The sequence below is a fragment of the Pseudomonas sp. P1_F7 genome (assembly GCF_056405655.1).
In genome coordinates this window covers 403,043-459,640 of the sequence record NZ_JBFUBR010000005.1, presented here as the reverse complement: position 1 = coordinate 459,640, position 56,598 = coordinate 403,043, and the positions used below count along the sequence as shown (strand labels likewise).

The following is a 56,598-nucleotide window of genomic DNA, read 5'->3' as shown; positions in this document are numbered from 1 at the left end:
ATGTCTTCGAGGTCGCCGTGTTTGAAGCATTGGCAGTGCAGGGTTTGCAGCAAGTCGCTGGAGGCCCGGATGCGCTGGAGGGCGGCTTCGAGGATGTCTTGGGGGTTGGCCTCTGTGTCGATGATCAGGGGCAGGGTGTCGGTGAGGTTGGTGTGGAGTGGGCGGTAACGATCGGTAAGCGGATTCCATGAATTCATTGTATTTATCCTCAAATGCATCAATTGATGCCGCCTCCATCGTGACCAAGCGATGGGAGGCGACTGTGTTCGGGTTGGTCAACCGGTGAGGATTCATACGCATACCCGGCACGCTCGAAAGCGTCCCAAACACAGCCACCATATAGCGTGCAGACACTAGAGGTGCCGGCAGCATACAACGGAGGGTAATGCGTATTCCATTCGGGTGACCAAGCCCAAGCCGCTGATTTGGCAGCGACATTCCGGACTATAGGAGTGAGTCACTGGTCATCGATAGCGGACAAGGTGTCTTGTTTTGTAGGACCTTGCCGAAGCTTCCATAGGTCGTTGCTGACGGAGTTATCCACAGCGAAATTTTCAGAATTTGCATGTCCTCAGAAGGACCGCGTTATCGTTCTTCGCGAGCAGGCTCGCTCCCACAGGGGGGCTTCATCCGGTGAATTTCGGCAAGCGCTGTCGGGCAATGTCGAGCAGGTCGTTGCCGTCCTGGGTCAGCAGGTACAGGGCGCCGACGATCTTGGGGATGTCGCTCGCTTCGGCCTGTTTGAAACATGTGCAATAAAGGGTTTCGAGCAGGTCGCTGGCGGCGCGGATGCGTTGTCGGGCGGCGTCGAGGATCTCGAAGGGGTCGGCCTCGGTATCGATGACCAGCACTGGGGTTTCGCTGTAGCGGGTCTTGAGCGGGTGATAGCGGGCTGACAGCGTGTCGGTTTTTTTCATCGAGTGGGTCCTGTGCGAAATCGGCAAGTGTTCCCGGGCAGGCCGAGACACTGTTTTCAGCCGCGCCGAAAACTATAGAAGGACCTGGTGTTGCGGGACAAGATGGCTGAAATGGACAGGTTTTGTAGGGTATTTATCGTGTTCCGAGGATAAGGCTTACACATTGTCGGAGGTTTACGCGCCGTAGCCGCTGCCGGTAAAAATGCCTACAGGGTTGTCAGTCGCTGTTTAGCAAGTACTGGCATAGAAACTGTCGGGTATTTCGAGTTTTGCGGTGGTGCTTGCCTCTTCGCGATCTCAAGCCCTTCCAGCCATCCGCTGTATCATCCGGTATCGTTTTTGCCCCCGACCTTTTCTCGACTCGCTGCGATCGCCGGCTAGGCTTTCGACTCCGCAGCAGTCAACGGAGTGACAGCTTATGCACAACACCCTGGAACAGGTTTTCGGTTATCCACAATTTCGACCCGGTCAGGAGGCGGCCGTCGGTGCCGTGCTGGCGGGGCGCTCGGCAGCGGCAATTTTTCCCACCGGTTCCGGCAAATCCCTTTGCTATCAATTGCCGGCGCTGTTGCTGCCGCACCTGACACTGGTGGTCTCACCGCTGCTGGCATTGATGCAGGATCAACTGGCGTTCCTGCAACGCCACGGCATCTCGGCGGGCAGTATCGATTCGGCCCAGAGCCGCGATGACGCCAGCGATGTCATGGCCCGTGCCAGGTCCGGCGAGTTGAAGATTCTGATGATCTCGGTGGAGCGCCTGAAGAACGAGCGCTTCCGCCATTTCTTGCAGCAAGTACCGATCTCGCTGCTGGTGGTGGACGAAGCGCACTGCATCTCCGAATGGGGGCACAACTTTCGCCCGGACTACCTCAAGCTTCCCGACTATCAGCACCAGTTCAATATTCCTCAGGTTCTGCTGCTGACCGCAACGGCGACGCCCAAGGTCATTGCCGACATGCAGGCGAAATTCGCCATCGCCGCAGAGGATGTGGTGACCACCGGTTTCTATCGCCCGAACCTGAATTTGCTGGTGGAGCCGGTTCGCGGAGCGGACAAGCGCAGACGCTTGGTCGAGTGGATGAGTCAGCGTCCGGACCAGCCGAGCATTGTCTACGTCACCCTGCAGAAAACTGCGGAGCACATCGCCGAACACCTGAACCGCAACGACATTCAGGCCGAGGCCTATCACGCCGGGTTGCCCCATGTGCAACGGGAAGCGATCCAGCGTCGCTTCATGGGTGGGCAGTCCAATTGCATCGTCGCTACCATCGCTTTCGGCATGGGCATCGACAAAAGCGACATCCGTAACGTGGTGCATTTCGACCTGCCCAAATCCATCGAAAACTACAGTCAGGAAATCGGCCGCGCCGGACGTGACGGGCAGCCGTCGGACTGCCTGGTGTTGGCCAACCGCGACAGCCTCAACGTGCTGGAGAACTTCGTCTACGGCGACACGCCCGAGCTGGATGGCATCCGTTGCGTGCTTGATGAGATGCATGCCGCCGCAACCGAAGGGCAGTGGGAGTTTCTGCTGGGGCCGTTGGCCGATCAAAGCAACATTCGTCAGTTACCGCTCAAGACCTTGCTGGTGCAACTCGAATTGCGCGGGTTGATCGCCCCGCGCTACGCCTACTACGCCGAATACCGTTTCAAGTATGTGCAGGAACCCGAGGCGCTGCTGGCCCACTTCGAGGGCGAGCGCAAGGAGTTCGTCGCCGCCATCATCCAGACCTCCAGCCGCGCCCGGACCTGGGCCACGGTGAATTTCGAGGCGTTGTACGAGCAACATCAGGCCGAGCGCAGTCGGGTGGTCAAGGCGCTGGATTACTTCCAGGAGAAGGGCTGGGTGGAGCTCGAAAGCAAGCAGATGACCGAGGTCTACAGCGTGCTGCAAAGCGGGTTCGACAGCGTCGCGTTGAGCGAGGAACTGCACGGCTATTTCACTCGGCATGAGCGCACCGAGGTCGCGCGGATTCACGCGATGCTGGATCTGTTCGCCACCGACTGTTGCCTGGGTTATCGCCTGGCCGAGTACTTCGGCGATCACAATGCCCCGCAGCAATGCGGGCATTGTTCGGTGTGCCATGGGCAAGTGGCGCGGCTTCCGGCACCACCGGAGTTGCCGGCGCTTGTGGATAAAAACTTCGAGTCGCTGTGTGGCGATTTTATCCACAGGCACAAGCAGCACACGGGCAACTTGCCCTCGGCTGAACGCGTGACTCGGTTTCTGTGCGGGATCAGCGTGCCGCTGTTCACCAGGCTCAAGGCGCGGGCGATTCCCGGGTTTGCGGCGCTGGAAGATTATCCGTATGCCGGAGTGCGGGAGTGGGCCGAGCGGAATCTTACCGGCTGAACCAAAACCCTGTGGGAGCGAGCTTGCTCGCGATGAGGCCGGAACATTCAACATTGATGGCGACTGATACACCGCCATCGCGAGCAAGCTCGCTCCCACAGGGATCTCAGGGCCTACATCCATCCGCTGAATGTTGCTCATCACAGGAATAAATTTCAAAAAAACCCGGTGGCTGACTATGGTGGTGGCTGTCTTCGGATCGCCAACAAGAGAACAAAACATGAGCCAGACACCGTCGAATATTCAGCGCGCCGCCGTCATCGGTGCGGGCACCATGGGCCGTGGCATTGTCATGTGCCTGGCCAACGCCGGAGTGGCCGTGCAGTGGCTCGACAACAATTCGCAAATGCTGGAGCAAGCGCTGGTCACCGTGGCGGACACCTATGCCCATAACGTGCGCCAGGGCCGCATTGACCAGAGCGAAGCCGATGCCCGTGTCGCGCGCGTTACGGCGGCAGATAGTTATACGGCCATCTGCGATGTCGACCTGGTCATCGAAGCAGTGTACGAAAACCTCGAGCTCAAGCAGAAAATTTTCCGCGAGCTTGATGGCCTGCTCAAACCGGAAGCGATTCTGGCAAGCAATACCTCGGCGCTGGACATCGACGCCATTGCTGCGGTTACGGGTCGCCCGCAGCAGGTCCTGGGCCTGCACTTCTTCAGCCCGGCGCACATCATGAAGCTGCTGGAAGTCGTCCGCGGCGCACAGACGGCGCCCGCGGTGCTCGACGCGGCGCTGGCGCTCGGCCAGCGCATGGGCAAGGTCAGTGTGGTGGCGGGTAATTGCGACGGCTTCATTGGCAACCGCATGCTCAATACCTATGTGCTTGAAGCGCGAAAAATGCTGCTGGAAGGCGCTTATCCCTACCAGGTGGACGCAGCACTGCAAGGTTTCGGTTTCGCCATGGGGCCGTTCCGCATGTTCGATGTGGTGGGCGTCGACCTGCAGTGGCGCGCTCGCCAGTTATCCGGCATCGGACAGGATGCGCCGGAAGTTCAGGTGGATAACCGTTTGTGTGAGCAGGGACGTTTCGGCCAGAAGAGTGGCGACGGCTTTTACCACTATGAACCGGGCAGCCGTCAGGCCGAACACGATCCCCTGGTCGATGCACTGGTGCTTCAAGTCAGTGAAGGGTTGGGGTTCCAGCGCCGCGAGATCGGCCCGGAAGAAATTCTCGAGCGCTGCTTGCTGGCACTGGTCAATGAAGGCGCGAAGATCCTGCAGGAAGGCATTGCCGGGTCAGCTCATGACATTGATCTGGTGTACCTCAACGGCTACGGTTTCCCGGCGGACAAGGGCGGGCCGATGGCCTGGGCGGATCAGCAAGGGTTGGCGGACATTCATCGGCGCTTGATGGACCTTGAGACGCGTCAGGGCGATCACTGGCAACCGGCGCGGGTGATTGGTGAGCTGGCGGCGGCTGGTAAGGGTTTTGCTGACAGGTGATTGATGTGGCGCTTGTGAGAGCGCCTTCGCGACACGGTTTCACCTTAGACTGCAGAACCCACTCCAGGAACTGACACTGATGTCCAACCCGGCAATCCAACGCACCGACTACCCGCACTTCCAGCCCATCACCACCCGCTGGCACGACAACGACGCCTACGGTCACGTTAACAACGTTACCTACTACAGCTTCTTCGATACGGCGGTGAACACTTACCTGATCGAAGTCGGCGGTCTGGATATCCATGACGGTGAGGTGGTGGGGCTCGTGGTGAGCTCGACCTGTGATTACTTTGCTTCCATTGCCTTCCCGGACCGCATCGAGATCGGTCTGCGGGTGGGCAAGTTGGGCAACAGTTCGGTGCAATACGAACTGGCCGTGTTCAAGCAAGGGGAAGATGAAGCCTGTGCGGCTGGGCGCTTCGTACATGTGTTTGTCGATCGTGCGTCGAATCAACCCGTGGCGATTCCAGCCGGGTTGCGCGGGGCGCTGGAGCGTCTGGTGGTTCAGTAAGGCAAAAAAAATCGCAGCCCTTGGGCTGCGATTTTTGTTGTACTCACCAGCGAGGCGCTCGGGGCCTTAGTCGCGGTAATACTTGTGGTGGTGCTTGCGATGGCCATAGGCATGGCCACGGCCCGGATGGCCGTCACGGTAGTAGCGACGATCGTCATGACCGCGATAGTAACGACGATCGCCGTCATCATCATTATCGTACTCTTTGCCCATGTAGTTACCCAGCGCGCCACCGGCACCGCCGCCTGCTGCGGCGCCGATCAGGCTGCCGCTGGTGCCGCCCACGCTGCGGCCGACCACGTTACCGCCTGCGGCACCCAACGCACCGCCAAGGGCTGCTTCGCCACGGCTGTGTTTGTTTGCGCCGACGGCGCTACCACCCGCGCCACCCAGGGCTGCGCCGATGGTGGAACCTGTATTGCCGCCTAACGACTGACCGACGACCGAGCCTAAAACCCCGCCCAATGCGCCGCCTACGCCGGCTTCGGTAGTGCCGCCAGCAGACGCAATACCGCTGACCAGGCCAAGGGACAACAAGAGAATCGAGGAGAACTTCATGGAGGAACCTCAAGGGGATGACGGCGCGATCCTGAGGCTCTGGAATGGGCGTGACAATCGAAATCCGACGAATAACACGACCTGTATACAATATTGCAAGTTACTGTTTTTCGGGCGGAACTTAACGTTTTTTTGCCGGTCTTTTACTTATTCGCAAAGGCCGTTTTCATTAGAAAGCGGCCTTTTTTGTGGGCGAAAGGAAAGTGCAGGGTCCGGAGCTTTTGGTGATTGGTCTGGCCTCATCGCGAGCAAGCTCGCTCCCACAGGAGAYCGCATTCCAATGTGGGAGCGAGCTTGCTCGCGATRGGGCCAGTTCAGACAACGTGTTACGCAGACTTGGCCATGATCAACCCGGTCTCACTCGCCGCTTCCAACCGGATCGCCACGAACTTCGACGTCGGCGTATGGCTGCCATCGCCGGTGCTTTCCAGCGGCACCAATGGATTCACTTCCGGATAATAGGCCGCCGCTTGCCCGGCCGGGATATCAAACGCCAGCAGCGTGAAGCCTTTCACCCGACGTTCAACACCATCGTCCCAGAGCGAAACAATGTCCGCCTTTTGCCCCGGCTTGAAGCCCAGGCGAATGATGTCGGCTTCGTTGACGAACAACACGTCCCGTTGACCCTTCACGCCGCGATAACGGTCGTTGAGGCCATAGATGGTGGTGTTGTACTGATCGTGGGAACGCATCGATTGCATGATCAGGTCCGGCAGCACACCGGTGGCGCGGGTGCGTTCGTGCACCAGGTCTTTGGGCAGCGCGTTCGAGCGGAAATTGGCCCGGCCCGAGGCGGTGTCCCACTTGCGTGCACCGGCACTGTTGCCCAGGTAGAAGCCGCCCGGGTTCTTGATCTTCTCGTTGAAGTCCTTGAAGCCGGGAATGGTCTCGGCGATCAGGTCGCGGATGCGGCTGTAGTCGGCCACCAGCCAGTTCCAGTCCACCGGGTGGCTGCCCAGAGTCGCGGCAGCGATGCCGGCCAGGATCGCCGGTTCCGAGCGCATCTGGTTCGACAGCGGCTGCAGCTGGCCATTGGAGGCGTGGACCATGCTGAACGAATCTTCGACGGTGATCGCTTGCGGGCCTTGGGTCTGGATATCAATGTCGGTGCGACCCAGGCACGGCAGGATCAGCGCGTCCTTGCCGTGGGTCAAATGGCTGCGGTTGAGCTTGGTGCTGATCTGCACGGTCAGGTCGCAGTTTTGCAAGGCCTGGAACGTGCGCGGGCTGTCCGGCGTGGCCTGGGCGAAGTTGCCGCCCAGACCGATGAAAACTTTCGCCCGGCCCTCAGCCATGGCGTGAATCGCCTCGACCACGTTGTGGCCGTTGTGGCGTGGCACCTTGAACTGGAAGCGCCGCTCCAGGACATCGAGGAACGCGGCAGGAGGGCGTTCGTTGATGCCCATGGTCCGGTCGCCCTGCACGTTGCTGTGGCCACGCACCGGGCACAGGCCGGCACCCGGCCGGCCGATGTTGCCGCGCAGCAGCATCAGGTTGGCGATTTCCTGGATGGTCGCCACCGAATGGCGGTGTTGGGTGATGCCCATCGCCCAGCACATGATGACGTTCTTGCCCTTGGCGTACATGCGCGCCGCCTGCTCGATTTCCACCAGGCTCAGGCCGGACTGCTCGACGATCTGCTCCCACGGTGTTTCGTCGATGGTCGCCAGGTAATCCAGCACGTTGACGCTGTGCTCATTGAGGAAGTCGTGGTCGAACACCGCCGGATCACCGGTTTTCTGCGCGTCGCGTTCCCACAGCAGGAGGAATTTCGCCATGCCGCGCATGATCGCCATGTCACCACCCAGGGCCGGGCGGAAGAACGCGGTGTTGGTCGGCTTGTCGCCGTTGGTGAGCATTTCGATCGCGTGCTGCGGGTGCTGGAAACGTTCCAGGCCACGCTCCTTGAGCGGGTTGATGCACACCACTTGCGCGCCGCGCTTCACCGCTTCGCGCAGCGGTTCGAGCATCCGTGGGTGGTTGGTGCCGGGGTTCTGGCCCCAGACGAAAATCGCATCGGCGTGTTCGAAGTCGTCGAAGGTCACGGTGCCTTTGCCGACCCCGACGCTTTGCGACAACGCGACACCACTGGCCTCGTGGCACATGTTCGAGCAGTCAGGGAAGTTGTTGGTGCCATAGGCGCGCACGAACAGTTGATAGAGAAAAGCCGCTTCGTTGCTGGCCCGCCCCGAGGTGTAGAACTCGGCCTGATCCGGGCTCGACAGGCCGTTCAGGTGTTTGGCGATCAGCGCGAAGGCATCGTCCCAGCTGATCGGTTTGTAGCGGTCGGTTTCGGCGTCATAGCTCATCGGCTCGGTCAGCCGACCCTGATATTCGAGCCAATAGTCGCTCTGTTCCAGCAACGCGGTGACGCTGTGTTTAGCGAAGAATTTGGCATCGACACGGCGTTTGGTCGCTTCCCAGTTCACCGCCTTGGCGCCGTTCTCGCAGAACATCACCATGCCCTTTTCCGGAGAATCGCCCCAGGCGCAACCTGGGCAGTCGAAGCCGCCGTTCTGGTTGGTCTTGAGCATTATGCGCAGGTTTTTCAGCGCGTTGTCGCTGGTCAACCAGGCCTGGGCGACGCTGATCAGTGCGCCCCAGCCGCCGGCCGGGCCTTTGTAGGGCTTGTAGCGAGGGACAGGTGTCTGGTCGGCTTGACGGTGTTGACTCACGCTTGTTTCTCCAACGTTGGGCTGTAGACCCGTGGCGCATTCTTCTGTGGCAGATGGATGAGGTTGAGGTTGTGGCGACGGGCCCATTGCACGGCAAGGCCCGTAGGCGACGACAGGCTGACCAGGGTCTGGATCCCGGCGCGCAGGACTTTCTGGATCAATTCGAGACTGCAGCGGCTGGTGACAATCGCCAGCCCGCCGGCAATCGGGATGTTCTGGCGGACAAGGCCACCGATCAGTTTGTCGAGGGCGTTGTGTCGGCCGATGTCTTCACGGCCCAGCAGCAACTCGCCTTGATCGTTCATGAACACCGCGGCATGCACCGCACCACTGTGCTGGCCAAGAGGCTGGAACGCGCCGATGCGCTGGCGCAGGCCATCGAGCCATTCGGCAGGCGGCAGCGGGGCACCGGGCAATACCTGAAGGTCCGGTAAAGCCTGCTCGACCGCTTCCACGCCACAGAGCCCGCAACCGCTGGTGCCGGCCAGTTGCCGACGCTGCTGCTTGAGGTTCCAGAAGGCGCGGTTGGCGATGGTCACTTGCGCGTATTGCGCCGAGCCCGAGCCGGTCAGTTGCAGGTCGTAGATGTCCGTGGCGTCCTGGATGATGCCGCTGCCCAGGCTGAAGCCGACAATGAAGTCTTCGAGGTCCGTCGGCGTTACCAGCATGACCGCCTGGCTGATGCCGTTGTAGGCAATCGCCAACGCGACTTCCTCGGCCAGCGCGGTGCTGGTCGATTCCGTGTCTTCAAGGTTGCTGTAGCTGTACGTCTGGCTGGCGGCGGGCGCGGGCGTTTCGAGGGCAGGCGCCGCGCAGGCTGGGCGCTTGGTGTTCATGGCATCACCCACGGTTTGATCAGCTTTAAGACTAGGCGTGACAACTTGTCACGTCTAATCGTTAGTACTGATCTGCCGATAGATGCCGTCGATCAAGCACTGGGCAACGATTGCTGATAGATCGCGAAACAGGCCTCCGCCAAGGCCGAGCGTGGCGCGCTGCGACGCATGATCAGCCCCAGTCGGCCCAGGGTCTGGGCGTTTTCGATCGGTTGCAGGCGCAGATGATCGGTCAGGCCCTCCAGCCCACCGTCCAACGGCATCACGGCGCAGCACAAGCCACCGTGCACTGCTTGTAACAGTTGATGCACTGCATCCGTTTGCAACAAGGGCTGCGGGTTGAGGCCGCGGCTGTGGAAATTGTGGTCGATGGATTGGCGAAAGTGCATGCCGCTGGTGAGCATGCCCAAGGGTAGTTCGATCAATGATTCCCAGCTCAGCGGCGCCTCGCCAAAGCTGAAAAAGCGTTGGTCGTAGAGCAGGCCCATGTGGGTTTCGCTGAAGCTCAGCGAGTCGAAGCGTTCGGCGTCCAGGCGCTCCAGGTACGACACGCCGAGATCCAGGCGATTGTTCGCCAGTTGTTCGAGTATCTGTTCCGAACTCAGCGCCGAAAGCTCGAAGCGCAGGTTCGGGTGCTCCCCGTGCAGGCGTTGCAGCAGCGGCAGCGGATCGAAACTCGACAGCGGCACCACGCCCAGACGCAACGTACCGACCAGATTGCCGCGACAGGCGGCCGCCTCGGCGTACAAGCCGTCGTACGCCGCCAGCACCGTGCGCGCCCACGCCAGCACTCGCTCGCCCGGCGCTGTAAAACCTTCGAAGCGCTGACCACGATTGACCAGCGGCATGTCGAGTTCTTCTTCGAGGCTGCGCAGGCGCATGGACAGGGTCGGCTGGGTGATGTGGCAGCGTGCGGCGGCCTGGCCGAAATGGCGGGTTTCGTCGAGCGCGATGAGGAATTTCAGCTGCTTGATGTCCATCTTCGCTCCAGGGCGCGGGAAGGTGCGGATTCTATCGCATGCGGGGTCATTGGTCGGGTTGGATTCGCAAGTAACGGCCGTGGTCTAGGCTTTGACGTCTGGAACCCAAAACCCAAGGAGAGTGCACCATGAGTCTTTTGAGCTTTGTGAAGGAAGCAGGCGAGAAGCTGCTGGATTTGCTGACGCCAGGCAACGCCAATGCCAGTGAGCAGTTGAAAGAACACATCAGCAAGGTTGGTTTGGGCAACCCGAATGTGCAGGCGACGGTCGAGGGTGACAAGGTCACGGTGACCGGTGAAGTGGCGAGTCAGGAAGAGAAGGAAAAGATCCTGCTGGCGGTGGGCAATATTGCCGGGGTTGGCAGCGTGGATGATCAGATTACTGTGACGGGGCCTGTCGTTGCTGCCGCGGTGTTTGTCACCGTCGTGAAGGGCGACACCCTCAGCGCGATTTCCAAGCGTGTGTACGGCGATGCCAACAAGTACAACAAAATCTTCGAGGCCAACAAACCAATGCTGTCGCACCCGGACAAGATCTATCCGGGGCAGTCGTTGCGGATTCCCGAGTAACACGAGGCCCGTAGGAGCTGCCGTAGGCTGCGATCTTTTGACCTTGACGCAATTAAGATGAAAAGATCGCAGCCTGCGGCAGCTCCTACGGTCAATCAAAGCCCCGCAATCAAATCCCGATAATCCCCGACCGCTGAAAACTCCGCCGTATCCTTCGGCCCTTTGCGGCTGTCTGGTTCGCGCACGGCCAGCAAATGCGCCACGCCAAAGTCCCGCGCACTGCGCAGGATCGGCAAGGTGTCGTCGATGAACAGGCTGCGCGCCGGGTCGAAATCGATATCGGCTTGCAGCGCATCCCAGAACTGTGGGTTTTCCTTGGGGAAGCCGTAGTCATGGGAGCTGATCAAACGCTCGAAATAGGGCGCCAGTTCGATTTTTTCCAGCTTCAACGACAGCGCATCCCGATGGGCATTAGTGATCAGTACCACGCGCTTGCCGGCCCGTTTGATCGCCGCCAGAAAGGTGTCGGCATCCGGGCGCAGGACGATCAGATGTGCGGTTTCCAGTTTCAGGTCGCGCACCGACAGGTTCAGTTCGGCGCTCCAGAAGTCCAGGCAATACCACTGCAACTGGCCGGCATTGCGCTCGAACAACGGCTGCAGTTCCATCTCGGCCATGGCCCGGCTGACCCCGTGCAGTTCGGCGTAACGCTGGGGCAGGTGCTCCATCCAGAAGTGGTTGTCGAAATGCAGGTCCAGCAGCGTGCCGTCCATGTCCAGCAGAACGGTATCGATGTCGGACCAGGGTAATGAAGGCATGGCAACGTCTCAGGCAGTAGAAAGATTTCTGGCGTAAACAATCGGGAAAGCCGCGTTATAGTAGCGCGTTCACGCCAAGGAGCTTTGCATGCGCCAGAAACCCACCATACTCGCCCGCGAAATTGTCGCCACCAGTCGATTGTTCTGCGTGGAGGAGATGAAGCTGCGCTTTTCCAACGGCGTGGAGCGCACGTATGAACGCCTGGTTGGCAAAGGGGCCGGGTACGGCGCGGTAATGATCGTGGCGATGCTCGATGCCGAGCATGCGGTGCTGGTCGAGGAGTATTGCGGCGGCACGGATGAGTATGAAATGTCGTTGCCCAAGGGGTTGATCGAGCCGGGTGAAGACGTGCTGGCGGCGGCCGAGCGTGAGCTCAAGGAAGAGGCCGGTTTCGGCGCGCGGCAACTGGAGCACCTGACCGAGTTGTCGCTGTCCCCCGGTTACATGAGCCAGAAGATTCAAGTGGTGCTGGCCACCGACCTCTACGAAGAGCGCCTGGAGGGCGACGAGCCAGAGCCAATGCGGGTGGACAAGGTCAATCTGCGTGAACTCTCGGCGCTGGCGCAAAACCCGCAATTTACCGAAGGCCGTGCCTTGGCGGCGCTGTACCTGGCCCGAGACCTGTTGACTCAGCGCGGAGCGTTCCAGCCATGAATTTCCCGCATCCGTTGATGGCACCGGTCATCGAGCTGGCCTTGCAGGCTGGCGACGCGATCCTGCCGTTCTGGCGCACAGGCACGGCCGTCACGGCGAAGGCTGATGATTCGCCAGTAACCGCTGCCGACCTGGCCGCGCACCACCTGATTCTGGCCGGGCTGACGGCGCTCGATCCGGGCATTCCGGTGCTGTCTGAGGAAGACGCCAACATTCCGCAAAGCGTGCGTGCCGGATGGCAGCGTTGGTGGCTGGTCGATCCGTTGGATGGCACCAAGGAGTTCATCAACGGCAGCGAAGAGTTCACCGTCAACATCGCTCTGATCGAAAATGGTCGGGTGGTTTTCGGTGTGGTGTCGATGCCGACCAACGGTCGTTTCTATGTCGGTGGCGCCGGCCTCGGTGCCTGGCGTGGCGATAAAGGTGGCACGCCGGTGGCGATCAAGGTGCGTGATGCATTAGCGCCAGGCGAGTCGTTCACCGTGGTGGCCAGCCGTCGCCATTCGAGCCCGGAGCAGGAGCGTTTGCTGGCCGGGCTGAGCGCCAGCCTTGGCGAACTGCAACTGGCCAATATCGGCAGTTCGTTGAAGTTTTGCCTGCTGGCCGAAGGGGCGGCGGATTGCTATCCGCGCCTGGCACCGACTTCGCAGTGGGACACGGCGGCGGCGCAAGGTGTGCTGGAAGGCGCGGGTGGTGAGGTGCTGGAGTTGAGTGGTGAGCCGTTCAGCTATCCGGCGCGGGAGTCGCTGTTGAACGCATTCTTTCTGGCGCTGCCGGCGAAGGCGGCCTGGCGGGAGAAGCTGCTGGAATTGGCACGCGCATAAGATCGTTCCCACGCGCTGATGCAAATCTTTGTGGGAGCGAGCTTGCTCGCGATGGCAGTGTGTCAGGCAACTACAATGTTGGCTTTGACGACCCCATCGCGAGCAAGCTCGCTCCCACAGGTTTTGCGGTCGTCCTGGTTTAGCGGTGCAACACATACTGCCCGACAAACCTCACCGCATCCTCATCACGGCCTTCATTGACGACCCGCGTATGCAGCGTCAACCGCGCTCGGCTGTACCGCTGGAACGTGGTCAAAAACTTCTTCCAGATCACCGGGTCCGGTGCCTGGCAAATGGCGTTGGCATCGCCCGTCACCGGCAGCGGATAGCTGATCTGCCCTTCCTGAATCACGATGTGCCCGTCGGTAATGCCTTCTTCCTTGAGGCGCAAATGCAGCCAGCCCCAACCGGCCAGGACCGCGCCGCAATACAGGCTGCCGCCGAACATGGTGCTCTTGTGGTTGACGTTGGCTTCCAGCGGCAAGTGCAGGCGCAGTTGCTGGTCATGCCAGTCGAGCACTTTGAGGCCCATGTCCCGGGTGAGGGGAATGTCGTGATGGAGGACTGATTCCAGTTGTCGACTGTCGCGGCTCATTCAGGGGCCTCTTGCTTGAAGTGGATGATTGGACGGTAGCTCAGTCGAGGTCGTCAGGGTGGGCCGAGGCGCCACTGTCGGCGAAACTCAGACCGTGTTTACGCAGTTTGTCATGCAGGGTCTTGCGCGGAATGCCGAGGGCTTCGGCGACGCTGCGCACGGAGCTGTGCGAGCGTGCCAGTTCGGCGGCGATGAGTGTTTTTTCGAAGTTCTCCACTTGCTCGCTCAAACCGCCGCTGACGACTTCGACCCTGGTGCCAGCGCTGCCATCCGGCGAACTGTTGTCGAGGGCCAGTTCCAGCCCGAGGGCAAAACGCTCGGCCGCATTTTGCAGCTCTCGCACGTTGCCGGGCCAAGTGTGGCGCAGCAGCAAGGCTCGTTGCCCCGGTTGCAGCTCATGGGGTGGCAAGCCGTGGCGGGCACTGGCCTCATCGGCAAAATGCTGGAACAGCATCAGCGCATCTTCGCCCCGTTCGCGCAGCGGTGGAATCCGCAGCGGTGCGACGTTCAGGCGGTAATACAAGTCGGCACGGAAACGCCCTTGATCCGCCGCCTGGCGCAGGTCTTCCTTGGTGGCGGCGATGATGCGGATGTCCAGCGGGATCAGTTGATTGCCGCCCAGGCGTTCGACCACCCGCTCTTGCAGCAAACGCAGCAATTTGACCTGCACATCCAGGCTCATGCTTTCGATTTCATCGAGGAACAGCGTGCCGCCATTGGCGAATTCGAACTTGCCGATGCGGCGTTTCTGCGCGCCGGTGAAGGCGCCGGGCTCGTGGCCGAACAGCTCGCTTTCGACCACTGATTCGGCCAGGGCACCGGCGTTGATCGCCACGAACGGACCGTTTCGACGGCTTGATAAATCGTGCAGCGCCCGGGCCACGACTTCTTTGCCAGCGCCGGTTTCGCCGAGGATCAGTACATCGGCCTTGGTCGCCGCGAGGGCACCGATCTGCTCGCGCAGGCGCAGCATCGAAGGTGAGTGGCCAACCAGCCGTGTGCTCAGCTCGTTGCGGTCGCTCAAGGCCAGCCGCAGGCTGCGGTTGTCCAGCACCAGCCGGCGCAGGGCCAATGCGCGGCGCACGCTGTCGAGCAGGGCGTCGCTGGCGAAGGGTTTTTCCAGAAAGTCATAGGCTCCGGCGCGCATGGCCTGCACGGCCAGCGGCACATCGCCGTGGCCGGTGATCAACAGCACCGGGAGCTCAGGGTCTTGGGCGTGCAGTTCGGTCAACAGTTCGAGACCGTCCATGCCGGGCATGCGGATGTCGCTGACCACCACCCCTGGCCAATCACGTTCAAGTTGCGCGGCCAGGCCCTTGGCTTCGGCCAACGGCAGGATTTTCAGGCCCGCCAGATCCAGCGTTTGGCTCAAGGCCTGGCGCAAGTGGGGATCGTCGTCGATCAACACGACCTGAATGCGGTTGTCGATGGTCATGCACTTCGGTCCTCGGACGGTTGCAGGCTCACGCCCGGTGCGCCTGCGCGCAGCTTCAGGGTAATCAGGGCGCCGCCCTCCTTGTGGTTGGCGAACGAAAGTTCACCGCCGAAGGCGCGCATCAGGGTTTCGCAAATCGCCAGCCCTAAGCCAAGGCCCTGGGTGCGGGTCTTGGTGGTGTAGAACGGCTCGCTGGCGCGCCCAAGGGCTTCCATGCAAAAGCCGGGGCCGTTGTCGCGAATGTACAGGTTGACGCCATCGGCTGTGGATTGGGCACTCAGCCAGAGTTTACGTGGCGGGCCTTTTTCCGTCAGGGCATCCAGGGCGTTGGCCAGCAGATTGCCGAGTACCTGGCGCAAGCGGGTTTCCCCGGCCTCGACCCACAGGGTGGCGGCGGGCAGATCACGGATCAGCTCGACTTCCATGCTGCGTCGACGCTTGGCCAGTAAGGCCAGGGCATCGTCCAGCGCCGGTTGCAGGGCGACGCTTTCCGGGGCATGTCGGTCGCGTCGGGCAAAGGCGCGCAAGTGAGCAATGATCGAGGCCATGCGACCGGTCAATTCGCTGATCAACTTGAGGTTGCCGCGAGCATCGTCGGTGCGCTGGTGATCGAGTAATACTTCGGCGTTTTCCGCGTAGCTGCGAATCGCTGCCAGCGGCTGATTGAGTTCGTGGCTGATGCTCGCCGACATGGTGCCCAGTGCCGACAATTTGCCGGCCTGCACCAGATCATCCTGGGCACGTACCAGCTCCTGCTGGGCCTGTTCGCGCTCCAGCACTTCCTGTTTCAGGCGCCGGTTCAGGCCTTCAAGATCGCTGGTGCGCTCGGCGACCCGACCTTCCAGTTCGCGGCGGGCCTTGGCTTCGAAAGCAATGCGCTCGAGGTAATGGCGACGGCGCTGCATCATCAGGCCAAGCAACAGCATCAACACCAGCAGCGTTGCACCGCCGATGGCCACCACCGTGCGCACCGGGCGGTCGATCAAGGTACGCGGGGCGAGGATGCTGACATTCCAGCCGGTTTCGGCGATTTGCTGGGTCTGGGTCAACCAGGCATTGGGGTTGAGCTTCAGCGGTTTGGGATCGCGGGTTGGATAGGGCTGGATCGCAGTGATGGCCTTGCTTTCTTCCTCGTTCAACGGACGGGTCGAGCGGAATCGCCACTCCGGTCGCGACGTGAGAATGACCACGCCGTTGTGGTCAGTCAGCAGCAGTTGTTCCGGGGTTTTACCCCACAGGCTTTCGGTGTGGTCGAGGTCGACCTTGACCACCAGCACGCCAACGATTTTTTCGCCGTCGCGCACGCCGGCGGCGAAGAAGTAACCGCGCTTGGCGGAGGTCGTGCCCAGGCCGAAAAAGCGCCCGAGCTTCCCGGCCATGGCTTCGCTGAAATACGGCCGGAAGGAAAAATTGCGCCCGACAAAACTGTCATGTTTGTCCCAGTTGGAGGCGGCCAGGGTCTTGCCGGTGGCGTCCATCAGGTACATGACTTCGGCACCGGTCTGGGTGGCGATGTTTTTCAGCAGGCGGTTGGCGTTGCCTTGGGTGACGCCATCGTCCGGCGCACCGAGCACGGCGCGCAATGCCGGCAGGTCGCCGAGGATCTGCGGCAACACTTCATAGCGGTGCAGGGTACCCAGCAGGTTGGCGACGTAGAGGTCGAGGGTCTGCCGATTCTGGCTGGCCAGCTCGCTGCGGTAGTAACGCTCGGCGAGATGCTCCAGCGGCCACAGCAAGGGCGCCAGGCACAGTGCCAGCAGGGCCAGGCTGCGCCAACGGGGTCTGGGGGGGAGAGTCGGTTTCATGAGCAGCATGCGCCTGTGGGTACAGGCGCATTATGCCTAGGCTTGCCCGCCTTGGGTCAGCTGCATCTTGATCGGCGAACTTCAGCCGGCCTATCAGGCAAAGACGTCGGCGTCCTTGAACAATACGCCGGCCTGATCTTTCGCCGACAGTTGCGGCGTGCCTTCCAGTTGCCAGTCGATGGCCAGGTCCGGGTCGTCCCAGCGAATGCTGCGCTCGGCCGATGGCGTGTAGTAGTCGGTTGTTTTGTAAAGGAACTCGGCAAATTCGCTCAAGACCACGAACCCGTGGGCGAAACCTTCTGGGACCCAGAGCTGGCGATGATTGGCGGCAGACAGGCGCACAGCGACCCATTTACCGAAGTGCGGTGAGCTGCGACGGATGTCTACGGCGACGTCCAGCACTTCACCCACCGTGACGCGAACCAGTTTTCCCTGGGTATTTTCCAGTTGGTAATGCAGACCGCGCAGCACGCCCTTCTGCGAACGGGAGTGATTGTCTTGCACGAATTCAGTGTCCAGTCCGGTGGCCTCTTTGAAAGCCCTGGCATTGAAGCTCTCGTAGAAGAACCCACGCTCGTCACCAAAGACCTTGGGTTCGAGGATCAGAACACCGGGCAGGTCGGTGGTCACTACATTCATGGCGTTTCTCCAGTAACAGGCGTTTGATGGCCGCCATTCTTGCGCAAATAGCTGATCGAGGCGAGTACACAGGTATAAAACGGTCCATACCGTCCTGACAAACGACCAGTGCCGGCCCCGGGGGGTTGCGTATCGCCCGAACCAGTGGCGATATAGGCGCCTAATAAAATTTCAGGGGTCGTTGTATGCCGCTCGCCACGTTGATTCATCGCGCCAGTTTGCCCAGCCCGCAGGTGTCTGCGGAGCAAGCGCTAGGGCTGCTGGAAGAGCATTACGGGTTCAGCGGCAGTTTGCAGGCCCTTGGCAGCCAGCAAGACCTGAATTATCGCGTCGATAGCGAGCAGGGACGTTTCGTCCTGAAAATCTGCCGTGGCGACTACTCGGTACTTGAGCTTCAAGCACAGCATGCCGGGCTCAGGCATTTGGGCGAGCACCCCGATGTGCATGTGCCGCGTGTTATCGCGGCGAAAAACGGTTCAGACCTGCTGTCTCTGGACGTTGGTGGCCAGGCAGTGCACGTTCGCCTGCTCGATTACATCGAAGGCCAGCCGCTGACGAGCCTCGGCTATTTCAACCCGACGGTGGTGTCCGGCTTCGGTCGCCTGTGCGGCGAAATGGACCTGGCCCTGGCGGATTTCGACCATCAGGGGCTGGTGCGAACCCTGCAATGGGACGCCCGCCATGCTCACGCCCTGATCGCGCACTTGCTGCCGGTGATCAAGGACGAAGCCCAGCGCAAACTGATCGTCGAAGCATCCGAACAAGCCGAGCGGCATTTGCAGCCACTGCAAGACAAACTGCCGGTGCAGGCCATTCACATGGACATCACCGACGACAACGTAGTGTGGCAGCGCGATGCGCAGCGCCATTGGCAGCTGCAAGGCGTGATCGATTTCGGCGATCTGGTGCGCACCTGGCGCATTACCGATCTGTCGGTGACCTGCGCCGCGCTGCTGCATCATGGCGAGGGCGATCCGTTCTGCATTTTGCCGGCAATCCAGGCGTATCACGCGGTCAACCCGTTGCAACACGAAGAACTGCTGGCGTTGTGGCCGCTGATCGTTGCCCGCGCGGCGGTGTTGGTGCTCAGCGGCGAACAGCAGGTCAGCATCGATCCGGGCAATGCCTACAGCCGCGACAACCTGGTCCATGAATGGGAAATCTTCCGTGTGGCCACGTCGGTGCCGTTGGCGCTGATGGAAGCGGCGATCCTCACCGCCGTCGGCCAGAACCTGCCCACCATCGGCAGTGAAGGCTCCGCGCCGCTGTTGCCGAGCCTGGTGGGGCGTGAGTTCGCGCTGATCGACCTGGGTGTGCTCAGTCCGCATTTCGAGGCCGGGAACTGGGAGCAGGAAGGCGTCGATCAGCGCCTGCTGGATGAAGCGGCCGCGGCACATGGCCTGGCGGCCAGTCGTTACGGGCAATACCGGTTGTCCCACACCCGCCCGGACAGCGCCGCTGAACCGGACACTTGCCCGTTGCACGTCGAGTTGCGTGTGCCTCAGGACACGGCGGTCGAAGCGCCGTTTGCAGGGGTGGTGCATCACCCATCGGTGGGTGTGTTGCAACTGGACGGCCCGCAATTGAGTGTGCGGCTTTGGGGCGTCACGCCGTCGCTGCACAGCGGCGCGGCCCTGGTCAAAGGCCAGGTACTGGGTTCGGTCAGCGGGCCATTGATCGTGCAGTTGTGCCGCGGCGCGTCGATCAATGCGCCGTTGTTCTGTACACCTTCGCGTGCGGCGGCCTGGCAAGCGTTGTGCCCATCACCTGCGGCGCTGCTGGGGCTGGCTTGTGACGCCGAAGCAGAACTCGACGGACCGACCTTGCTGGCCCGGCGCGATGCCAGCTTCGCCCGCACGCAAAAACACTACTACGTCGACCCGCCGCGCATCGAACGTGGCTGGCGCAACCATTTGATCGACATGCAGGGCCGTTCCTACCTCGACATGCTCAACAACGTCGCGGTGCTGGGCCACGGCCATCCACGCATGGCCGCCGTCGCCAGCCGCCAGTGGTCGTTGCTCAACACCAACTCGCGCTTCAACTACGCAGCCGTGGCCGAGTTCTCCGAGCGTTTGCTGAAGCTGTCCCCTGACGGCATGGACCGCGTGTTCCTGGTCAACAGCGGCAGCGAGGCCAACGACCTGGCGATTCGCCTGGCGTGGGCCTACAGCGGCGGGCGCGACATGCTCAGTGTGCTGGAGGCCTATCACGGCTGGACGGTGGGCGCGGATTCGGTGTCGACTTCGATCGCCGACAACCCCAAGGCCTTGAGCAGCCGCCCGGACTGGGTACACCCGGTGACCGCGCCAAACACCTATCGCGGTGAGTTCCGTGGCCCCGACAGCGCGCCGGATTATGTGCGTAGCGTCGAACACAACCTGGCGAAAATCGCCGAGCAGAATCGCCAATTGGCCGGTTTCATCTGCGAACCGGTGTACGGCAATGCCGGCGGTATCTCGCTGCCACCAGGTTATTTGAAACAAGTCTATGCAATGGTCCGGGCCAGGGGTGGCGTGTGTATCGCCGACGAAGTGCAAGTCGGCTACGGGCGCATGGGCGATTTCTTCTGGGGCTTCGAAGAGCAAGGCGTGGTACCGGACATCATCACCATGGCCAAGGGCATGGGTAACGGCCAGCCACTGGGCGCGGTCATTACCCGCCGGGAAATCGCCGAGGCGCTGGAGGCCGAGGGTTACTTCTTCTCGTCCGCCGGTGGCAGCCCGGTCAGTTGCCAGGTCGGCATGGCCGTGCTGGATGTGATGGAAGAAGAAAAACTCTGGGAGAACGCCCAGGTCGTTGGCGGGCACTTCAAGAAGCGCCTCGAAGCGTTGATCGATATTCATCCGTTAGTGGGAGCGGTGCATGGTTCCGGTTTCTACCTGGGCGTCGAACTGATCCGCAACCGCGAAACCCTGGAGCCGGCCACCGAAGAAACCACCGCACTGTGCGATCGCTTGCGTGAGCTGGGGATCTTCATGCAGCCGACCGGCGATTACCTGAACATCCTCAAGATCAAGCCGCCGATGGTCACTTCGCGCCAGAGCGTGGATTTCTTCGTGGACATGCTGTCGAAGGTGCTCGCAGAAGGCCTGTAAATACATCCCCCCTGTGGGAGCGAGCCTGCTCGCGATAGCGGTCTTTCAGTCGAAAAAACTGTGACTGACATGGCCTCATCGCGAGCAAGCTCGCTCCCACATGGATGGTGGTTTTAGTTCGATTGATATCGGCTTTTTATCGACTGTTTTTGTAACTGTGGATGTAAGGTGCTTTAAAAGCCGATATTTATCGGATATAAAGTGGCCAGTCCACGGCGTGTACCAATGCGCTTCCATTTCTGTCAGGCATCAATGCCACTCCGGAGTCCTGAGCCATGACCACGTTGAACAGCACCCCTCGCGCCGACGGCTTCTACATGCCAGCCGAATGGGCACCCCAAACCCAGATCTGGATGATCTGGCCCGAGCGCCCGGACAACTGGCGCCTGGGTGGCAAACCGGCACAAGCCGCGCACGTGGCAGTGGCCAAGGCCATCGCCCGTTTCGAACCGGTGACCGTGGCGGTTTCAGCCGGCCAGTACGAAAACGCCCGTGCCCGTCTGGACGTGCCGAATATTCGTGTGGTGGAAATGTCCAGTGACGACGCCTGGGTTCGCGACACCGGCCCGACCTTTGTCATCAATAACAAGGGTGAAGTCCGTGGCGTGAACTGGGACTTCAATTCGTGGGGCGGCTTTGACGGCGGCCTGTATTCGCCGTGGAACCGTGACTCGCAGGTCGGCGGCAAGATCCTCGAGATCGAGCGCAGCCCGCGCTACCGCACTGAAGGCTTCGTGCTGGAAGGCGGTTCGATTCACGTCGACGGCGAAGGCACCCTGATCACCACCGAAGAATGCCTGCTCAACCGCAATCGCAACCCGCACATGAGTCGCGCGGAAATCGAAGCGGTCCTGAGTGCGAACCTGGCTGTGGATAAAATCATCTGGCTGCCGGATGGCTTGTTCAACGACGAAACCGATGGCCATGTGGATAACTTCTGCTGCTACGTACGTCCGGGTGAAGTGCTGCTGGCCTGGACCGATGATCCGCAGGACCCGAACTACCCGCGCTGCCAGGCGGCGATGAAAGTGCTGCAAAGCAGCACCGACGCCAAGGGCCGCCCGTTCACGGTGCACAAGATGCCGATCCCGGGTCCGCTGTTTGCGACCGAGGAAGAGTGCGCCGGTGTCGATCCGGTGGACGGTACTCAGGAACGTAACCCGACAGTTCGCCTGGCCGGTTCCTACGTGAACTTCCTGATCGTCAACGGCGGCATCATCGCGCCGAGCTTTGACGACCCGCTGGATGGCCCGGCAAAGGAAATCTTGCAGAACCTGTTTCCACAGCATGAAGTGGTGATGGTGCCTGGTCGCGAACTGTTACTGGGGGGCGGCAATATTCACTGCCTTACCCAGCAACAACCCGCGCCGCACAAGGAGTGAGTGAAGCCGTAACAGCTTGAGTTGATTGCAAAATCCCTCAGGCTGTCGATCAGCCACCATTGTTGCACGGAGCCCGCGGCCCTTCAGGCCTGCGGGCTTTTTTGTATCCGCCTGGCCAAACTTCAGAAACCTTGGCACAGCTCTTGTATCTCTGCTGTCGTAACTCGGGGAGGGGAGGACTTCGATGTTCTGTCATAAACCTTGGATAAGTTAGCCGCTCACAAACCGGGAGAGAGCGCTGAAATGAACGCCGAAGTGGACGTAATGAGCGACAAGGCGTTGCATCCCCTGGCAGTAAACAGCGAATCGCTCCAGATCCTGGCGCACTGGTTCAAGTCCAATGGAATGCGTCAGATCAGTGAAACTGATCCGCGCCGGACGATGATCGAGCGTTACCCTGCTGGTTTATTCAGCGAAGCGGAACTGGATGCGTTGTGGGATGTGATGGAAGGATAAGAAGAACAACAACGGATTGAACAAGAAAAAGCGCTGCCGGGATGGCAGCGCTTTTTTTTGCGCAGATTTAGTAGACAACCCCGGTCCCTGTGGGAGCGAGCTTGCTCGCGATGGCGCCCGACCAGTCAGCATTTATATCGACTGACCCACCGCTATCGCGAGCAGGCTGACTCCCACAGGGTTTAGTGGCGCAACCATTCGACCGATTCAAGCAACAGACTGAAAGCCAATCCAGCGTTTTTCCGGGGCCGCTGCGGCACTAACCTGCCGACATCGAATTTTCCTGAATTTCTGTCGGAGCTTTCCCATGATCCTGCATTACATCTACGACCCGTTGTGCGGTTGGTGCTACGGCGCCAAACCGCTGGTGCAAGCCGCCCAGGCTGTGCTGCCCGTGATTGCCCACGGCGGCGGCATGATGACGGGTTCCAATCGGCAAAAGGTTTCGCCACAACTGCGCAGTTACGTCATACCCCATGACCGGCGTATTGCCGAATACAGCGGGCAGCCGTTCGGTGAAGCCTATTTCGAGGGTTTGCTGCGCGATCACACCGCCGTGTTCGACTCGGCTCCACCCATCGCCGCGGTGCTGGCTGCCGAGCAAATGGCAGGTCGCGGGCTGGAGTTGTTGGGGCGTTTGCAAAGTGCTCACTACGTGGAGGGGCGCCGCATCGCCGACGAATCGGTACTGTTTGAACTTGCCCACGACATGGGGCTGGACTGCGAAGCCTTCGAAAGAGCCTTCAGGGCGGCCGACACCGAAGGCCATATCAGGAACAGCCGGGCTTTTTTGGCCAAGGTGGGCGGGCAGGGCTTTCCGACCCTGGTGCTTGAGCACGATGACCAATTCACCCTGATCGATATCGGGCCATGGCTGGGCAAACCCCAGGCATTTGCGCAGTGGCTGAGTCAGTCGCTGCCGGAGCAGGACTCATCCAGTTCCGTAGCAGTCTGCGGTTTCGACGGCTGCATCGATTGAATATTCCTGCCGCGTAAAGCAATTTCTTAGACGTTCTTCGCCTATTTGTAGAAGATTCATGAAATTGACACGTCATTGAGCGCGCAGCTACGATTCGGCCCAACGCCTGTGGCCGACCGCCACGACTCAAAAACAATAAAAGGCCCGCCGCGAGAAATCGTGGGCGGGCCTTTTTGTTTTCGTCATGAAATAAGAGCGCGATAGCGCCGTTTCGGAAGTTCGACACAGCGCGTATCAACCGGAAATAAGGAAAAGAACAAAATGTTGAACAAGCGAATCAGCCTGATCGCTCTGGGGATGTTGAGTGCGACACAGGCCATGGCGAACGACCAGGCCGAATCCAAGGGTTTTGTTGAAGACAGCAGCCTCAAAGTGCTGCTGCGCAACGCCTACATGAACCGTGACTTCAAAGACGGCAACCCGGATAAATCCGAGTGGGGCCAGGCGGCCATCGGCACGTTCTCGTCCGGCTTCACCCAAGGCACCGTGGGTGTGGGTGTGGATGCTTTCGGGCTGTACGCACTGAGCCTGGAACGCAGCGAAGACCGTAGCGGCGCGCAAGGCATCGATTTCTTCAAAAAGGGCGACAGCGGCCAGCCGGCTGACGACCTGTCCAAGGGCGGCGCGGCGATCAAGTTCCGCCTGTCCAGCACTACCCTGACCTACGGCGACCAGATGCCGGCCCTGCCGGTGCTGAACTACGACAACTCGCGCCTGCTGCCGGAAAGTTACACCGGCACCTTGATCACTTCCAAAGAGATCAAAGGCCTGCAACTGGACGCCGGTCGCTTCACCGCCGAATCGCGCAAAAGCGCCGAAGGTCGTGACAGCGGTGGCTTGAAGTCGATCAACGTATTGGGCGGTAGCTACCAGTTCACCGAGCAATTCAAGGCCGCACTGTACGCTTCCGACGTCGAAGACGTGCTGAAGAAGCAGTACGTGAACGCCAACTACGTGTTCCCGATCGACAAGGATCAGTCCCTGACCCTGGACTTCAACGGCTACCGCACCAAGCTGGAAGATTCCTACGTCCGCGAAAACGGTATCACCGGCGACGACAACAAGATCTGGAGCCTGGCGGCCACCTTCATCACCGGCCCGCACTCGTTCACCCTCGCTCACCAGCGCAGCACCGGCGACAGCAACCTGGGCTACGCCTACGGCGGCTACCAGAAAGATCAAGGTCGCGTCGGCGACGGTGGCAACACCATCTACCTGGCGAACTCCTACTGGTCCGACTTCAACGCCGAAGACGAACGCAGCTGGCAAGTGGGCTACGGCCTGGACTTCAGCACCTTCGGCGTACCGGGCCTGAGCTACAACGTGGCCTACGTGCGCGGTGACAACATCACCACGTCCACCAGCGAAGGCGGCACCGAGCGCGAGATCTTCAACCAGATCAAATACGTCGTCCAAAGCGGCCCGGCCAAAGACCTCAGCGTGAAACTGCGCAGCTCGGTCCTGCGCGTGTCGCAGAAGTCGAGCGAGTACAACGTCAGCGGCAACGAAGTGCGTGTGTTTGTGGATTACCCGATCAACATCTTTTGATGATGGGGTGTGGTCTTGAGGCCTGATCACAGCTGAGAAAGAAAAACCCCGACTGGTTCGGGTTTTTTTTTGAAAAAAACGCTGAAACGAAAGACTAATTGCCCTTATCTATCCTGACACCTAGAATTCATGCTATACGCCATTGACGCATAGCAGGGACTGCATGATCTTCGTAGAAACGCCCATTTTTACCGCTGACCTTCCAAGTCATCTGGGTGATCACGAATATGGAGAATTTCAGCAGTATCTCGCCGAACATCCCGAAGCTGGCGCTTTGATCGAGGGCACTGGCGGGCTTAGAAAAATCCGCTGGGCCGCACATGGCAGGGGCAAAAGCGGTGGCGTAAGGGTGATCTACTATCACGTAACCTCTGCTTTTCAGATACGTTTGCTACTGATTTACCGGAAAGGGATTCAAGACACCCTTTCGGATAGAGAAAAAGCAGTTCTTTGTGCCATCAATAAAGGATGGAAATAATGGAAAAAAATCTCTTCGATCGTCTTGTTGAAAGCATGACGCAGATGGATGAGATCGACCGTGGTGAGCGGCAGCCATCGCGTGAATTCCATGTCGATGCTGCACAGGTCAAAAAAATTCGTCTCGCCACGGGACTTTCCCAGGCCGCGTTTGCCAAGCGAATTGATGTTCCCGTGGGAACGTTACGTAATTGGGAGCAAGGACGTCGTGATCCTGAGGGGCCGGCCCGAGCACTGTTACGAGCAATTCATAACGACCCGGAGCATGTACTTGCAGCGTTGGGGTACTAATCAGTCGATTTCAGCTCAATGATTGCGGTGTTTCCGGCCCCCGTCACAAAAAAACGCAGCCCCTCAGGCTGCGATTTTTTTTGTTGGATGCCTCATGTCGCCGAAACTCGATTTCGGTAACACGTCTTTCGAACGTGTCGTCCGCGGCGACATGTTCGGAAGACGTGTCGCAAAAAGTGAAAAATTGCGACACGTTAAGGCCTCATGTCTACACTGGCGACATGAGAGAAGCCTTCTTCTGCTCAAAAAACATACAAAATGATCAGGGTCGCATCCATGAATGAACCGCTGCCATGGCAGGCTGACAGGCCATATAACCAACTTCCGCTGCTACCACCAGGAACTGAGCTGGAAACACGTGCAGTCCTCAAAAAATGTATTGAGGCACGCACCGCATTGGCCGAGTTGAAACAGGCAGCAGAGTTGATTCCGAACCAGACGGTCTTGATCAATACAATTCCCCTGCTGGAAGCCAAAGACAGCTCGGAAATAGAAAGTATCGTTACCACCACGGATTTGCTGTTCCAGCATGCCCAAGACACGGAAAACCATGCCGACCCTGCGACCAAGGAAGCGTTGCGCTATCGAACAGCGCTCAATCAAGGCTTCCGGTCTCTAACGGAAAGACCGCTATCGACCAACACCGCTGTAGAGATCTGCCGCACGCTGAAGGGCGCACAACTGGATATCCGCCGTACGCCGGGAACACAGCTTGCGAATGACCGAACGGGTGAAGTTATCTACACCCCGCCAGAAGGGGAGGAGCACCTGCGCAATCTCCTCGCCAACTGGGAGCGTTTTCTGCACAACGAAACTGATCTCGACCCCCTCGTTCGTATGGCAGTCGGGCACTACCAATTTGAAGCCATTCATCCTTTTGTTGACGGCAACGGCCGGACGGGGCGCGTCCTCAATACGTTGTTCTTGATCCAGGAAGGTCTGCTGAACCTGCCGATCCTCTACCTTAGTCGCTACATCATTGCCCAACGTGCCGATTACTACCGGCTCCTGCTGGAGGTGACGACCAAACAGGCGTGGGAGCCATGGTTGCTGTTTATGTTGAGTGCAGTAGAAGAAACTGCTCGGTGGACCACAGCCAAGATTGCCGCTATCCGCGCATTGTCCGAACACACCACTCAGTTCGTACGTGATCAGCTACCCAAAACCTATTCGCGTGAGTTGGTTGATGTCATCTTCGAGCAGCCCTACTGCCGCATCAGTAACGTGGTCGACAAGAAAGTTGCACAACGGCAGGCTGCATCACGTCACCTCAAAGAACTGGTCGCCATTGGAGTTCTGGAAGAGATTCAGGTGGGCAAGGAGAAACTTTTCATTCATCCGAAGCTGATGCAGTTACTCATTCGCGACAATAATGAATTCAAGCACTACGTCGGCTAAAGCACGTGAGCCGAAACGAGAAAGCCCCGAACGATTCGGGGCTTTTTCTTTTTCACACACCGGGTCTGCGTGACGACGTTACTGACAGCGATTGTTCATCGGCGCATCCAACACCTTCACCACATCATCGATGATCGCCTTACTCATATCCTGCAAAAAATGCGACGCCCAGGCATAGCGGTCGGTATCGCGAACCATGGCCGCGTCTGATGCGAGCAGCTTGGCGATGTGGAGTAGATCGGAAGCGTGGTAGAGAGCCTGGATAACCGGGACGCCAGTGTTGACGCGAAACAGCGGTTCGTTGGCGTGGAAGGAGAAGTGGGTGAGGCCGATGGTTTTCAGATCTTGGGGATTGGTCATTGGGCACCTCCGCTGGTTGGGAGGAATCGAGTATTTGCATGCCTTCGAAGAAAGGCCGGTGTGGATACAAAGAACGTGAAAACACAGATTTTGGACGAATCAATTTTATACATGGTCTAGCTCCTATCGTTGAGGAACTGCCACGAACCGTCGCCAAACGATTATGGGTGGCAGCTGTGCGCAGGTTGGCGAACCGGGACAATAGGAACCCGGCAGACCCAAAGGTCTCCCGCGCACAGCTACCATAACGGGAAAATACGAGCGAAAAAAAACGCCAGCAATCGTTATGGTGGCGCCTGTGCGCCTATTGTTTGGGTCGGGTCGCCAAACCCGGTCGCTGATTTTGCAGCGATGTGGGCAGCCTAGCGTGGGGCAGGGCGATTCGCAACCTACGATCTTGGCCAACAGGGCTTATTCATTCATTACGCCACGTAACGAATGAAGTTCCCGCCCCCACCTTTATCCCCTCCCGCCAACCCCATACATTCATCTCCAACGCCTCTCCCATCATCCCGACGGGAAGGTCACTGGAGTTTCCCTCATGCCTTTCGTAACCGTACGCATCACCCGCGATGGTGTTACCACTGAGCAGAAAGCTCAGGTGATTGCCGAGATCACTGAAACACTGGAGCGCGTCCTCAATAAACGCCCTGACCTGACCCACATCGTGATCGAGGAAGTCGACACCGATAACTGGGGTTACGCCGGCATCACCACCACCCAGTACCGCAAGCAGCTGGCCGAGGCGGAGGGGCAGTCATGACGTCCTCCGTCACCATCGATTTCATCTCCGATGTGGTGTGCCCCTGGTGCGCACTGGGGGCGACGGCGCTGGAGCAGGCGATCGAGAACGTGGCCGGGGAAGTCTCGGTTGAGCTGACCTACAAGCCGTTCGAGTTGAACCCGAACATGCCGGCCGAAGGTGAGCAAGCGGTCGAGCACTTGATGCGCAAGTACGGGAGAACAGCCGACGACGTCGCCGCCGGCAAGGCCATGCAAATCGCTCGCGGCGAGGCCATCGGCTTCAAGTTCGATCTGGAAAAGCGCACGCACTTCTACAACACCTTCGATGCACACCGGTTGTTGCTGTGGGCGTTGCAGGAAGGCCGGCAAGTCGAGCTGAAGAAGGTGCTGCTACAGGCCTACTTCAGCGAAGGCCAGAACCCGAGTGATCAGTCGACGCTGGTGCGTCTGGCGACTGAAGCGGGGCTGGATGGGGCAAGTGCACAAGAGGTGCTGGCGTCCGGTGCGTTCGCCGATGAGGTGCGAGAGCTTGAAGCGTACTACCAGCAGCGCGGCATCAATTCGGTCCCGGCCATGGTGCTGAACGGTCATCACCTGGTGTCCGGTTCGCAATCGGTCGAGTACTACGAACAGATGTTGAGACAAATGGCCAAGGCACCGGCCGAAGCCTGATTACAGATTTTCTACCCCACTTTTTATTGTCAGAGGTCTTCATCATGAGTATTTCGAAAAAAGTCATCGTTATCACCGGCGCATCCCAAGGTCTCGGCGACGGTATGGTCAAAGCCTTTCGTGAACTCGGTTACCGGATCGTCGCCACTTCGCGTTCGATCAAGCCGTCCACCGATCCGGACATTCTCACCGTGGCCGGTGACATCGGCGAGCCGGAAACCGCCCAGCGCGTCATCCGTGAAGCGATGTCTCGCTTCGGTCGCATCGACACCCTGGTCAACAACGCCGGGATCTTCATCGCCAAGCCGTTCACCGCGTACACCGCAGAAGACTACGCCAATGTGTTGTCGGTGAACGTCAACGGCTTCTTCTACATCACCCAACTCGCCATCGCCGAGATGGAAAAACAGGGCAGCGGCCACGTCGTCAACATCACCACCAGCCTGGTGGACCACGCCATCGACGGCGTGCCATCGGTATTGGCTTCGCTAACCAAAGGCGGCCTCAACGCGGCAACCAAATCCCTGGCCATCGAATACGCCAAGCGCGGGATCCGGGTGAACGCCGTCAGCCCGGGCATCATCAAGACCCCGATGCACGGCGAAGAAACCCACGCCGCACTGGGCAATCTGCACCCGGTCGGGCACATGGGCGAGATCGATGATATTGCGCAAGCGGTCGTGTATCTGGACGGCGCCAAGTTCGTTACCGGCGAAATCCTGCACGTGGACGGTGGTCAGAGCGCGGGACACTAAAAGCGCTTTTCCAAACCCCGGAAACATCAAAGCCCTCGTGTTGCTATGAGGGCTTCGTTTTGTGTGGTGCCCGCCAGACGAACGGTATGTTTCGGGAAGATTAGGTTTCCTCAGGGCCTCACACGTGAGGACGATTATCGCAGTCGATTCGACTATCAAGACCTCTGGAGGAGCCACACGATAAGCTCAATCAGGACGAGGTCTGTGCTTCTTCGGGGTACAAACCACGATTTCTGGCTTCCTTACTCCAAACACCATTGCTGCTGACGTTTCCAATCATTTGGAAATCCCATGAGTCTCAAATAGCCCGGTTCCTGCTGATCCATGATTTCGGCCAGGCGAAGCTTCCATTGGCTGTCTGGACTGATCAGGTCGGTTAGATAGGCCAGCATCGTCAATACGATGTACAGACGCTGCTTAGGCTGAGGCCAGTCGCCAGGTGCATTCGGAATGACCCATTCTTTTGGTAAGGATGGTCGAATTGAGAGCTCTCGGTTCCATAACCGTGAGTGGTGGGCGCAGCAGTTTCGGATGAAGGTCAGGGTGTGGAGCCAGGAAGCCAATACTTCGAAGGGCAGGTTGAATCTGCCAGCAATCGATTTCTTGTCGGCACTTTTGCCTATGGCGTTGAAGAGGGTGGATACCGTTCCAAGGCTGAGTTCTTCCAGAACAGCCCAGGCGGGCGGCAACTCAGGGTGGGCATAAGTCGACCCGTAGAATCGGAAATAGTTATCGCGCATGCGATTTTCAATCCGTTGTTGCTGGACTCCATCACCCTGACTGCTTTTTTTGATGCGATCAATCTCACGTCCAAGCTTATTCCGTTCCTTGTTCAGTTGATCTCGCAGAGGGCGCAGTAGATTGTCATGCGGGTATGACGAGGAGAAGAGTGATGCGTCAGCTATCCAGTCAGGTCCATATTTGGGGCACATGTGATTGCTAATTGTCGCTCGCATGGCGACTTCGACACGTTCGATGGCATCCATGGTTATGCGTCGCAACGAACCATCGAAGCGGTAGATGTCTACGACGGCCTTCAGTGTACTACCGGGCTTGAAGGTATGCTCCGGCCCTTGCTCCTGGAAGGGGCGCATGTAGGGGCTCAGGCGAAACAGCGTGACCACTTCGAGGAAACGCATGGCTCGGTCGTCATTGGCGATTCGCAGGCCTCGTTGCTTTAGCAGTTCCAATTGCTGTTCTACGCTGAGGGCCGGTTTGTCGAAGGGCCTCATGTAGCTTTCTCCAGGCAAAAAAAACCCGCACGATTTGAGCTTGTTGACTGGGTCAACCTAGGCTTGGCGGGTGTGTTGGGGTGCATTATAGGTAGGAGCAAGAGCCCGTCAACGTCGCGCTGACGTGAATTTGTAACGGGTAGGTGCGCGAGCAATGTTTAGTCTGTCGATGAAGATAGGCTTATCGCAGCAATGTGGCAGCTTCCAGCGAGTTTCCAAACCATAGAAGCAACAAAGCCCTCGTATTTCTACGAGGGCTTTGTTTTGTATGGTGCGGCACCAGGAGTCGAAGCGAAACTAACTTGTTGATGTGATTGGCGCTTTTTATGATATGACAAATTTCTATCCCTTTGTATACCTCACTAACATGCAGATATAGTTGAGGGCGTCGGCAACCTCCCCAGCTGCATCAGACGGGGGAGGTTCAGATACGGACTACCTCCAATTTTTTGAAAAGGCCGTAAAGTCAAATTGCTCCCATTCCTTAGCCCATATATCCAAATATGGAATATCTTTCGATGACGGAGGCCTCTCTGTCTGATCGATCTTAACAAGGGAAGGTAGTACTGAAGCATCACCCATTAAGAGTGCCTCACCCGTTTGAAGAGATGAAAGGTTGGATGTCAAGCTCCCAAAAGTATCGGGTAGAATTTTTCTAACGTAGTTTTGATCGTCGGGATTGGTTAACCTCATCGCTACAAAATTACTACATTGAGAAAAAATTGTTTCTGAAATTTCCGATGGTCTCTGACTGGCTAGAAGCAAGGTCACACCATACTTGCGTCCTTCCTTTGCAATTCTTTCAATCGAATTTCGAGACGCTCTGAATCTGGCAAGATCACTTTTTGGTACATACTTATGCGCCTCTTCGAAAACCAAAAGTATGGGTATTTTATGGTCTGACCCAAGGGGAGCTTGACGCTTATAGTTGTAGCCGAAGTCAAACAGTAGCCGAGAGATCAAAGATACTGTGATGCTCAATACTTCAAATGGGACACCGCTAAGGTCGATAATTGTTACGTTGGATTCAAGCCCTTCTTTATAACCTAAAAACTGCCTCAGCGTTTGCTCGAAGGTTATTTCCTTTGCTTTAGAGCCAAAAATGAAATTCAGCCGGTCTTGTCTGTATTTAGTCGTGAAACGGGATATAAACTTGTCTAGAGTGCCGTCGGCGTAGTCACCTTTAGAGATGTTGGAGTTCTTCTGTGCTCTAAATGTGTGAACCTTCTCAAAGTATTTATTGAAACGTTCATGCTCATCTAAAAATACACCCATTTCAGCGGTGGTGCTCCCATCATCTTTACATCCGTCTTCACCGACGATCATGTAACGATTGGGTGCTTTGTAATTCTCGGTTTCGTTTTTTAGATTTATGAGGCAGTTAAGTACTTCGTCGATGTCGAATTTCAATGGGCTATCATAAAATACTTTAGCTACATCTTTGTTATGTTTCTTTTTATTCTGGGTGATGACTGCTCGAAGGATTGAAGATTGGTTGTAGTTGTTGTTGTCGCCAGCATCTAGAAAGAGTTCTTCTAGCTCTTCGCTATTCAAAAGCCAATAGGGAATAATCATGCTTTCTGAGTCTAACTGGTTGGCGGCGTCAAAGGCAGTTCCGTACTCGGCGTGAATATCGAAAATAATAATGTGCGAGTTGTTTAGGCCATTGTACTCGCCTGCTTTGGAAGATATCGCTTTCTGCAATATCGTCGCCACAGTATTTGACTTTCCAGAACCGGTCGATCCTACTACGCCTATGTGTTTGTTGAAAAATTTATCTCCGTCTACTGGCACCCTTATACTCTCTGCGCGCGCAAGTCTCGAAAATTCGAATTTTTTATTATCCTTTAGCCCTTGGTGGTATATGGCATCAATATCTTCTCGTGGCGCCGGTGAGACTGACTTGGGAGGAATTGCGATTGAGTCTCCACCTCGAGTAAATTCACCTTTTGATACAACACCGAGTGGGTTCGCGTCAATTACATAGTTTTTGTCTCCGTTTTCTCTTACCTCAATAGAGAAACTGCAAATAACTGCAATTAGTGCTACATCATTATTGTCGGAAACTCGTAAATAAGAGCCGACCCTTAGGTGATCATCGGCTAACCGAAAGGACTCAAGGTCCGTTACGGCCACCCGGATTTTATCTGGGCTGACGGAAACAACTTCAGCGTTTATCTCTTTAGTCATTTTAAGATTCCGTTCATGTAGTCAAATTGCTCAATTTTTATGTGGGTGATTTTTACTTTGTGATTTATATCGAGAGGTTTGTCAATGTAGAATTCGTAAATTTCCACTACTGTTGTGGAGCTTTGTACTAGCTCCTCTAAGTCATCTATTGAATTGACAAGACGAAGCTGGATTTTATTGATTTTCGTTCGTGGGGTATAAAAACTTTCAGAATTAAGCACAGAGTCTTTGAATGGATGGCCATCTACAAACTTGTAATTATTTTTATAGAGGTTATGCTTGAGGCTTACATAGGTTTCTTTAGTTAGTCCGCGGAAGTGCAATGCAGGGCAATATGATAGACTCTCAGCTCGGGCCCACAATTTCCCCCAGCTCTTTGCAAGCGCGCGCGCTACCTCGGAAAGTTCGTCAATTTTATCGATTCCAGTTGCATCGATAATAAAAAATCTGTCGTATGGGTCGGTATTCAAATCTCTTGCAAGCTTTTCAGATCGAATTAGCTTGATGTACTGATCGCGCCCTTTGCGCTTAATAAACCAAGCGTCAAACAATTCCGCTTTGGGTTTTATCCCGGCTATGAAATCTTTTTTAGTGATTGAGCGATCTTCCAATAACTCCTTGGTTGCGAGGTCTCTGACTATTTTTAAGGCAGCACTATAATGATATAACTCTGCTTCAGCATGGCCTATTTTTAGCGTTTTGATCAAGCAGCCTATTATATTGTCATATTGTTCGCTAAATGAGGGGGCATAAATATTAATTTTTAGTAGGTGGATAAAGGATTCAAGTTCGGCGTCTGTGGCCTGGAGGTCCTCATGCACCTTTTCGATGTAAGATTCTTTCTTGTTGTTCTCAACGGTTCTTGTTTTTTTGGTGGTAAGGAAGCTTTCTTTGAGTAGCTCTATTGTAACTTCGTTTAATTTATGTTGTCCTGATTTATAGTGGCCGTACAGTAAGTAGTTCATTGGTTTGCAATTGTTTGATTTGAAGTGCTTGAGCATCCAAATTATTGCAGGTTTTATTATGGAGTGATTGTATTCTGTACCAGCATAATACTTACATTGAATTGTCGTTGATTCGAGGTGCGAGGTAATATCAATATCCTCAATCCCTTCGACCCAAATTATATCGTCATCTTTTGTTGATTGAAGGATTTCTAGGATTGTTTTGTCGAACTGGTAGAAATACCCGGTGATAGCTTCGGTAGCTTCTCTTGAAGTCATTTTTTTTACCGAGCTGATTGGTAATTAGTATAGAGAACAAGGCTGCCCAGCGGCCGCATTCTGTAATGAGCTAAGCCAAAGCATAAAAGCCAATTGTCAAGAGGACTGATGATCGGAAGAGATGAAGCATGGTTTGCATGTGCTGCCACTTGCATTTTCGATTCCTTCGTATGCCAAGGTTGACTTGCCTGATGGCAGAATGCCTTTTCCAAAAATAGTCCTCCATGCTAGCCCCGTAAAGCGCTTTGGAGCTTTACGATGTCCACGGATAGTCCACCAACGTTTACCGATCAATCAGCCGAGCATCGTTTTACCCCCGGCCCGTCCTCCGACCGGCACCATTTCACAAACGCATGCCACCGATCATTATGGGCTTTGACCGTACCGTAGTGCCCGCCGCCGAACAGATCACGTAATGCTTGCGGGCCGGCATAGCTAAGTTGCCAACCCCATCCGAAATTGCGTCCGTCTCGCCTGCCTACTAATGCCGATCAAACACGTCGCGAAGCCAAATCTTCAAAACCTTCCCCACGTCATCCCGCCAAGAATGTTGAGTGTTATCAGGGATCAAGGCCCCTGCGACCTGTGAGGGTTGTCCACTAACGCGGGACTGGCGGCTCTTTACGACCGGGAGCTTGGGTATCTCATGATCTGGCCTCCTGAACACTTCCGAGGAAGTGGGCGGGTGGGGGCCGCATCGGCTGACGAGACCAGCGCCGCGAGATCCTGAGTCGGGTGAAGGCAGTGATGTGATGACCGGGGCATGCCTGACTGTCAGTCAGGTGCAGTCCATTCCTTAGGCTGCGGCACCATCATCTGCATCGCTGTTGCTGGTGATTTCGGTGTTTGTCACGCCGATTGTCACGAGGGGGAATGCCGCAAACCCTTGTACGAGTTGGGCTGCAGCAGTGGTAGGAGCGCCCGTCTCTTTCCGGGAGAAAGAGACGGGCGCAGGTTGGCGCAATGAAATGGCCAAGCGGATAGGTTGCTGCAGGGCAGCTATGAAAGGGGATGAGTTGCCGCACTGGGCACACTGATAAAAGTAGGCATCCATCACATCGCTGTGACCGTGCGAGCTGCCGGACGCTAATCGCACTTTGGGAGAACCACCACGGTGTGGCGTAGCCTTAAAGGTTCTGGCTACCTGGGTTGCTGTCAACGACAGCGCTTTGCCCGATCTTTTCTACGCCTGTGGATAATTCGGGTCAAGGCTCGAGTTTCGGCGAGTTCTGCGGCTGTGGATGAAATTATCCACGGTGGAAATCAGTGGTTTTCCACAGACAGTTACTTGGGCTTTCGATTTTTTAAGTGAGGTCCATCCAAGCAGGGCGGCTTTGCAGCCCTGCTTGGATGGACCCGCGTGGAAAAGCGGATCACTGAGATATGAAGACCGAGCGCTTACTCGGTTGCGCCACGTTTTGCTTTTAGGCGAGTGACGTTCGCTCCGGTCTGGTTCGCGAATTCGTGTGGAGTGACATGCTCCTGCCGGTTGGTCTCCAGGTACCGGCTCCACCAGTTCATGATCAGCCTGCGCTCCTCGATGAACTCGGCCTTGTGGATGTAAGCGGCACGGACGTTGTTGCGCTCCTTGTGGCTCATCTGCCGTTCAATGGCCGTCTCCGACCACAATCCTGATTCGATCAGTGCGCTGCAGGCCATCGAACGAAATCCATGCCCGCAGATATCGGTTTTGGTGTCGTATCCCATCGTCCGAAGCGCGTTGTTCACGGTATTTTCGGACATGGGCTTCCAAGGTTTGGCATCCCCCGCGAAGACCAATGCGAATTTGCCTGTGAGTGCATGGATTTTTTCGAGTAGCGCCACTGCTTGCGGCGATAAGGGTACTAAATGGATATCCCCTGCCATCTTCGTACCCCTTGTGGAAAAGGGTACTCCCTCCAACGCGGGTCGAGTGTCCGGTATCTCCCAGGTGCCGCGCTTGAGGTCGAACTCGCTCCAGCGTGCGAAACGCAGCTCGCTGGATCGTACAAACACATGCAGCGACAGCATCACCGTCAGACGGGTAAGTGCCCGGCCTTTATAGGTGTCGATCCGCTCTTGCAGTTCCGGCAGTCGCGATAAGGGTAGAGCGGGGCGATGTACCACCCGCGGGGCTTTGATCGAGCCTTCGAGATCGTAAGCAGGGTTTATGGTGATAAGCCGGAGGCGCTTTGCCTCGCGCATGATGCTCTGCAGGTAGTTTTGTACCCTTAAAGCAACGTCGATCGTTCCGCGCTTCTTGATCGCTTCCAAGGGCTGCATAAGGTCATGGGTGTCGAGATCAACAATGGCGCGTGCGCCGATCAGCGGGAATACGTGGGTTTTGAGGCGGCTCATCACTGTCTTGGAATGGCCTGGTGCCCACTTGGCCGACATTTCCGTATGCCAGTCGAGCGCAACGCTTTCAAAGGTTCTGCCTTTGATTACGGCTTCCGCCTTAGCTTGGTGCTTGGTCTCTATAGGATCAACGCCATCCGCCAGCATTCGCTTGACTTCCAAGCGCTTGCGGCGCGCATCGGCGAGGCCAATGACGGGGTAGTTGCCGAACGAGGTCAGTCCTTCCCGTCCGTCAGGTTTGACGTAACGGAGCCGCCAGCCTTTGCGGCCATTGGGTTGGACTAGGAGATAGAGGCCATCGCCGTCGAAAAGCTTGTAGGCGCGGTCTGTAGATTTTGCCAAGCGGCAAGCTGCGTCGGAAAGCGGAGCTGTGGTGCGCGACATAAGGGTACTCCCTTTTATCGAAGTGACCTGTATCCCAAACTCTACCCTTAAAACGGTTGGAATCCACCAGTTTCTGACGGAAACCGATGGAATGCCAAAACGAAAAAACCCGCCAGAAGGCGGGTTTTTCGGGGGTTCCAGAGATTTTGAAAGCCTTCTTTGGAACCTTGTATGGTGCCGGCACCAGGAATCGAACCCGGGACCTACTGATTACAAGTCAGTTGCTCTACCATCTGAGCTATACCGGCGTGTCAGGGCGACGATTATAGCGATTGGATGGGTTCTGTAAACCCCTGAATTCTGACTATTTTTGCGCGAGCTTCAGGTCAGGCGCGCAGCAGGGTTTTCTTGAGTTTCTGAATGGCTTGCCAGGTTCTACTGTTTTGCATCGCGCGCAGCTGTGCTTCGGCCTGTTCGGCGCGTTGCAGGGCGGCGGCGAGTTGGTGCTCAACGTCGCTGACGGGGTGGCTGAAGTTGTGGCCTTTGCAGAACTGGAACTCGTCCAGGTTGCACGGCGGGATGTCGAAGGCGGGTTTGAGATTCAGGTGTTCTTCGGCGAGGTAGTAGGTGTTGATGCCGTCGAACAGGATGGATTGGTAGCCGGCGTCGGTGACGAGGCTTTCCCAGGTCTGGTCGCGCTCCCACGGGGTTTCGATGAGGATTACCCACGGCCGCCACTGGGTGAAGTCCATGCCGCGCAGCACGGTCTCTTCGTGGCCTTCGACGTCGATCTTCAGGAAGTGAATGGCGCGGCCCTGGGCGTGTTCTTCGCAGATGGAGGTCAGGGTGCGGGATTGGACGGTTTGGCTGCGCACGTCCATGCCGGCGTCTTTGTGCAGTTTGGCCATGGCCGGGTCGACGGTCGAGAGGCCGGTGCCGGCGATGCCGTAGAAGGTCAGGCTGTCAGCGCTTTCGCCGGCCACGCATTGCAGGTTGGTGTCTTTGGGGCGTTGCTGGCACAAGGCTTCGTAGTAGTTGGGCATCGGTTCGACGTTGATGCCGGTCCAGCCGTGGTCATAGAACGCCTTGGTGACCGAGTCATGGGTCGGGTGGTTGGCGCCGACGTCGATGTAGAAGCCCTTCTCGACGGTTTTGAGGGCGCGCCACAGGCGTATGTCTTCGAAATTCTGTGCGTAAGAAATGAACGTCACTGGCGCATCCTGTCGGAAGAATGTTCTTGTTCGTGGCCGCGCTGCTGGCGCCCTGGCGTTTGTGTATATCAAGAGAAGTGCAGCGGTGCAATTTCCCCTGTCTGCGGTCCGGGATTAGGCATTTATGTCGTTTTCATTAAATGCTTATGCACAATGCCATTGGCAGCGCACTGGGTTTAGGTCGAATTTGTGGATCCGTTCTCATTTGTCCGCAAATACCTGTTTTTTCGATTTTTTATCCGAGTGTACAAAAAATGAACAGTATGGTTTTAGCCCTGAAACAGGCGTGGATATTGGATCCACGATAATTTCATCAACAGAGTTATCCACAGGTCGTATGTGTTTAAGCGTGTTCGGCCAGGAGCAGGAAATTACGCGGCGTGAGCGGAGCTTCACAAAAGGTGCCGACGCGGACGCTGTAGCTCTGCTCGGCGAGGAAAAGTGCCCGGTCAAGGACCAGCCAAAGCTCCAGCGGGCGTCGGAAAAGTCCGCGTAGTAGTTCAAGGTTGCGCACTTCGGCCAGTCGCTGCCAACCGGCGGCTTCTAGGGCTGGCCAATCTTGCGGGCCGATTGTGGATAACTCTTTAAGTGCGGCCAGGTGATGGCAGTAATCGGCGAAGGGTTTGTCCAGCCAGGCGCTGGGTAGGGAAGGGGTTGGCAGGTACTCGTCCATGCCCCGCAGTTGCCGTTGCAGCAAGTCGAAGCCCAGACGCCGGGCCATGGAGGTGTCGCGTTGACGTCGCACGCGGGCACCGGCGGTAACGGTTTCACTCATGGGCAACGCGAGGTCGTCGAGGGAAAGCTGTAAACCAGAACCTTGGGCGGCCGAGGAAATCGGCGAGTATTCGGCAAGACTGATCCGGTTGTAGCAGCACGGCGCAATGGCGAGTTGTTTGCAGCCTGTCGCGCTGGCGAGTTGAATCAGCCGCACATGCAAATCACCGCAGGCGTGAAGCGCGACGGGCGTGTGATACGCACTCAGTAAAGTAGCTGCGTCTGCCGCGAGCACATCCTGTTCAATATGCAGCGCGTGCAGGTGATGACGTTGGCTGAGTGCCTGGCCGCTGGTGACCAGTGCCGGGTCGTACTCCAGGCATGTCAGTTGTTGCCCCGGTTGCAGCAGGCGGCGCCCCAGATGTCCCTTGCCCGAGCACCAGTCCAGCCAATGCCGCGGTGCCTCGGAAAACTGCAATCGACTGGCGAAGGCTTCGATCTGTTGCCATTTGCGCCCCGGCACATCGACGTTCAACCGATGGCCAGCCGCTTCGAGTGTGCGCGCAGGCAATTCATCCACCGCACTCAAGGTAATGGACATCATTGCCAAGGAAGCAAAGGGCTCCGGTGCATTCAGGAGGGCGGGTTGGTTGTGAGCGTTTTCCGCGTCTTCCAGCGTTCGCTCACGTAGCCATGCGGCTAAATCCGGGTAGGACCCTTCCCAGGGTAGCTGTAGATGAGTGAACGGCCGAGGTTTCCACAGTGCCTGATGCTCTGTCAGAAAAGCATCCAGCGCGGTGAAACGGGCGAGCAGGGCCTCGCCCGTCAACACGCAATCCTCAACGCCCTTGGCAGGCATCGACGCGCAACCAGCGCTCCAGCAGCTTGAAGCCACGCACCAGTACATAGGCCATTACCAGGTAGAACATGCCCGCGGCGAAGAAGATCTCCACCGGCAGGTAGGTCCGGGCAATGATGGTGCGGGCCATGCCGGTCAGTTCCAGCAACGTTACGGTACTGGCCAGGGCGCTGGCCTTGAGCATCAGGATCACTTCGTTGCTGTAGGCCGGCAGGCCGATGCGCGCGGCGCGCGGCAGGATGATGTAGAACAGCGCTTTGGGTCTGGACATGCCCAGCGCCCGTGCCGCCTCGATCTCGCCCGGTGGAATCGCCTGGATGGCGCCGCGCAGGATTTCCGCAATGTAGGCCGCAGTGTGCAGGGTCATGGTCGCCGTGGCGCACCAGAATGGATCGCGCAGATAGGGCCACATCGAGCTGTTACGGATCACATCGAACTGCGCCAGGCCGTAGTAGACCAGGAACAGCTGCACCAGCAACGGCGTACCACGGAAAAAGAAGATGTAGCCGTAGGGAAATGCCCGTACCCACCACAGGCGCGACGAGCGAGCGATGCCCAGTGGAATCGCCAGCAGCAAACCGGCGATCACGGCAATGGCCACCAGTTCCAGGGTCAAGGTTGCACCCTGGGCCAGTTTCGGCAGCCACTTGATGATGACTTCCCAGTTCATTGGGTGCTCCTCGCGAAGCCGCGGGCGGCGCGTTTTTCCAGGAAGTGCATGCCAGTCATCGCCAGCACCGTCAGGCCCAGGTACATGAACGCGGCCACCATATAGAAGGTGAACGGCTGTTTGGAGACGGTCACGCCGATTTGCGAGTGACGCATGATTTCTTCCAGGCCGATCACCGACACCAGCGCGGTGTCTTTCATCAGGATCATGAACAGGTTGCCCAGGCCGGGCAGGGCGATGCGCCACATTTGCGGCATGATCAACCTGGTGAAGATCCGCCATTTCGACAGGCCCAGGGCCACGCCGGCTTCACGATGGCCTTTGGGGATGGCGAGGATCGCGCCGCGAAACACTTCCGTGGCGTAGGCACCGAAGCACAGGCCCAGCGCAATCACGCCAGCGGCGAAGGCGTTGAGTTCAAGGTCGGGGTTGCCGAAGAACTCGCCCAGGGCACGCATCAGGTTGACCGTGCCGAAGTAGATCAACAGCACCCAGAGCAATTCCGGGATGCCGCGAACCAGGGTCGAGTAAGTGCCGCCAAGCCATTGCAGCGGCTTGTACGGGGAGGTCTTGGCCAAGGCGCCGAGCAGACCGAGCACCAGCCCCAGGCACAGGGCCGAGAGTGCCAGTTTCACAGTCATCAGCGCGCCAGCGGCGAGCGCCGGGCCGAATCCGTAGAGGTCGATAATCATGGATTTCTTTTCAAATCGCGGCAGGCAAGGCCGAGAACCGGCGCCGTCAGAGGGCGGCACCGGTCAGGCAGGTCAGAATCAATAGATGCTGAACGGGAAGTACTTGTCGTTGATTTTCTTGTAGGTGCCGTCAGCGACGATTTCTTTCAGCGCGGTGTTCAGCTTCTCGCGGATCGGGTCCTTTTTACGGACAGCTATGCCGATCTTGTCGCTTTCTTCCACTGGGTCGCCCTTGAACTCGTAGCTACGGCCAGCGTCGCTTTTCAACCATTCGTAGTTGACGTACTTGTCGGCCAGGATGCCGTCCAGGCGGCCGGAAGTCAGGTCGAGGTAGGCGTTTTCCTGGGTGTCGTAGAGCTTGATGGTGATGTCGTCACCATAGTGGTCTTCCAGGAAGGTGCCGGCCAGGGTCGCGCGCTGGGCGCCGATAATCTTGCCTTTGAGCGCCGACTTGTCGGTTTTGAAGTCGACGTCTTTCTTGGCGATGAACTGCAGCTTGTTGGAGTAGTACGGGTCAGTGAAGTCCACCGCTTGCTTGCGCTCGTCGGTGATCGACATCGAGGAGATCAGGAAGTCGAACTTCTTGGCGTTCAGGGCCGGGATGATGCCGTCCCAGTCGGAGGTCACAACGGTGCACTCGACTTTCATCTTGGCGCACAGGGCGTCGCCGATCTCTTTGTCGAAGCCGACGACATTGCCACTGGCATCTTTATTGTTGAACGGCGGGTAAGCCGCTTCGATGCCCATCTTCAGGGTTTCGGCCATGGCACCGGCGCTGAACGCCAGGGTGACGGCGGCAGCCAGGAAGACCTTTTTGTAGTTCTGCATGTGGGTAGCTCCGTTAGCGGTTGCTGGACATGAATTGTTTGCAGCGCGCCGAAAGCGGGTTTTCAAACACCTGCTGTGGCGATCCTTGCTCTTCTACCAGGCCCTGGTGGAGGAACACCACTTCGCTGGAGACCTGACGGGCGAAGCCCATTTCGTGGGTCACGAGCAGCATGGTGCGGCCTTCTTCGGCCAGCGCGCGGATGACATTAAGTACTTCCTGGACCATTTCCGGGTCAAGCGCCGAGGTGGGCTCGTCGAACAGGATGACCTTGGGCTGCATGGCCAGGGTGCGGGCGATGGCTGCCCGTTGTTGCTGGCCACCGGACAGTTGCGCCGGGTAGGCATGGCGCTTGTCGGCGATACCAACCTTGGCCAGCAGGGCTTCGGCGACTTCGATGGCTTCGGCCTTGCTCTGGCCGAGCACGCGGCGCGGGGCTTCGATGATGTTGTCGAGCACACTCATGTGCGGCCACAGATTAAAGTTTTGAAACACAAAACCGATTTCGCTGCGCAGGCGATTGATCTGCTTGCCGTCGGCGGCAACCAGTTCGCCGTTCTTCGCGGCCTTGAGCTTGAGTTCTTCGCCGGCCACCAGGATCTGGCCCTGGTGCGGGTTTTCCAGCAGGTTGATGCAACGCAGGAACGTGGACTTGCCGGAGCCGGAGGAACCCAGGATCGAGATCACATCGCCGTCGCGGGCGGTCAGCGAGATACCTTTGAGCACCTCCAGCGAACCGTAGCGTTTGTGCAAGTTGCGGATTTCAAGCGCGGGCGTGGCCTCAGCCATGTGCGTTCCTCATATATGTTGCGCTCCTGCTGTTGGYGGCCTTCCTGGCGAGGCGGCCAACCTAGCATAGCGTTTCAATGGCAGCCAACAGCGCTACGGACGGTAAACGGCTGGCGTGTGGCAGGTTGTCGCATCGGCGCAGCAGACTGTCGCCCCATCAACAACCGAACAGCCGTTTGAACCTTGCCTGTCGATAAAAAGCGCGGTGGCTGCCGCAAAAAAAGGCGCGATGTTGCCAGCTTTGACAGGGTGTTGGAAGCGCTATCCGGCCAAATGCACTGCTTGCGCACTTTTAATGTGCATAGAGCCATTTTCGTGTGTGTTTCCGGTGCGCTGATTCGCCCCGCAAAGTGGGTCGCAGGGTAACGTTCTGGCGAAGTGCTATTAAATTCAATGGGTTGCGATGACCGTCCGGTCAAGACGAGATCGCCGGGCTAGAGGGTTTTGAAATGTTTTGGCGCAATTATTGCGTGCAGAATCCAGAACGCCCCGTTGGCTTCTTTTTACGAGAAGGATCGCTGAACGGGATGCACGCATTCGCTTTTCCTTACAAAGGTAGTTTCAATGAGCAGTACCCAAAGCTCTAACGGCCTCGAACAGGGGCTCAAACCGCGTCATGTGACCATGCTGTCGATTGCCGGGGTTATCGGTGCCGGCTTGTTCGTCGGCTCGGGTCACGCCATCGCCGCTGCAGGTCCGGCTGTTCTGTTGGCTTACGCCGCCGCCGGCATGTTGGTGGTGTTGGTGATGCGCATGCTCGGCGAAATGGCCGTTGCCGCGCCGGACACCGGTTCGTTTTCGACTTACGCCGACCGCGCGATCGGTCACTGGGCCGGCTTCACCATCGGCTGGTTGTACTGGTGGTTCTGGGTTCTGGTGATCCCGTTGGAGGCCAACGCTGCCGCGACCATCCTGCATGCCTGGTTCCCTGGCGTGGACATCTGGGCCTTCGCCCTGGTCATCACGATGCTGCTGACCGTGACCAACCTGTTCAGCGTGAAGAACTACGGTGAATTCGAGTTCTGGTTTGCCCTGATCAAAGTGTTGGCCATCATCGGTTTCATTGTTCTGGGCCTGATGGCGATCTTCGGCTTCCTGCCGGGCAGCCAGGTCAGCGGCGTTTCCCATCTGTTCGACACCCAGGGCTTCCTGCCAAACGGCATGGGCGCGGTGTTGGGTGCCATCCTGACCACCATGTTCTCCTTCATGGGTACCGAGATCGTGACCATCGCGGCCGCGGAATCGAAGAACCCTGGCAAGCAAATCTCCAAGGCCACCAACTCGGTCATCTGGCGGATCGGCTTGTTCTACCTCGTATCGATCTTTATCGTCGTGGCTCTGGTGCCTTGGAACGACCCGGTACTGGCAAGCCTGGGTTCCTACCAGACTGTGCTTGAACGCATGGGCATCCCGAATGCCAAGATAATCGTCGACATCGTGGTGTTGGTCGCCGTGACCAGCTGCCTGAACTCGGCGCTCTACACTTCGTCGCGGATGTTGTTCTCCCTGGGCAAGCGCGGCGATGCGCCGGCCTTGTCCACCCGCACCAACAAAAGTGGTACGCCTTACTGGGCTGTGATGCTGTCCACTGGTGCCGCGTTCCTGGCAACTTTCGCCAACTACGTGGCCCCGGCGGCGGTGTTCGAGTTCCTGCTGGCCAGCTCCGGCGCTATTGCTCTGCTGGTGTATCTGGTGATTGCGATCTCGCAACTGCGCATGCGCAAACAGCGTATGGCTCGCGGTGAGAAAATCGTCTTCAGCATGTGGCTGTTCCCGGGCCTGACCTACGCGGTGATCGTGTTCATCGTCGCGGCCCTGACCATCATGCTGTTCCAGGAAGCCCATCGCGTGGAAATCCTCGCGACCGGCTTGCTCAGTGCTCTGGTGGTAGCGGCCGGCTTGCTGGTGGCTCGCCGTCGCAAGCTGGAAAAACGTGGCGCGGTGGTGCTGAACTGATCCATACCGCGTAACGCAAAACGGCCGCTGTCAGTGATGACAAGCGGCCGTTTTTGTTTGAGCCGTAACCCTTACTCGGCTTTTTCTTCCGGTACTTCCAGCGACTCGCGGTAGACATCGAGTGCAGCGCCGAAGTCAGCAATGAACTGTGGCTCGCTCAGCCATGCCTGGGCGGCGTCGCGGTCCATGCCGTCGGCCCACATGCGGTAGTCGATCAGCATGTCGGCGGCCAGATGGGTGGCAGCCATGCCTTCGTCGTCGGCGTTTTCCATGTCCAGCAGTTCTGGATGGTCGATGATGATAAAGGCCAGGTTCGTCAGCAGCACCGAGAGCATTTCGCTGCGGCCGACGGCTTCCGCATCGCGCATTTTGCTGAACATCGTCAGGGTGTATTCCGGGATCGGCTCGTCGAGGTGGCCAAGGTCATCGTCCAGCGCGACGGGTTTGCGGCCGTGGATATTGATCTGCTTGGCTTTGGCTTTTGCGCGTTTGGCGCGTTTCTGTTGCTTGTTCAGGGAGGCCATGGGAGCTCAGTTCGGTTTCTGTTGGGTTTGCGCGGCAATGGCGTCGGACGCCGCCACGTAGTCAGCCTGGAAGGCCGGTGATTCGATCCACGCCAGGGCGCCGGCCTCGTCGGTTTCAGTGGACCATTGGCGATACTCGATCAGCGCGGCAAGGATGAAGTCCATCGCGCCTTCTTCGCCTTCCTGCTCGTACACCAGTTCCAGCAACGGGTCTTCCAGGAAGGCCGTACACATGGCTTGCTGGCTGATCTTCTCGGCGTCGATCATTTTCTTGAACAGTTCAGTCAGGTCCACTGATTCGAAGTCGATGCGATCGTCGTTCGGGTCCAGCTCCACCGGCGCGGCAGCCCGCTGGGTGCGGTTCTGCTTGGCCTTGGCCTTGGCGCGGGAGGCGCGTTTGTGCTGCTTGTTGGCGGAGGCCATGGGCGTCGTTCCGTATTCGTTGAAAGGGCAAAAGGCCTAACTGCGTGGCACTCGCCGCCCGGGGGTATCGGGGGCCAGTTCGCCGTTTTGCAGCCAGGCCAATGCAATGGGCCATAGTGTGGCTTGGTATGCGCTGCGAAAAAAGGCGAAATGTCCGACTTCTTCTTCGCCGATGTCTTCGGGATGGATGCGCAGGTGAGAGTTTGTGCTGCCGGTGAAGTAGCTGAGCAGGCGCTCGATGGCCGGGACCGTGCCGTAGGGATCGTCGCTAATGCTGATGGCCAGGGTTTGCGCGGTGACGCCGGCAAAGGGCAGCTGTCCGGCGGTTTTGTTGATTGTGCGGCCGCTGGCGCGTTTCTCGTAGCGGGCAGTGGAGAGGCTCCAGTCACGGACTACGCCGGCGGGTGTGTCTTCCAGCCAGCCAAGGCGTTTGCCCGGAAAGTAGCCGTAGATCATCGTCACCAGCGGCATCAGCACATGCCACTTGCCGAACATGCGCCAGCGATGGGCCGGGGCATAGTCGCGCCAGTAGGCGAATTGCGCACCGACCGTCACCAGGCGCCGGATCAGGTGCCCGGACGCCCCCAGGCCCGCTGCACAGCCGCCAAAGCTGTGGCCGACCACATCGACAGGCTGCCCGGGGAACTCACGCTGTGCGCGCTTGAGCATCGCCTCGAAATCCAGCGCTCCCCAATCGGTCCACGAGGCTTGAAGCCCCTTGATCGATGCCGGCCGCGACTCGCCGATGCCGCGGTAGTCATAGGTGATGACATCGAAGCCGTGGGCGAACAGGTAGTCGGCAAAGCGCGAGTAATGGCGACAACGAACGGAGGTGGCGGCGTTGATGATGACGACCGGACGAGTGGTGTCCCGGGTAGCGTGGCGCCAGGTGAAGCCGCCGAGGACAAAGCCATCTGCGGCGATTTCGCTGAACGGTTCGCCAGACGCGATGCATTGCAATGGCAACTCGATTTGAGTTGGGACGAGTGAAGGTGTTTCCTGCAAATTCATCGGCGTCGGACCTTTGCGGGTAGCTGCCAACGATAGTCTTGATGCCGTTGATGAACAATCCATTGGCCTCAACGCAGTTGTTGATCGAGCAGTCGTTCTTCAAGTGCCGCCCGTTCCCGATCCAGCGCGTTACGCAGTTCCTCTTCACTCGGCAGGACAAGCTTGTACTTGCTGGCGAGCAGTTGCTCGTTTCCGTCCTGCACTGAGTAACGCACCACGGATTCATCCTTTTGCGCACAGAGAATGATGCCGACAGTGGGGCCGTCTTCCACGCCGCGTTTCAGGTCGTCGTACATGCGCACGTACATGTCCATCTGCCCCACATCCTGATGGGTCAGTTCACCGCGCTTGATATCGAAGATGACGAAGCACTTGAGCAAGTAGTTGTAGAACACCAGATCGATGTAGAAGTCTTTGCTGTCGGTACTGATGCGTTGCTGGCGGGCAATGAATGCGAAGCCCTTTCCCAGTTCCAGCAAGAAGCCCTGCAATTGTTCGATCAGCGCTTGTTCGATCTCGCTTTCCTGAAGCTTGCCGGCATTGGGTAAACCAAGAAACTCCAGTACCACTGGATCACGGATGAAATCCCGAGGGCTGGCTTTCATGTTCTGAATGTGGGTGGCAGCCTCCTGTTTGACGGCGCCACGATCGCGGCTCGCCAGCAGACGTTCGTAGTACAACGTATTGATCTGGCGCTCCAGGGCGCGGCTTGACCAGTTTTGGGTGGCTGATTCGTTCATGTACCAGAGGCGAGCGCTGTCGTTGTCGACCCGAAGCAGGCGTCGGTAGTGGGTCCAGCTCAATTCGGAGCGCAGTGCGTCGCGAATTGGAAACGCCTGATAAAACTGGCGCATTTTTCGCAGATTGGTCTCGTCAAAGCCCTTCCCGAAATCTGCCGTAAGCCTGTTTGCCAGGGTCGACAGTAACTCTTTGCCATACCTCGCCCGTCGCGCGCCGTTCTGTTCCAGCTCAACGATGTGCCGACCAATCTGCCAACAGGTTTGCACTTGAACGGTATCGACCGCCCGAAGCGCCTTGTGACGTGCCTGATGGATCAATTTGCCAAGGTTGCCAAGTAGTGATGCGAGATATGGGTCGTGAGTATCGTTGGGTGTGAGGGTCGTCATGAGGTCATCCGCAGCAGGTTGAACAGCGAAAGAGAATGACAAGTGAGCCCCCTTCGAAGATGCCGGGAGTTACTGAGAAACAGGCAGGAAATACCGGGTTCGCCGGCAGGACGGGTCTAAATCTGGGCGAGGGCTGAGGAACAAATGGCGTAGTACGTTTCGTACTCAGGCCAAATCAATCTAAACCCCTCCCTCCGACTGGAAATCCAAAGAGTGTAACGATTGGGTTCTGCAGAACCCGGGAGTCGTCATCATGAAATACCTCCATTCACTCCTGTTGCCTCTCTCCGCCGTCGGCGTGTTGATGTTTCCAGCGATGTCACCTGCCGCCAGCCTTGAGCCCATCGACAGCTCGGGGGTGCAGGTGCAAAGCCAGGAACAAAACGGCATCACCTACCTGTCCGGCGGTATCGGCGAGGATGAGTCCAAGGCCATCCAGCAAACCACCGGCTATAACCTGCACATGACGTTCTCTGTCGGGACGGGAAATGAATACACTCCTGACGTGAATGTAGTTATTCAGAAAGCCCCGGGGCAAACCGTGCTGACGCTCAACGAAGCCGGTCCGCTGGTCTACGTGAAACTGCCAGCCGGGAAATACACCGTCATTGCGACGCATCACGGAGAAACACGGCATGACGTTGCCGATGTTGGCAGTGGTGCAACCCGTAACCTGGTTTTCCACTGGGATGATGCGAGTTAGCGGGAGCCTGCAAATCAAGGGGCGCAATCAGACCCTGAATCTTGTGATTCAGGGTTTCTTGTATGTGGTGTCATGAACGGCGTACAGACCCGTCGGGGGCGCCGATCATTATCGACGTGATGATCATAACGACGCCAATGTCTGGATGAGTGCAACGCGTAAAGGGTTGGTTTCTACGCTCAGCAGCTTGATGGCCAGCGCGCAGCAGACCACGATCAACATAGGTTTGATCAACCGTGGTCCGACCCGGACAGCGGCCTGTGCACCCAATTGAGCGCCGACGAAGGCCGCCAAAGCCATGGCTATGGCTACCGGCCAGATAATCACACCTTTGGTGATAAAGACTGACAGAGAGCCGAGATTGCATGAGGCGTTGGCAAGTTTGGTAAAGCTCATGGCCCGCATCATGCCCAGGCCGCAGAGCAGTACGAATCCGACGATAAAGAAAGAGCCCACACCGGGGCCAAATATACCGTCGTAGAAGCCCAGAATCGGCGCAACGCTAAACGAAAAAAGCAGAATGCCGATTCTCTTGCGTCGATCTTCATTGGCTAGCTTTGGAGAGAGCGCAAAATAGATGGCTACCAGAATCAGCATGATAGGTACGCAAACTTCCAGGTAGCGCCTATCAATAGAGCTGACCAGCAAGGCACCGCTGGCGCCGCCAAAAAATCCGCAGACAACCAGGAAACGGCCTTCGCGCCACTCGATCATTCCTTTGCGAGCAAAGGTTACCGTTGCCGAAACGGTTGCCGAAGCGGCCTGGAACTTGTTCGTGGCAATCGCACTGATGGGATCCACCCCAGCCAGAAACAGTGCAGGCAAGGTTATTAATCCTCCGCCACCTGCTATTGCATCAAAAAAGCCGGCGCAAAATGCGACGAGCGCTAATAGGCTAATTACATCCCAAGACATTCCGATCCCTCTTTTGCAGGTACTGGCAAGTCATCCAAAAGTCAGCCCTGCAGCCTCAGCGGGTCTTCTGAAATAACGATAGGAGACGAAAATTTCGACAGGCCAAAAATGCGAACTAGCACCCGTCTGTTGTCTTGGATGATGTCCCGTCCGTGCAGCGCCCGAACGTTATTGATGAGCAAGGCGGACTCTTGCGTCAGCGTGTATTCGATTGGCGTTGCTTCGCGCACACCCTGGCAAAGGGCGGCATAGGCCGTTTTGACGAAACGTGAGGCATTGCCGTTAACCGAAAATCGGTATGAGTTGAAACGGGCCGCGAGCCCGACGTTGTCATCGAACTCCAGAATTGAAACATTGTGACCATCCTCTCCCTTGCCTCTGACAAAGGAGTCACTGCGGGTGAACTGAAAGCTCCCCGTAGTCAGTGCGAGGCAGTTGGTTATGCCGATTTTTTCGAGTATGGGAGGCAGTGGAATGACTCGTGTCGGCTCCCGGCTCGGGTTCCACAAGGCTGAGAGTATCAGCGACGACGGCGAGGGTGAGTGTCCGTCTTTCGCGTTTATGGCGCACCAGTAGGGCGCCTCTGTGTGTGGGCCTAGCGCCAGGCCGGAGTGGGAGTTCAATTCTTTGATGTCCGGTTCGGCAGGGATTCTGGTCAGTCCGCCGCCCTTGAAGTTGGCCACCAGTCGTACCAGTTTTCCGTCATTGTCCATGTCGTAGGCAAAGGCCCTGTTATCTACCAGTTTCAACAGGATCTGATTGCGGGCGGCCAGGCAAAGGACGTCGCTTCGGTTTTCCAGGGAAGTCTGGTCTGGTAGTTCATCTGGAGGGCTGGCGTCTGAGATTTTTTGCAACCCATCAAAGATCAATACGGAAACAAGGCCATCGGAATAGGCACTCAACAGTTCGCATTGGTCTTTCGAGAACGAGAACTTCAATTCAATAGCTGCCAAAGCGGCTTTGGACTTGGCTCCCGGTGCCTGTGGCCCACCGATGGCGGCCAGTTCTTCGGCGAATGTGTGAAGCAGCGTTGACTGCGGAATATCAAAGCTGAAAGTTCTGATTTCCTGTTCGGTAAAAAGCTCAGCGGTTTCGACGTCTGGTTGAACGGCGTCAGTCATTTTCTACATCCCTGCTGTGTATCTGCTGCCGGTTATGCTGCAGCTCCTCCTTTGATTCTGCACAAACTGTTAATCGGCGTATGTCATCCATTTCCGTTAAAGCAGACAGAGCGTTCTGACAGAGCAGGGACAATCAGGAATTACCGATATCCGATGCCTGAAGGCTTTTCGGTAGTCAGCCTCGGCAACCGTTACGGGCGCTTGCGGGCGTGGTGACAGGAGGTGGGGAATTGTCGCTTCGATGGAGGCTGGACCGGTGCCTCATCAAATCGCAGGCATAAAAAAACCCTGAATCTTGCGATTCAGGGTTTTCGGTATTTGGTGCCCAGAGACGGAATCGAACCGCCGACACGGGGATTTTCAATCCCCTGCTCTACCGACTGAGCTATCTGGGCAACGGGGCGCATTAAACGGGTTTTTCAGGGGGTCGTCAAGCAAGTTTTCAAAAAAATTTTAATTATTACCGTCGCTTACGTTCCGACCCCCGATAAATCGGGGTTATTCCGACGGCGGTACGTAGCCTTCGGCCTTGGCGTAATCCTCGCCGGAGAAGTACTTGTCCATCTCGCCCTGAAGATATTTGCGATCTTCGGCGTTCATCATGTTCAGGCGTTTTTCGTTGATCAGCAGGGTCTGGTGCTTCTGCCAGTCGGCCCAGGCCTTTTGCGAGACGTGGTCAAAAATGTCCTGGCCTTTGGCGCCCGGGAAGGGAGCGCGCTCCAGGCCTGGCAATTCTTCTTTGTACTTGCGGCACATGATGGTGCGGGTCATGACGACTCTCCTGCGTTCAATACGGCGGCCGCGCGTTCGAGCAAGGTTTTGACCGGGGCGGCAAGGCCCAGGCGCGGCGGGGTGGCGAGGTTATACCAGAGCCAGTCAGCCTCGGCCACGTGATGGCCGGACTCCTGGACCTGAACCAGCCAGGGTTCGATGGATAACTGAAAATGGCTGAAGGTGTGCACCAGGCTCGGCAATGCCTGTTGTGTGCCCAGTTCCAGCGAGTGCTGCGCTGCCAGATGTTCCAGGTCGTCGAGGTCGTCGAGTTCCGGCAGGCTCCACAAACCGCCCCACAGGCCCGTGGACGGTCGACGGTAAAGCAGGATCGCGCCCTCGCCGTTGGCGAGCATCGGCATCAGCGTGCGTTTCTGCGGGATGGCTTTGCGCGGTTTGGGGATCGGGTAGCGGGTTTCCAGGCCAAGCATGTGCGCCTCACAGCCCTTTTCCAGCGGGCACAGCAGGCAGCTCGGTTTGCTGCGGGTGCAGAGCGTGGCACCGAGGTCCATCATCGCCTGGGTGTAGGCGTTGACGCGGGTCTGCGGCGTAAAGCGCTCAGCGTTGGCCCAGAGCTGTTTGGCGACCTTCGGCTCGCCGGGGTAGCCCTCTTGCGCGGTAAAGCGCGCCAGCACCCGTTTGACGTTGCCGTCGAGGATCGGCGCGCGCAGGCCCATGCTGATGCTGGCAATGGCACCAGCGGTGGACAGGCCGATCCCCGGTAGATCCGTGAGTTTTTCCACGTCACGGGGAAATTCGCCGCCGTACTGCTCGACGACGATCTTCGCGGTCTTCTGCAAATTGCGCGCGCGGGTGTAGTAACCCAGGCCCGTCCACAGGTGCAGCACTTCGTCTTCCGGTGCCGCCGCCAGGGCTTCAACCGTTGGCAATGAGGCCATGAAGCGGTCGAAGTAGTTCAGCACGGTGCTGACCTGGGTCTGCTGCAACATGATTTCCGAGACCCATACCCGATACGGGTTGATGTCCTGCTGCCAGGGCAAATCGTGCCGGCCGTGGCGGTCGAACCAGTCCAGTACCGCCGTTGAAAACTGCTCGGCTCTCATCGCTTGAACAGCTCCTTGAGCGCGTCTTTCAGTTTCGGGTTGACCTTGTCGCCCCATTTCTCGTCGATTTTGTCGCTGATCCTGTCGCCAGCCAGTTTGGCCGCGACCTGGCTCATGCGGTCGTTATCCAAACGGCAAGCCTTGGCGCCCAGTTCCAGTGGGCCGCGGCAGCGCAGTGGCCACTCGATGCCGACAAACTTGTCGCCGACCTGACAGGCCGGGTCCGGCATGGCGCTGGTATCGCCTTCGACGATGATGCCGACGCGGTAGTCCATGCCCAGTACTCGCAGATCGATGTCACCGTCACCGTTGACGGTCATGCCCGGGATGCGCACTTTCAGGTCCGGGTTGCTGGCCACGCCGTTACGCAAGGTCAGGTTGCCCTTGAGCTCCTGGAACGGTGTGTCCTTGCCCCGTGGCTCGCCGTTGAGCGTTTTGCGGTTGAGCGTGGCGATGCCTTTGCACAGCTGTTGCTCAAGGTTGGCGTTGAGCAGCACGCCATTGTTGATGACGAAACTGGCGTTGCCGTTGAGGGTTTCGATCAACGCTTTCTGGCTGTTGCCGCTGCCGGTCAGGCTGCTGTTGAGCGTGACCAGGCCTTTGACCGGCGGATTCTTGCCCTGGCTTTCGAGGATTTTTTCTGCCGGTACCCGGCTGATCTTCGTCTGCAGGTTCAGCGCCGGCACTGGCTGGCGCACATCGAGCGTGCCGGTGGTTTCGAAGTTGCCCTCGTACAGATCGCCGCGCAGGTTGGCCAGTGTCAGCAGGCCGCCCTGGCCGCTGGCCTTGAGCGTAGCGTTATGGATCGGCAGTTTTTGCAGGGTCAACTGGCCGAAGGTCAGGTCGGCGTCCACATCGAGCTTGCTCAAGCGCTCCACTGGCAACAGGCGTTCGTTACTCCACGCGTCCTTGGTCGGTGCGGGCGGCAGTGGTGTGCTGCCCGCGCCGGCCATGGCATCGGCTTCGGTGCTGGCGACTTCGGCCTGGCGTACTTGTGTCGTGCTATTGGCCTCGGCGGATTTCGGTGGCAGGTAACGGTCGACGTTGAAGGTGTCGGCCTTGAGTACTGCGCGCAGCGATTGCTTTGCGAAATCTTCGACGGCGATACGGCCGCTGAAGGTGCTGTCGTCGACTTTCAGGTTGAGGTCGTCGAGCGCCAGGCTGGTGGGTGTTGCTGCCAGACGGCTGACCAGTTCGACCTTGCTCAGGCTGCCTTCGGCCATGGCCGGGAGTTTCTGGCCGATGCTGTCGACGAATTTCGCCAGGTCAAACTGGGCAATCGAGATGCCGCCGCTGACTTGCGGGGTCTTGTCGAGGTCGTTGACCTTCACTTCACCCAATGCCCGCAGTTGGTTGGCGGAGATCTTGATGCCGGTCCATTCGGCAACGTTGGCGGCCTTGTCCAGCGCCAGCTGGCCCTGGGCGGAGAACGTCATGGTCTTGCCTTGCAACGGGTCGCCGGCGACTTCACCGGACAGTCTCATGTCTTCAAATTTGTAGCGTTGCAAGGCGCGCTCGATGCGCAGCTCGCCGTTGAGCTCGGTGCGCACCCGCAAGACTGGCTGATTGGTGCCCAGGAAGGCGGTGAGTTTGACCGGGATGTTGATGGAATCGTGCACCGCGCCGGTACTCAGCTGGATGCTTTCGGCGCTGAACTGCTTGCCGGTTTTTTCGTCGTTGTACTCAACGCGGGCGTTGTTGACGGTCAGGCTGTCGATGTCCAGGCGAATGGGTTGTGCTGGTTTTTCCGCTGCGGCAGTAGTTTGTGCAGCAGGTTCGCCGGCGCTCTCGGCTGGAGTGATCGAGGCGGTGTTGGCTGGTGCAGGCAGCTTGCCGATGTCCTCCCAGTTGCCGTGACCATCCTTGTCGCGGTTCAGGCGCAGGTTCAGGCCTTCGACGCGCACGTCGCTCATCTGCACTTCGCGGCGCAGCAGCGGCAGTACGCGCACCGACAGGCCGAGCATCTGCAAGTCGGCGTACGGTTCGGTCGGTTTGACCATGGTCGCGACACTGGCGTCGTGCAACTCCAGGCCCAGCCATGGGAACAGGCTCCAGCCGATATCGCCATTGAGCGTCAGCTCGATGTGGGCCTTGTCGCGGGCAATCTGGCGAATCTCGTCTTTGTAGTCGTTGGGATCGAAGAGGTGGGTCAGGGCAAAGCCCAGCGCCACAATGATCAGCAACAGCCCGAGAAGTACCAGACCCAGGATTTTGCCGAACGCTTTCATGGGCGAGTCCTTGTAATTAGTCGAATTCAAAATTTAGCCGAGGAGTATAGCGCCCCCGAACAGACGACCGGTCAGCGATCACGCCGGCAGTACATCCAGCGGAAGTTTCAGCTTGGCGGCCAGTGCCTGCGCCTCCAGATGTCCGGCAGGCGCCAGCAAGCGCAGCGTCATACCCGATTGAGCGGCCATTTTTTGCGCTTCGGTGACCAGTCGCTCGGCAACACCACGGCGGCGGGTAATTTTTCGCACACATATTTGGGACAAGTGCCAGGCGTCTTGGTGCCTTTGCAAGCGGGCCGCGCCCAGCAGGCGATCGTTGAAGCGTCCGGCGATCAGTGTGCCGTCGCGCAAACAGTCTTCGATCAACTGCGCTTCCCCGGAAAACGGCGCGAACAACCAGTCCGGAGCGTCGCGGTAGATCTTCTGCAGATCCTGCCGATCCTGGGCAGTGGCTTGGTTCAGCGGCTCGACAATGATCGGCATGGTGATTCCTGTGAGGTCATGAAGCGATGGAGATCAGATGACGTACAAAACGTGATGTCAGTTTGGTTTTTCTGTCACTTGCAGATGGTAACCTTTGTCCGTTCGTCCGTCCTTCTGCGACCTGTTGTCGCACAACAAGGCGCTCCACCGAAAAAAACGGTCATGCCTGCGTGCATAAAGGCCGGGAGTGAACTGTGGATGGCGAACCCTACTGATAATTGGGGGATACACAATGACCACGAGCATTACGGCGGACGGCTTCCGTGCTGACCAGCCTGCGTTCCTGTCCAAGGAGCGGATCATCGCCAAGCCCGGTTTTAACCGTTGGCTGGTGCCACCGGCCGCGCTGGCCATCCACTTGTGCATTGGCATGGCCTACGGCTTTTCGGTGTTCTGGTTGCCGCTGTCCAAGGCGCTGGGCATCACCGCTCCAGTGGCCTGCGCACCCGACATGAGTTTTATCGCACAAGTCTTTTCGTCCCAGTGTGACTGGCCGATCTCGATGCTCGGCTGGATCTACACCCTGTTCTTCATCTTCCTCGGTTGCTCGGCCGCCATCTGGGGTGGCTGGCTGGAACACGCCGGACCGCGCAAGGCCGGTGTCGTATCGGCACTGTGCTGGTGTGGCGGCCTGTTGATTTCGGCGCTAGGGGTGTACACCCACCAGATCTGGCTGATGTGGATCGGCTCCGGGGTCATTGGCGGTATCGGCCTGGGCCTGGGTTACATTTCGCCGGTGTCGACCCTGATCAAATGGTTCCCGGACAAGCGCGGCATGGCGACCGGCATGGCGATCATGGGCTTCGGCGGCGGCGCAATGGTCGGCGCTCCGCTGGCGGCGGCGCTGATGGGGCATTTCGCTTCGCCAACCAGCGTCGGCGTCTGGCAGAGCTTCCTGGTGATGGCCGCGATCTACTTCGTGTTCATGATCGGTGGCGCGCTGTCCTACCGCGTTCCGCCAACCGGCTGGAAGCCAGAAGGCTGGACGGCCCCGGCGAAAAAAGCCTCGAACGCGATGATCACTCATCGTCATGTTCACGTGAATGTGGCCTGGAAGACGCCGCAGTTCCGTCTGGTGTGGCTGGTGCTGTGCCTGAACGTATCGGCCGGTATCGGCATCCTCGGCATGGCGTCGCCGCTGTTGCAGGAAGTGTTCGCTGGCAAGTTGCTGGGCAATGACCTGACCTTCGGTCAGCTGGACGCCTCGCAACTGGCTTCAATCGCCGCCATCGCTGCCGGTTTCACCGGTTTACTGAGCCTGTTCAACATCGGCGGGCGCTTCTTCTGGGCTTCGTTCTCGGATTACCTGGGCCGTAAAAACACTTACTTCGTGTTCTTCGCCCTGGGCTTTGCCCTGTACGGACTGATTCCGAACCTGGGTCACCTGGGCAGCATCGCGCTGTTCGTGGCGGCGTTCTGCATCATCCTGTCGATGTATGGCGGTGGTTTCGCGACTGTTCCGGCGTATCTGGCGGACCTGTTCGG

The 56,598-nt window shown here is 58.0% G+C and carries 52 protein-coding genes, 2 tRNA genes and 1 pseudogene (2 of these 55 only partly in view); 20 read left to right on the top strand and 35 right to left on the bottom strand.

Annotation, left to right across the window (positions count from 1 at the left end; all coding sequences use genetic code 11):
• Together AC1D1M_RS10500 and AC1D1M_RS10495 are read right to left on the bottom strand one after the other, a co-directional pair.
• Positions 1–197 carry the 5' portion of a hypothetical protein gene (locus tag AC1D1M_RS10500; RefSeq protein WP_477775578.1) on the bottom strand. It extends 100 nt beyond the left edge of the window, so only the first 197 of its 297 coding nucleotides appear in the window; it begins with the start codon at positions 195–197; its stop codon lies beyond the left edge, outside the window.
• 429 nt (positions 198–626) lie between these two features.
• Positions 627–917, bottom strand: a complete 291-nt coding sequence (locus AC1D1M_RS10495; RefSeq protein WP_477775577.1) for a hypothetical protein — start codon at positions 915–917, stop codon at positions 627–629.
• A gap of 418 nt (positions 918–1,335) precedes the next feature.
• Here AC1D1M_RS10495 and AC1D1M_RS10490 point away from each other — a divergent pair, with 418 nt between their 5' ends.
• The 3 genes from AC1D1M_RS10490 to AC1D1M_RS10480 all read left to right on the top strand — a co-directional run bounded on the left by AC1D1M_RS10490 (position 1,336) and on the right by AC1D1M_RS10480 (position 5,231).
• A complete protein-coding gene (locus AC1D1M_RS10490) occupies positions 1,336–3,270 on the top strand; it encodes a RecQ family ATP-dependent DNA helicase (protein WP_477775576.1) in 1,935 nt (644 codons plus the stop codon).
• A gap of 220 nt (positions 3,271–3,490) precedes the next feature.
• On the top strand, positions 3,491–4,717 hold the full coding sequence (locus AC1D1M_RS10485; RefSeq protein ID WP_477775575.1) for a 3-hydroxyacyl-CoA dehydrogenase: 1,227 nt from the start codon (positions 3,491–3,493) through the stop codon (positions 4,715–4,717).
• Between the two features lie 79 nt (positions 4,718–4,796).
• Positions 4,797–5,231, top strand: a complete 435-nt coding sequence (locus AC1D1M_RS10480; RefSeq protein WP_477775574.1) for an acyl-CoA thioesterase — start codon at positions 4,797–4,799, stop codon at positions 5,229–5,231.
• A 66-nt stretch (positions 5,232–5,297) separates the two neighbouring features.
• On the opposite strand, the gene AC1D1M_RS10475 is transcribed toward AC1D1M_RS10480, so the two are convergent.
• From AC1D1M_RS10475 to AC1D1M_RS10460, 4 genes are all read right to left on the bottom strand, one after another.
• The gene (locus AC1D1M_RS10475) at positions 5,298–5,789 is read right to left on the bottom strand and encodes a glycine zipper domain-containing protein (RefSeq protein ID WP_477775573.1); all 492 of its coding nucleotides are present in this window, start codon (positions 5,787–5,789) and stop codon (positions 5,298–5,300) included.
• Between the two features lie 326 nt (positions 5,790–6,115).
• Positions 6,116–8,464, bottom strand: a complete 2,349-nt coding sequence (locus AC1D1M_RS10470; protein ID WP_477775572.1) for an FdhF/YdeP family oxidoreductase — start codon at positions 8,462–8,464, stop codon at positions 6,116–6,118.
• Complete coding sequence (gene fdhD, locus AC1D1M_RS10465; RefSeq protein WP_477775571.1) at positions 8,461–9,300, bottom strand: formate dehydrogenase accessory sulfurtransferase FdhD; 840 nt, start codon at positions 9,298–9,300, stop codon at positions 8,461–8,463. The genes AC1D1M_RS10470 and fdhD overlap by 4 nt, the downstream gene beginning before the upstream one ends.
• A 92-nt stretch (positions 9,301–9,392) precedes the next feature.
• Positions 9,393–10,280: a LysR family transcriptional regulator gene (locus AC1D1M_RS10460; RefSeq protein WP_477775570.1), complete on the bottom strand. Its 888-nt coding sequence runs from the start codon at positions 10,278–10,280 to the stop codon at positions 9,393–9,395.
• A 128-nt stretch (positions 10,281–10,408) separates the two neighbouring features.
• On the opposite strand from AC1D1M_RS10460, the gene lysM reads away from it, so the two are divergent.
• On the top strand, positions 10,409–10,849 hold the full coding sequence (lysM, locus tag AC1D1M_RS10455) for a peptidoglycan-binding protein LysM (RefSeq protein ID WP_477775569.1): 441 nt from the start codon (positions 10,409–10,411) through the stop codon (positions 10,847–10,849).
• 95 nt (positions 10,850–10,944) lie between these two features.
• Here lysM and yrfG read toward each other — a convergent pair whose 3' ends face one another.
• The gene (yrfG, locus tag AC1D1M_RS10450; protein ID WP_477775568.1) at positions 10,945–11,607 is read right to left on the bottom strand and encodes a GMP/IMP nucleotidase; all 663 of its coding nucleotides are present in this window, start codon (positions 11,605–11,607) and stop codon (positions 10,945–10,947) included.
• A gap of 88 nt (positions 11,608–11,695) precedes the next feature.
• On the opposite strand from yrfG, the gene nudE reads away from it, so the two are divergent.
• Entirely contained in the window at positions 11,696–12,262 is a 567-nt protein-coding gene (gene nudE / locus AC1D1M_RS10445; protein WP_477775567.1) for an ADP compounds hydrolase NudE, read from the top strand.
• Positions 12,259–13,086, top strand: a complete 828-nt coding sequence (gene cysQ, locus AC1D1M_RS10440) for a 3'(2'),5'-bisphosphate nucleotidase CysQ (protein ID WP_477775566.1) — start codon at positions 12,259–12,261, stop codon at positions 13,084–13,086. Before nudE ends, cysQ begins: the two co-directional genes overlap by 4 nt.
• Before the next feature lie 139 nt (positions 13,087–13,225).
• Here the strand turns inward: cysQ and AC1D1M_RS10435 are convergent, their stop codons facing one another.
• From AC1D1M_RS10435 to rfbC, 4 genes are all read right to left on the bottom strand, one after another.
• On the bottom strand, positions 13,226–13,681 hold the full coding sequence (locus tag AC1D1M_RS10435) for a YiiD C-terminal domain-containing protein (RefSeq protein ID WP_008003181.1): 456 nt from the start codon (positions 13,679–13,681) through the stop codon (positions 13,226–13,228).
• Positions 13,682–13,721: 40 nt separating this feature from the next.
• Complete coding sequence (locus tag AC1D1M_RS10430) at positions 13,722–15,116, bottom strand: sigma-54-dependent transcriptional regulator (RefSeq protein ID WP_477775565.1); 1,395 nt, start codon at positions 15,114–15,116, stop codon at positions 13,722–13,724.
• A complete protein-coding gene (locus AC1D1M_RS10425; RefSeq protein WP_477775564.1) occupies positions 15,113–16,921 on the bottom strand; it encodes a sensor histidine kinase in 1,809 nt (602 codons plus the stop codon). The genes AC1D1M_RS10430 and AC1D1M_RS10425 overlap by 4 nt, the downstream gene beginning before the upstream one ends.
• Positions 16,922–17,014: 93 nt before the next feature.
• Positions 17,015–17,560, bottom strand: a complete 546-nt coding sequence (gene rfbC, locus AC1D1M_RS10420; protein ID WP_477775563.1) for a dTDP-4-dehydrorhamnose 3,5-epimerase — start codon at positions 17,558–17,560, stop codon at positions 17,015–17,017.
• A 185-nt stretch (positions 17,561–17,745) separates the two neighbouring features.
• Between rfbC and AC1D1M_RS10415 the strand changes: the two genes are divergently transcribed.
• From AC1D1M_RS10415 to fic, 8 genes are all read left to right on the top strand, one after another.
• On the top strand, positions 17,746–20,658 hold the full coding sequence (locus AC1D1M_RS10415; protein ID WP_477775562.1) for an aminotransferase: 2,913 nt from the start codon (positions 17,746–17,748) through the stop codon (positions 20,656–20,658).
• A gap of 275 nt (positions 20,659–20,933) precedes the next feature.
• Complete coding sequence (gene aguA, locus AC1D1M_RS10410) at positions 20,934–22,040, top strand: agmatine deiminase (RefSeq protein ID WP_477775561.1); 1,107 nt, start codon at positions 20,934–20,936, stop codon at positions 22,038–22,040.
• Positions 22,041–22,283: 243 nt separating this feature from the next.
• Complete coding sequence (locus AC1D1M_RS10405; RefSeq protein WP_477775560.1) at positions 22,284–22,496, top strand: hypothetical protein; 213 nt, start codon at positions 22,284–22,286, stop codon at positions 22,494–22,496.
• Between the two features lie 307 nt (positions 22,497–22,803).
• Complete coding sequence (locus tag AC1D1M_RS10400; RefSeq protein WP_477775559.1) at positions 22,804–23,475, top strand: DsbA family protein; 672 nt, start codon at positions 22,804–22,806, stop codon at positions 23,473–23,475.
• Between the two features lie 261 nt (positions 23,476–23,736).
• Entirely contained in the window at positions 23,737–25,023 is a 1,287-nt protein-coding gene (locus tag AC1D1M_RS10395; RefSeq protein ID WP_477775558.1) for an OprD family porin, read from the top strand.
• Between the two features lie 163 nt (positions 25,024–25,186).
• Positions 25,187–25,501: a hypothetical protein gene (locus AC1D1M_RS10390; protein WP_477775557.1), complete on the top strand. Its 315-nt coding sequence runs from the start codon at positions 25,187–25,189 to the stop codon at positions 25,499–25,501.
• Positions 25,501–25,791 carry a helix-turn-helix domain-containing protein gene (locus tag AC1D1M_RS10385; protein ID WP_150672292.1) on the top strand — a complete coding sequence of 97 codons (291 nt, stop codon included), beginning with the start codon at positions 25,501–25,503 and terminating at the stop codon, positions 25,789–25,791. Before AC1D1M_RS10390 ends, AC1D1M_RS10385 begins: the two co-directional genes overlap by 1 nt.
• 276 nt (positions 25,792–26,067) lie before the next feature.
• The gene (gene fic / locus AC1D1M_RS10380) at positions 26,068–27,189 is read left to right on the top strand and encodes a protein adenylyltransferase Fic (RefSeq protein WP_477775556.1); all 1,122 of its coding nucleotides are present in this window, start codon (positions 26,068–26,070) and stop codon (positions 27,187–27,189) included.
• A gap of 78 nt (positions 27,190–27,267) precedes the next feature.
• Here the strand turns inward: fic and AC1D1M_RS10375 are convergent, their stop codons facing one another.
• Positions 27,268–27,549 carry a DUF3077 domain-containing protein gene (locus tag AC1D1M_RS10375; RefSeq protein ID WP_223443159.1) on the bottom strand — a complete coding sequence of 94 codons (282 nt, stop codon included), beginning with the start codon at positions 27,547–27,549 and terminating at the stop codon, positions 27,268–27,270.
• Between the two features lie 541 nt (positions 27,550–28,090).
• On the opposite strand from AC1D1M_RS10375, the gene AC1D1M_RS10370 reads away from it, so the two are divergent.
• Genes AC1D1M_RS10370 through AC1D1M_RS10360 form a run of 3 tightly spaced genes read left to right on the top strand, consistent with a single transcriptional unit; the run spans position 28,091 to position 29,720 of the window.
• Positions 28,091–28,312: a tautomerase family protein gene (locus AC1D1M_RS10370; protein ID WP_008046542.1), complete on the top strand. Its 222-nt coding sequence runs from the start codon at positions 28,091–28,093 to the stop codon at positions 28,310–28,312.
• Complete coding sequence (locus AC1D1M_RS10365) at positions 28,309–28,965, top strand: DsbA family oxidoreductase (protein ID WP_477775555.1); 657 nt, start codon at positions 28,309–28,311, stop codon at positions 28,963–28,965. The genes AC1D1M_RS10370 and AC1D1M_RS10365 overlap by 4 nt, the downstream gene beginning before the upstream one ends.
• A 44-nt stretch (positions 28,966–29,009) precedes the next feature.
• Positions 29,010–29,720, top strand: coding sequence for an SDR family NAD(P)-dependent oxidoreductase (locus AC1D1M_RS10360; RefSeq protein WP_150726491.1), 711 nt, complete (start codon positions 29,010–29,012; stop codon positions 29,718–29,720).
• 242 nt (positions 29,721–29,962) lie between these two features.
• On the opposite strand, the gene AC1D1M_RS10355 is transcribed toward AC1D1M_RS10360, so the two are convergent.
• The 12 genes and pseudogenes from AC1D1M_RS10355 to AC1D1M_RS10300 form a co-directional block, all read right to left on the bottom strand.
• Positions 29,963–30,952 carry an Abi family protein gene (locus AC1D1M_RS10355; protein ID WP_477775554.1) on the bottom strand — a complete coding sequence of 330 codons (990 nt, stop codon included), beginning with the start codon at positions 30,950–30,952 and terminating at the stop codon, positions 29,963–29,965.
• Between the two features lie 435 nt (positions 30,953–31,387).
• Complete coding sequence (herA, locus tag AC1D1M_RS10350; RefSeq protein ID WP_477775553.1) at positions 31,388–33,142, bottom strand: anti-phage-associated helicase HerA; 1,755 nt, start codon at positions 33,140–33,142, stop codon at positions 31,388–31,390.
• On the bottom strand, positions 33,139–34,365 hold the full coding sequence (locus tag AC1D1M_RS10345) for a DUF4297 family anti-phage-associated protein (protein ID WP_477775552.1): 1,227 nt from the start codon (positions 34,363–34,365) through the stop codon (positions 33,139–33,141). The genes herA and AC1D1M_RS10345 overlap by 4 nt, the downstream gene beginning before the upstream one ends.
• Positions 34,366–34,651: 286 nt before the next feature.
• Positions 34,652–34,853, bottom strand: a pseudogene (locus AC1D1M_RS10340) (integrase domain-containing protein); the annotation flags it as partial.
• A 910-nt stretch (positions 34,854–35,763) separates the two neighbouring features.
• Positions 35,764–37,086, bottom strand: coding sequence for a tyrosine-type recombinase/integrase (locus AC1D1M_RS10335; protein WP_477775551.1), 1,323 nt, complete (start codon positions 37,084–37,086; stop codon positions 35,764–35,766).
• A gap of 172 nt (positions 37,087–37,258) precedes the next feature.
• Positions 37,259–37,334: transfer RNA gene (locus AC1D1M_RS10330), tRNA-Thr, on the bottom strand.
• 78 nt (positions 37,335–37,412) lie between these two features.
• Positions 37,413–38,237: an FkbM family methyltransferase gene (locus AC1D1M_RS10325; protein WP_477775550.1), complete on the bottom strand. Its 825-nt coding sequence runs from the start codon at positions 38,235–38,237 to the stop codon at positions 37,413–37,415.
• Positions 38,238–38,580: 343 nt separating this feature from the next.
• Positions 38,581–39,810, bottom strand: a complete 1,230-nt coding sequence (locus AC1D1M_RS10320) for a methyltransferase (RefSeq protein WP_477775549.1) — start codon at positions 39,808–39,810, stop codon at positions 38,581–38,583.
• Positions 39,791–40,480 carry an ABC transporter permease gene (locus AC1D1M_RS10315; protein WP_477775548.1) on the bottom strand — a complete coding sequence of 230 codons (690 nt, stop codon included), beginning with the start codon at positions 40,478–40,480 and terminating at the stop codon, positions 39,791–39,793. Before AC1D1M_RS10315 ends, AC1D1M_RS10320 begins: the two co-directional genes overlap by 20 nt.
• Entirely contained in the window at positions 40,477–41,172 is a 696-nt protein-coding gene (locus tag AC1D1M_RS10310) for an ABC transporter permease (protein WP_477775547.1), read from the bottom strand. Before AC1D1M_RS10310 ends, AC1D1M_RS10315 begins: the two co-directional genes overlap by 4 nt.
• A 78-nt stretch (positions 41,173–41,250) precedes the next feature.
• Positions 41,251–42,000, bottom strand: a complete 750-nt coding sequence (locus AC1D1M_RS10305) for an ABC transporter substrate-binding protein (protein WP_477775546.1) — start codon at positions 41,998–42,000, stop codon at positions 41,251–41,253.
• 13 nt (positions 42,001–42,013) lie between these two features.
• On the bottom strand, positions 42,014–42,787 hold the full coding sequence (locus tag AC1D1M_RS10300) for an ABC transporter ATP-binding protein (RefSeq protein WP_007972784.1): 774 nt from the start codon (positions 42,785–42,787) through the stop codon (positions 42,014–42,016).
• Positions 42,788–43,351: 564 nt separating this feature from the next.
• Between AC1D1M_RS10300 and gabP the strand changes: the two genes are divergently transcribed.
• Entirely contained in the window at positions 43,352–44,743 is a 1,392-nt protein-coding gene (gene gabP / locus AC1D1M_RS10295; protein ID WP_477775545.1) for a GABA permease, read from the top strand.
• A gap of 71 nt (positions 44,744–44,814) precedes the next feature.
• Here the strand turns inward: gabP and AC1D1M_RS10290 are convergent, their stop codons facing one another.
• From AC1D1M_RS10290 to AC1D1M_RS10275, 4 genes are all read right to left on the bottom strand, one after another.
• Positions 44,815–45,267 carry a hypothetical protein gene (locus AC1D1M_RS10290; RefSeq protein WP_477775544.1) on the bottom strand — a complete coding sequence of 151 codons (453 nt, stop codon included), beginning with the start codon at positions 45,265–45,267 and terminating at the stop codon, positions 44,815–44,817.
• Positions 45,268–45,273: 6 nt separating this feature from the next.
• Positions 45,274–45,690, bottom strand: a complete 417-nt coding sequence (locus AC1D1M_RS10285) for a hypothetical protein (protein WP_008018998.1) — start codon at positions 45,688–45,690, stop codon at positions 45,274–45,276.
• A gap of 36 nt (positions 45,691–45,726) precedes the next feature.
• Positions 45,727–46,701, bottom strand: a complete 975-nt coding sequence (locus AC1D1M_RS10280) for an alpha/beta hydrolase family protein (protein ID WP_477775543.1) — start codon at positions 46,699–46,701, stop codon at positions 45,727–45,729.
• A gap of 68 nt (positions 46,702–46,769) precedes the next feature.
• Positions 46,770–47,828 (bottom strand): PDDEXK nuclease domain-containing protein, encoded by a 1,059-nt coding sequence (locus AC1D1M_RS10275; RefSeq protein WP_477775542.1) that lies wholly within the window; start codon positions 47,826–47,828, stop codon positions 46,770–46,772.
• 253 nt (positions 47,829–48,081) lie between these two features.
• On the opposite strand from AC1D1M_RS10275, the gene AC1D1M_RS10270 reads away from it, so the two are divergent.
• Complete coding sequence (locus tag AC1D1M_RS10270; RefSeq protein ID WP_477775541.1) at positions 48,082–48,531, top strand: carboxypeptidase regulatory-like domain-containing protein; 450 nt, start codon at positions 48,082–48,084, stop codon at positions 48,529–48,531.
• Positions 48,532–48,654: 123 nt separating this feature from the next.
• Here the strand turns inward: AC1D1M_RS10270 and AC1D1M_RS10265 are convergent, their stop codons facing one another.
• The 7 genes from AC1D1M_RS10265 to panM all read right to left on the bottom strand — a co-directional run bounded on the left by AC1D1M_RS10265 (position 48,655) and on the right by panM (position 55,113).
• Positions 48,655–49,446 carry a TSUP family transporter gene (locus AC1D1M_RS10265; RefSeq protein WP_477775540.1) on the bottom strand — a complete coding sequence of 264 codons (792 nt, stop codon included), beginning with the start codon at positions 49,444–49,446 and terminating at the stop codon, positions 48,655–48,657.
• Positions 49,447–49,487: 41 nt separating this feature from the next.
• Positions 49,488–50,567, bottom strand: a complete 1,080-nt coding sequence (locus tag AC1D1M_RS10260; protein ID WP_477775539.1) for a hypothetical protein — start codon at positions 50,565–50,567, stop codon at positions 49,488–49,490.
• Between the two features lie 319 nt (positions 50,568–50,886).
• Positions 50,887–50,962: transfer RNA gene (locus tag AC1D1M_RS10255), tRNA-Phe, on the bottom strand.
• Positions 50,963–51,065: 103 nt separating this feature from the next.
• Positions 51,066–51,338 (bottom strand): oxidative damage protection protein, encoded by a 273-nt coding sequence (locus tag AC1D1M_RS10250; RefSeq protein ID WP_007989188.1) that lies wholly within the window; start codon positions 51,336–51,338, stop codon positions 51,066–51,068.
• Entirely contained in the window at positions 51,335–52,402 is a 1,068-nt protein-coding gene (gene mutY / locus AC1D1M_RS10245; protein ID WP_477775538.1) for an A/G-specific adenine glycosylase, read from the bottom strand. Before mutY ends, AC1D1M_RS10250 begins: the two co-directional genes overlap by 4 nt.
• Positions 52,399–54,630 (bottom strand): AsmA family protein, encoded by a 2,232-nt coding sequence (locus AC1D1M_RS10240; RefSeq protein WP_477775537.1) that lies wholly within the window; start codon positions 54,628–54,630, stop codon positions 52,399–52,401. The genes mutY and AC1D1M_RS10240 overlap by 4 nt, the downstream gene beginning before the upstream one ends.
• A gap of 78 nt (positions 54,631–54,708) precedes the next feature.
• Positions 54,709–55,113, bottom strand: coding sequence for an aspartate 1-decarboxylase autocleavage activator PanM (gene panM, locus AC1D1M_RS10235; RefSeq protein WP_477775536.1), 405 nt, complete (start codon positions 55,111–55,113; stop codon positions 54,709–54,711).
• A 232-nt stretch (positions 55,114–55,345) separates the two neighbouring features.
• Between panM and AC1D1M_RS10230 the strand changes: the two genes are divergently transcribed.
• A protein-coding gene (locus tag AC1D1M_RS10230; RefSeq protein ID WP_477775535.1) for an OFA family MFS transporter crosses the window boundary here: on the top strand, positions 55,346–56,598 show its 5' portion. It continues 412 nt past the right edge of the window; 1,253 of the gene's 1,665 nt are visible here — the first part of the coding sequence; the start codon lies at positions 55,346–55,348; its stop codon lies beyond the right edge, outside the window.

Coding starts and splice junctions, on each gene's coding strand:
- AC1D1M_RS10495 (WP_477775577.1), bottom strand. CDS start 917: ATGAAAAAAACCGACACGCTGTCAGCCCGCTATCACCCGCTCAAGACC.
- AC1D1M_RS10490 (WP_477775576.1), top strand. CDS start 1,336: ATGCACAACACCCTGGAACAGGTTTTCGGTTATCCACAATTTCGACCC.
- AC1D1M_RS10485 (WP_477775575.1), top strand. CDS start 3,491: ATGAGCCAGACACCGTCGAATATTCAGCGCGCCGCCGTCATCGGTGCG.
- AC1D1M_RS10480 (WP_477775574.1), top strand. CDS start 4,797: ATGTCCAACCCGGCAATCCAACGCACCGACTACCCGCACTTCCAGCCC.
- AC1D1M_RS10475 (WP_477775573.1), bottom strand. CDS start 5,789: ATGAAGTTCTCCTCGATTCTCTTGTTGTCCCTTGGCCTGGTCAGCGGT.
- fdhD (WP_477775571.1), bottom strand. CDS start 9,300: ATGAACACCAAGCGCCCAGCCTGCGCGGCGCCTGCCCTCGAAACGCCC.
- AC1D1M_RS10460 (WP_477775570.1), bottom strand. CDS start 10,280: ATGGACATCAAGCAGCTGAAATTCCTCATCGCGCTCGACGAAACCCGC.
- lysM (WP_477775569.1), top strand. CDS start 10,409: ATGAGTCTTTTGAGCTTTGTGAAGGAAGCAGGCGAGAAGCTGCTGGAT.
- yrfG (WP_477775568.1), bottom strand. CDS start 11,607: ATGCCTTCATTACCCTGGTCCGACATCGATACCGTTCTGCTGGACATG.
- nudE (WP_477775567.1), top strand. CDS start 11,696: ATGCGCCAGAAACCCACCATACTCGCCCGCGAAATTGTCGCCACCAGT.
- cysQ (WP_477775566.1), top strand. CDS start 12,259: ATGAATTTCCCGCATCCGTTGATGGCACCGGTCATCGAGCTGGCCTTG.
- AC1D1M_RS10435 (WP_008003181.1), bottom strand. CDS start 13,681: ATGAGCCGCGACAGTCGACAACTGGAATCAGTCCTCCATCACGACATT.
- AC1D1M_RS10430 (WP_477775565.1), bottom strand. CDS start 15,116: ATGACCATCGACAACCGCATTCAGGTCGTGTTGATCGACGACGATCCC.
- AC1D1M_RS10425 (WP_477775564.1), bottom strand. CDS start 16,921: ATGAAACCGACTCTCCCCCCCAGACCCCGTTGGCGCAGCCTGGCCCTG.
- rfbC (WP_477775563.1), bottom strand. CDS start 17,560: ATGAATGTAGTGACCACCGACCTGCCCGGTGTTCTGATCCTCGAACCC.
- AC1D1M_RS10415 (WP_477775562.1), top strand. CDS start 17,746: ATGCCGCTCGCCACGTTGATTCATCGCGCCAGTTTGCCCAGCCCGCAG.
- aguA (WP_477775561.1), top strand. CDS start 20,934: ATGACCACGTTGAACAGCACCCCTCGCGCCGACGGCTTCTACATGCCA.
- AC1D1M_RS10405 (WP_477775560.1), top strand. CDS start 22,284: ATGAACGCCGAAGTGGACGTAATGAGCGACAAGGCGTTGCATCCCCTG.
- AC1D1M_RS10400 (WP_477775559.1), top strand. CDS start 22,804: ATGATCCTGCATTACATCTACGACCCGTTGTGCGGTTGGTGCTACGGC.
- AC1D1M_RS10395 (WP_477775558.1), top strand. CDS start 23,737: ATGTTGAACAAGCGAATCAGCCTGATCGCTCTGGGGATGTTGAGTGCG.
- AC1D1M_RS10390 (WP_477775557.1), top strand. CDS start 25,187: ATGATCTTCGTAGAAACGCCCATTTTTACCGCTGACCTTCCAAGTCAT.
- AC1D1M_RS10385 (WP_150672292.1), top strand. CDS start 25,501: ATGGAAAAAAATCTCTTCGATCGTCTTGTTGAAAGCATGACGCAGATG.
- fic (WP_477775556.1), top strand. CDS start 26,068: ATGAATGAACCGCTGCCATGGCAGGCTGACAGGCCATATAACCAACTT.
- AC1D1M_RS10375 (WP_223443159.1), bottom strand. CDS start 27,549: ATGACCAATCCCCAAGATCTGAAAACCATCGGCCTCACCCACTTCTCC.
- AC1D1M_RS10370 (WP_008046542.1), top strand. CDS start 28,091: ATGCCTTTCGTAACCGTACGCATCACCCGCGATGGTGTTACCACTGAG.
- AC1D1M_RS10365 (WP_477775555.1), top strand. CDS start 28,309: ATGACGTCCTCCGTCACCATCGATTTCATCTCCGATGTGGTGTGCCCC.
- AC1D1M_RS10360 (WP_150726491.1), top strand. CDS start 29,010: ATGAGTATTTCGAAAAAAGTCATCGTTATCACCGGCGCATCCCAAGGT.
- AC1D1M_RS10355 (WP_477775554.1), bottom strand. CDS start 30,952: ATGAGGCCCTTCGACAAACCGGCCCTCAGCGTAGAACAGCAATTGGAA.
- herA (WP_477775553.1), bottom strand. CDS start 33,142: ATGACTAAAGAGATAAACGCTGAAGTTGTTTCCGTCAGCCCAGATAAA.
- AC1D1M_RS10345 (WP_477775552.1), bottom strand. CDS start 34,365: ATGACTTCAAGAGAAGCTACCGAAGCTATCACCGGGTATTTCTACCAG.
- AC1D1M_RS10335 (WP_477775551.1), bottom strand. CDS start 37,086: ATGTCGCGCACCACAGCTCCGCTTTCCGACGCAGCTTGCCGCTTGGCA.
- AC1D1M_RS10320 (WP_477775549.1), bottom strand. CDS start 39,810: ATGCCTGCCAAGGGCGTTGAGGATTGCGTGTTGACGGGCGAGGCCCTG.
- AC1D1M_RS10315 (WP_477775548.1), bottom strand. CDS start 40,480: ATGAACTGGGAAGTCATCATCAAGTGGCTGCCGAAACTGGCCCAGGGT.
- AC1D1M_RS10310 (WP_477775547.1), bottom strand. CDS start 41,172: ATGATTATCGACCTCTACGGATTCGGCCCGGCGCTCGCCGCTGGCGCG.
- AC1D1M_RS10305 (WP_477775546.1), bottom strand. CDS start 42,000: ATGCAGAACTACAAAAAGGTCTTCCTGGCTGCCGCCGTCACCCTGGCG.
- AC1D1M_RS10300 (WP_007972784.1), bottom strand. CDS start 42,787: ATGGCTGAGGCCACGCCCGCGCTTGAAATCCGCAACTTGCACAAACGC.
- gabP (WP_477775545.1), top strand. CDS start 43,352: ATGAGCAGTACCCAAAGCTCTAACGGCCTCGAACAGGGGCTCAAACCG.
- AC1D1M_RS10290 (WP_477775544.1), bottom strand. CDS start 45,267: ATGGCCTCCCTGAACAAGCAACAGAAACGCGCCAAACGCGCAAAAGCC.
- AC1D1M_RS10285 (WP_008018998.1), bottom strand. CDS start 45,690: ATGGCCTCCGCCAACAAGCAGCACAAACGCGCCTCCCGCGCCAAGGCC.
- AC1D1M_RS10280 (WP_477775543.1), bottom strand. CDS start 46,701: ATGAATTTGCAGGAAACACCTTCACTCGTCCCAACTCAAATCGAGTTG.
- AC1D1M_RS10275 (WP_477775542.1), bottom strand. CDS start 47,828: ATGACGACCCTCACACCCAACGATACTCACGACCCATATCTCGCATCA.
- AC1D1M_RS10270 (WP_477775541.1), top strand. CDS start 48,082: ATGAAATACCTCCATTCACTCCTGTTGCCTCTCTCCGCCGTCGGCGTG.
- AC1D1M_RS10265 (WP_477775540.1), bottom strand. CDS start 49,446: ATGTCTTGGGATGTAATTAGCCTATTAGCGCTCGTCGCATTTTGCGCC.
- AC1D1M_RS10260 (WP_477775539.1), bottom strand. CDS start 50,567: ATGACTGACGCCGTTCAACCAGACGTCGAAACCGCTGAGCTTTTTACC.
- AC1D1M_RS10250 (WP_007989188.1), bottom strand. CDS start 51,338: ATGACCCGCACCATCATGTGCCGCAAGTACAAAGAAGAATTGCCAGGC.
- mutY (WP_477775538.1), bottom strand. CDS start 52,402: ATGAGAGCCGAGCAGTTTTCAACGGCGGTACTGGACTGGTTCGACCGC.
- AC1D1M_RS10240 (WP_477775537.1), bottom strand. CDS start 54,630: ATGAAAGCGTTCGGCAAAATCCTGGGTCTGGTACTTCTCGGGCTGTTG.
- panM (WP_477775536.1), bottom strand. CDS start 55,113: ATGCCGATCATTGTCGAGCCGCTGAACCAAGCCACTGCCCAGGATCGG.